Below are 51,221 nucleotides of genomic sequence, written 5' to 3'. Positions count from 1 at the left end.
ACGCCGACGCCGACTCCCACGCCGACGCCGACGCCGACTCCCACGCCGACGCCGACTCCCACGCCGACGCCGACGCCGACTCCCACGCCGACGCCTACCCCGACGCCGACGGCCACGCCCACCCCGACGGCAACGCCCACCGCGACGCCGACGGCCACGCCGACCCCGTCGCCCACGCCGACCCCGCCCGCGGGCTCGAGCGGCCCGGCGACGCCGACCGGCTCCGTCCTCCCGACGCTGTCACTCGACATGGCGCCGAACGTCAACCTGGGCTCCTTCATCCCGGGTGTCGGGAAGGACTACGAGACGTCGGTGGCCGCGATGGTCACGAGCTCGGCCGGGGACGCGACCCTGTCGGTCGCCGATCCGAACCCGACGCTCTCGGGCCGGCTCGTCAACGGGACGTTCTCGCTCGCCTCGCCGGTCATGGCGCGGGCCAACCAGGGCGCCTTCGCGCCGATCACGGGAGCACCGCTCACGCTGCTGACCTACAACGGTCCCGTCAGCGCGAACCCGGTGACCATCGGGCTCAAGCAGACCATCGGTGCCAACGAGTCGCTGCGCACCGGGACGTACAGCAAGACGCTGACGTTCACGTTGTCGACGACGACGCCCTGACGCTGTGACACCCCGGCCCCGCGGCATGACGTCGCGGGGCCGGTCGCCTGTTCTGGTCCTTTGAGGGGGAACGTTGAAACTCTTGAATCTGCTCTCGGCGGCGCTCGTGGCGTCGGTCCTCGTACCTGCGACCGCCCAGGCGGACGCGCCGCCGCTCACGGCCGGCTTCACTGCCGTCGATGTCACGTCCGCGAACCATCAGTGGTACGCGACCGGCACGACCTCGAACACCGCCACGATCGCCACCGGCGGCACGGTGACGTTCGCGTACCCGACCGGCACGTCGATCCATGACGCCGCGTTCACGGCGGCGGCCAAGCCGACGTCGTGCACGCCGCCGCTCGGCGCGACGTTCGCCACTCCGGCCGCTCCCGCCCGCGCGCCGTGGACGACGTCGTGCCGCTTCGACACGCCCGGGACGTACGCGTTCGTCTGCCAGGTCCACTCGGCCATGCGCGCCACGATCGTCGTCGCGCCCGACAGCGCGGGCGGGAGCGCCGGCGGAACGGTCCCGGCGACGCTCTCGCTCACCCTCGGCGGCTCGGCCGACCTCGGCCACTTCCAGCTCGCCGTCGCTGCCGACTACACGGCATCCATGCCCGCCACGGTCACGAGCAGCGCCGGCGATGCCACATTGACCGTCAACGATCCGAGCCCGGTCGCGACCGGCCATCTGGTCAACGGCACGTACGTGATGGCGCAGCCGCTGCAGGTCAAGGCCACCGACGCCACGCACCCGGCGACCGCGTTCGCTCCCGTGGAGACCCCGGTGACGCTGCTCACCTGGCCCGGTCCGATCGCGAGCGACAGCGTGACCGTGGGCTTCAAGCAGTCGATCGCCGTGACCGACCCGCTGCGCAGCGGCACCTACGCGAAGACACTCATGTTCACCCTCAGCACAACGAGCCCATGACCCGCCTCCTCGTCCTCCTGCTGGCGGCGTTCGCGGTGGCCATCCCGGCCCTCGCCTCGGCCGATCAGCGCGCCCCGGGCGCCATCATCGCCGTCGACTACGCGTTCCAGAACCCGGCCGACGGCTCCGACACCGTCACGATCGCGGCCGGCGAGACCGTGACCTTCGGCTACCCGGCCGGCGGCAACTTCCACAACGTGATGTTCGCGATGCAGCCGTCCTCCTGCACGCCGGCGCTGCCGGACTTCCCCTCGGGTCCGGGCTGGCAGTCGACGTGCCGCTTCAACACGCCGGGCACGTACTCGTTCGTGTGCGGCGCTCACGACTTCATGACCGGCACGGTCGTGGTCACCGGCGACGCGACACCGACACCGACGGCGACCGCGACCGCGACCGCCACGGCGACGGCCACCGCGACGGCGACGGCGACGGCGACCGCGACGGCGACGGCGACGGCGACCGCCACGGCGACGGCGACGGCGACCGCCACGGCGACGGCGACAGCCACACCGGCGCTCACCGCGACCGCGACCGCGACCGCCACACCCACCGTCACCGCGACGGCGACCGCCACCCCGAACCCGACGCCGGCGGCCACGGCCCCGCCCACGACCGACCTCCCGGCGCAGACCGTCGGCCCGGTCTCGACCCCGCCCGCGGCCCGCGGCCTCAAGCTCGCCGCGACCCAGAAGGGTCAGTCGATCAAGGGCTCACTCACGATCGAGCAGGCCAACTCGAGCCTGAAGATCGAGATCCTGCGCGGCAAGACGCGCCTCGCGACCTCGACCAAGAAGGTCAAGCAGGGCAACACGACCTTCGCGCTGAAGGTCAAACGCCAGAGCAAGACGGTCAAGCTGACGGTCAAGATCACGGTCACGCCGCCGAGCGGCGCCGCGTTCACCACCACCAAGACGGTGACGCTGAAGCGCTAATCGACCCGGACGATGCGGTGCAGGAACGTCTTGCGGCCCACGGAGGACGCGCTTGCACCGCAGTCGCCGAACCACTTGTCCCGCGTCCCGCGCCACCACTCGCCGGCGCCCAGTGCCTCGATCATCGGCGAGTTCGTGCATCGCGCGCGGTGCTTCTTGTTGCCCGCCATGTGCCCGAGCTCGTGCAGGACGACGCTCTCGAGGTCGACCTGGTCGAGCGCCGGATAGTCCGGCCCGGCGTTCCAGTTCTCGGTCGCGCTCAGCGCCAGGTCGCTCTCGACGACCTTGCCGCGCTTGACGAAGTCCGTCTGCACGCCGAGCACGCCGGGCTCGACCTTGGACGAGAAGCCGGCGACGTTGTAGCCGTCCTGGACGCCCGCCTCGACGCTCGTCCAGCGCAGCGCCTTCAGGCCCCAGCGCGACGCCGCGGTCCGGACGACCTTCGCGAAGCGCGCGCCGTCCACACCGTCGGGGAACCCGGCGGAGGAGAGGTAGAAGCTCTTCTGCACGCCCCGGCGGCCGTACTTTGGGTACAGCTTGCCGCGCCCCTTGTCGGCGTACGGCAGCGTCACCGTCAGCTCCTGCACGGGGCCGACCGGCTCCTCCGCGCCGTTCGCGGCGTCCTGGGTCAGGTACGCCTGCCAGTAGTAGTGCCCGGGGCGCTGGCGCAGCACCGAGTTCGCGGGCACCGACCAGACCGCGAGGTCGGCCGTCGCCTGCGTGGCGGTCTCGTCGAGCCAGGTCCCGTCCGGGCCGGTCAGCAGTCCGTCCGCGTCGACGTCGTCGTGGCCTGACACGCGCACGACGACCGTGCCGTCGGGCGCGGCGGTGCGAACGGCGAAGGTCAACGGCGCTCCTCGCGAGATCGACGCGACGGGCGCGGCGTACTCGAGCGGCGGGAGCGGGGTCTGCGCGGCGGCGCTCGCGGGAAGCGCGAGCAGCACGAGAACAGAGGCGAGGACGGGACGCATCACCGCTCCCATCGGCCGACTCCGGGGAGAGCTTGAGTACCGTGTGTGCCCGTGGCCCGCGTGCGCCTGGATTCCCTGTTGGCGGAACGCGGGCTGTTCGAGTCGCGGACACGCGCCGCCGCCGCCGTGATCGCGGGCCAGGTCCATCTCGGCCCGGGCCGCCGCCGCGCGGACAAGCCCGGCCAGCTGGTCGACGCCGAGATCGAGGTCGAGGTGGAAGGTCCGCCGCCCTTCGTCTCCCGCGGCGGCGTCAAGCTCGCGAACGCGCTCGACACGCTGCGGATCGACCCGGCCGGCCGGCGCGCGCTCGACGTCGGCGCCTCGACCGGCGGCTTCACCGACTGCCTGCTCCAGCGCGGTGCGGAGCACGTGATCGCGCTCGACGTCGCCTACGGCGAGCTCGACTACCGCCTGCGCGAGGACGAGCGTGTCACCGTCATCGAACGCACCAACGCGCGTGCGATCACCCCGGACGATCTGCCATACCGCCCGGACCTCGTGGTCATCGACGTCTCCTTCATCTCGCTGCGCAAGGTCCTCCCGGCCGTCCTGTCGACCACCCACGCGCGCTTCGACTGCCTCGCGATGGTCAAGCCGCAGTTCGAGGTCGGGAAGGACCGGATCGGCAAAGGGGGCGTCGTCAAGGACCCGGAGCTCCGCCGCGAGGTCGTCAACGACGTCGCCGCCGCCGCGCGAGCGGACGGGGCGGCCGTCCTCGGCAGCGCGCCGTCCGCGCTCCCCGGGCCGTCAGGCAACAAGGAGACGTTCCTCTGGCTGGCCGAAGCCGGCCGTGCCGGCGCGCTCGACGAGGTCGAGGCATGGTGAGCGGCGTCATCACGCACCGCCGGCCCGGCGACACCACGGACGCGGTCCACACGCTGATGGCGGTCGCGCGCGGGCGGCGCGTCGTGCTGCGCTTCACCCCGGACGAGGCGGAGAAGCACGCGATCGAACCCGCCCCGTTCGTCGAGATCGTCCCCGAGCTCGGCGACGACATCGACCTCTGCGTCGTCCTCGGCGGCGACGGCACGATCCTCACCGCGCTGCGCCGCTACGCCGGCACCGGCGTGCCGGTGTTCGCCGTCAACTACGGCGAGGTCGGCTTCCTCGCGACGATCGACCCGAACGGCCTGGAGGAGGACTTCGCGCGCGCGTTCGCGGGCGAGTTCGACACGATCCAGCTGCCGACGATCTCCGTCGGCCGCCCGGACGGCACCTGGAGCGCTCTCAACGACATCTCCGTCCACCGCAAGGCGGGGCTGCGCGTCGCCGACCTCGCGTACGCGCTCGCGGGCGAGGAGATCGGGCGCGTGCGCTGCGACGGCCTGGTGATCTCGACCCCGCAGGGCTCGACGGGCTACAACCTCGCCAACGGCGGCCCGGTCCTGGCCTGGGGCGTGGAGGGGTACGTCGTCTCGTTCATCGCGCCGCACTCGCTGACCGCCCGCGCCCTGGTCGTCGCGCCCGGCGACGAGCTGACGATCAACAACGCGTCCCGCGAGGAGCCGGTCGAGGTCCACGTGGACGGCCGCCCGACCCTCGAGCTGCCGCCGGGCGAGGACATCCACATCGCGTTCGGCCTCTCCCACGGCACGCTCGCCCAGATCCCGGGCGCGTCGTTCTACCACCGCCTGCGCGAGCGCTTCGGCCGCCTCGCGCGCTAACTCGCGTTCACCTCGGCGACCGCCCACTCGGTCTGCGCGCCCGGGACCAGCTCGACGCGGCAGCTCCCAACGCGGATCGCCGCGCGGACGCGCTCGAACGCGAGCACCTTCGTGCCCGGGATCGAGAAGTCGCCGCACGCCCGCGGGTGCGGGTCTCCGCTGCCACAGCCGACCGCGCGGGCGGCATCGATCGTCATCGTCCCGCAGGCGATCTCCGCGTCGCCCACCTGGACCGCGCGCGCGTACGTGAGCGCGATCGAGGCCGCGACCGTCTCCGGGTGCCCCGGTCGCGGCGTGTGGCCGTCGTTCCCGAGCCGCGGGACGATCGCGATCGCCGCGGCGACCGCTACGAGCCCGATGACGATCCAGATGAGCCGCATTCGCGCCGAACTGTGCCAAAACTGCAACGGGAACGTGTGTTTGCCCCGTTTCCGTCGGGGGCCACTGGTAGACCCCAGTACGTGCTCCACGAACTCCGCGTCGAGAACCTGCTGCTGATCGAGCGGGCCGAGCTCCGTCTCGGGCCCGGCTTGAACGTGCTGACGGGGGAGACCGGGGCGGGGAAGACCGTCCTGGCCCACGCGCTGGACCTCCTGCTCGGCGGCAAGCCACGCACGGGGATCGTCCGGCCCGGGGCGTCAGAGGCGTACGTGGAGGGCGTCTTCGCGCTGCCTGACGTCGTTCGCGAGGCACTGGGCGACCGCCTGGCGGAGGACGCGGAGGAGCTCGTGCTCGCCCGGCGGGTGAGCGCCGAGGGCCGCACGCGCGCATACCTCGGTGGGCGCAGCGCCACGGCCGCCGACTTGCGTGAGGCCGGGTCGGCGCTGCTCTCGTTCTACGGCCAGCACGAGTCGCGCAAGCTGATGCTCGCGTCGGCCCAGCTGTTGATCCTCGACGGATTCGCCGGGCCCGAGCAGGCGGCGCGCCGCGACGCGTACCGCGAGGTCTATGCCCGCGAGCGAGCGCTATTTGCTCGTCTCGGCGAGCTGCGCGAGCGCGCGGGCGCCCGCGATCGGGAGCTGGACCTGCTCGAGTGGGAGCTGGAAGAGATCGACCGGGCCGATCCGAGCGAGGACGAGGAGGCGACACTGGAAGCGGAGCGTGGGCGGTTGCGCCACGTGGAGGCGCTGCGATCGGCGGCCGCGACCGGCGTGGGAGCGCTGGCGGGTGGGGAGGAGGACGGTGGCGGTGCGTCGCTCGCGCTCGCCTCCGCGGCCCACGCCTTGGAGTCCGCCGGCGGGGTGGACGCGGAGCTCGACGCGCTGACCGCTCGCGTCCGCGCGCTCTCCCTGGAGGCCGAGGACCTCGTGCACGAGCTGCACCGCTACGCCGAGAGCGTCGAAGCACCCCCTGGGCGCCTGGACGAGGTCGAGGAGCGGATGGCGCTCCTGGACCGGCTCAAGCGCAAGCACGGCGGCACGATCGCCGCGGTGCTCGAGCACGCGGCCGCCTGCCGGGCTCGGCACGCCGAGCTGGCGGGCGTGGAGGAGGCGATCGAGGAGGCCGAGGCCGCTTTGGAGGCCGCGCAGGCCGACCTCGCTGACCACGCTTCGCGCTTGCACGCCGCTCGCGAGGCCGCAGGGGTGGAGCTGGCCGACGCCGTCGTCGAGCGCCTCGGCGCGCTGGCGATGGACGGCGCGCAGTTCACGGCCGCGCTGTCGCCGCGCGGCGAGTACGGCCCGACGGGCGGCGACGAGATCGAGTTCCTGATCGCCCCCAACCCGGGGGTTCCCGCGGGCCCGCTGCGCGAGACCGCCTCGGGCGGTGAGCTCTCGCGGGTCATGCTGGCGCTGATGGGCGTCGCGGCGGACTCGGGCCCGGCGACCCTGGTGTTCGACGAGGTCGACGCCGGCATTGGCGGCCAGACCGCACGGGCCGTCGGCGAGCAGCTGCGCGCGCTGGCAGAGGGGCGCCAGGTCATCTGCATCACCCACCTGCCGCAGATCGCGTCGATGGCCGACCGCCACTTCACGATCGTCAAGGACACCTCGGGCGAGACCGCCCGCACCACCGTCACCGAGCTGCGTAAGGCCGACGTGGTCGGCGAGCTCGTACGGATGCTGGGCGCCGATCGCGAGGACGCGGCCGCCCGGAGACACGCAAAAGAACTGCTGAAAGCGGCCTAGATGACTCCGAACGCTTTTCCCTTCCGGACGCCGCTCTATCCTCACTGGGACGAGCTTCAAGGAGACCGCATGCCCGACAACAGGCCACGAACCCGCTACATCTTTGTCACAGGGGGAGTGGTCTCTTCTCTCGGGAAGGGCATCGCCGCCGCCTCCATCGGCCGAATCCTCGTGTCACGTGGTCTGAAGGTCGCGCTGCAGAAGTTCGACCCGTACATCAACATCGATCCGGGGACGATGTCGCCGTTCCAGCACGGCGAGGTGTTCGTCACCGAGGACGGTGCCGAGACCGACCTCGACCTCGGCCACTACGAGCGCTACACGGACGCGAACACGTCGCGGGCGTCCAACGTCACCGCCGGCGCGGTCTACAACTCGGTCATCCGCAAGGAGCGCCGCGGCGACTACCTCGGCGGGACCGTGCAGGTCGTGCCGCACATCACGGACGAGATCAAGCACCGGATCCGGCTGATCGGCGAGACGCAGGACGTCGACGTCGTCATCACCGAGATCGGCGGCACGGTCGGCGACATCGAGTCGCTGCCGTTCCTGGAGGCGATCCGCCAGTTCCCGGTGGACGTCGGCCGCCGCAACGTGATGTTCATCCACCTCACGCTGGTGCCGTACATCGGCCACGCGGGTGAGCTCAAGACCAAGCCGACGCAGCACTCGGTCAACGAGCTGCGCCGCATCGGTATCGCGCCGGACATGCTGATCTGCCGTTCCGAGGGCGGGCTGCCGCAGGACGTGCGCAAGAAGATCGCGCTGTTCGCGTCGCTGCCGCCGGAGGCGATCGTCTCCGGCCGCGACGTGGACAACATCTACAAGATCCCGCTCTACTACCGCGCCGAGGGCGTGGACGACTTCATCCTCGAGCACTTCGGGCTCGAGGCCGCCGAGCCGGAGCTGAGCGGCTGGGAGCGCCTCGTGCGCCAGGCGACCGAGGCCCAGAGTCAGTCGCCGGTCCGGATCGCGCTCGTCGGCAAGTACGTCCAGCTCGAGGACGCGTACCTGTCGGTCGTCGAGGCCCTGCGGCACTCGGGCTTCCAGCACGGCCGCGGGATCGAGATCGACTGGGTGGACTCCGAGACCCTCGACGACGGCGAGGTCCGCGCGCGCCTGCACGGCGCGGACGGGATCCTGATCCCGGGCGGGTTCGGCGTTCGCGGCATCGAGGGCAAGATCACCGCCGCCCGCATCGCCCGCGAGCAGAAGATCCCGTTCCTGGGCATCTGCCTCGGGATGCAGATGGCGGTGGCCGACTTCGCCCGCCACGTCGTCGGCATGGACGGCGCGAACTCGACCGAGTTCGACCCCGAGACCCCGTACCCGGTCATCGACCTCCTGCCCGAGCAGAAGGAGGTCGCGGACATGGGCGGCACGATGCGCCTGGGCGCCGACCCGATCAAGCTGCACGCGAACACCCGCGCTCGCGAGATCTACGGCGAGGCGGTCATCTACGAACGGCACCGCCACCGTTACGAGGTCAACAACTTCCTGCGCAAGCGCATCGAGGCCGCCGGCCTGGTCTGCTCGGGCACGTCCCCGGACGAGCGCCTGGTCGAGATCATCGAGATCCCCGACCACCCGTTCTTCGTCGCGTCCCAGTACCACCCGGAGTTCAAGTCCCGCCCCGAGCGCCCCGCGCCCCTCTTCCGCGAGTTCGTCCTGGCCGCCCTCGAGCGCATGAAGGAACAGCGCCCGCAGGAGCTCGGCGCCGAAGAGCACGCCGCCGCGCGGTGACCCCGCACGCGCCCCGCACGGCCGCGCCGCTCAGCGCGGCCGCGCGGCGCTCCTCCACGCCCTCACGCACCCGCACGGCCGTGTCCTTCCGCGCGCCCGGGCGGCGCCGCTCCGCGCTCTCACCCACGCCCCTCGCCGCTCATCGCGGGGCCGAGACGCGAGACGTCCGTGACGGAACCGTCCTCACAGGCAAGTTTCGTAACGCACGTCCGTTCCGAGCCGCGCGGCAATATCGTCTCGCGACGGCCATTCGCCCCGGCTCCGCCGCTGCCGGTTTCGTCGCGTCCGGCGCGGTCTTGCGCCTCTTCATCACGCCCCGCGCGGTGCGCTCTTGAGGCCCGCGAGCGAGGCCGAGAAGGCGCGGCAGGGCGAGCTCTTCGCCGACCTCTGCCGCATTCCCAGCCCGTCCTGGGAGGAGGCGGCGGTTGCCGAGCGGGTGACCGCCGAGCTGCGCGGCATGGGCCTCGAGGTCCAGCGCGACGAGGCCGGCAACCTGCTCGCGCGCGTCCGCGGACGATCTGAGCGGACGGTGCTGCTGTGCGCGCACCTGGACACGGTGCCGCCGGCCGCGCCGATCGAGCCGGTCCTCGTGGACGATGGCTGGGAGAACGCGAACGCGGGCATCCTCGGCGCCGACAACAAGTCCGCCGTGGCGATGATCCTCGCCGTCGCGCGCCGGGTCTCCGTCGAGGGGTCGCCGGTCGGGCTCGAGTTGCTCTTCACCGTCGCCGAGGAGATCGGCCTGCTCGGCGCGAAGCGCTTCGACACCTCGCAGCTGCGAGCGGAGTTCGGCTACGTGTTCGACCATGCGACGCCGATCGGCGAGCTCGTGACCGCCTCGCCGACGCTCTATCGCGTCGAGGCCGACTTCCACGGCAAGTCCGCCCACGCGGGGCTGCGGCCGGAGGAGGGGCACTCGGCGATCCTCGCCGCGGCCCACGCCGCGATCGCCATGCCACACGGCCGCATCGACGCCCAGACGACGGCGAACATCGGCTACCTCCACGGCGGGGTCGAGTCGACCAACGTCGTCCCGGAGCGCGCGCGGCTGTGGGCCGAGGTCCGCTCGGTGGACGCCGACAAGGCCGAAGAGGTCCTCACCGCGATGCTGGACGCGCTGAGCGACGGAGCGAGCCACGCGGAATGCGACGTCGATGTCACGACCGAGAAGCAGGTCGTCGGCTACAAGGTCAAGCCGTCGTCACCCGCGGTCGTGGCCGCCGAGGCCGCCCTGCGCGCCTACGGCTACGAGCCCAAGCGGATCGCCACCGGCGGCGCGTCGGACGCGAACGTGCTCGAGGCCGCCGGCATCCCCACGGTCAACGTCGCCAACGGCACCGAGCACAACCACGAGCCGACCGAGCGCGTCTCGGTCGCCGCGTTGGACTCGATGCTCGACGTTGCCTTCTCCCTCCTCGACGAAGCGGCGGTGGCATGAGTTCCAAGTTCGAGCGCATCGGCGCTGAGACGGTCTACGAAGGCAAGTTCATCGACGTCGTGCGTGGCACGTTCCGCCACGAGGACGGCGAGGTCGTGACCCGCGAGCTCGTCACCCACCCAGGCGCGGTCGGCGTCGTCGTGCTCGACGACGACGAGAACCTGTGGTTCGTCCGCCAGCCGCGCGAGCCGATCGGCGTCCCGGACCTGCTCGAGATCCCTGCCGGCAAGCTCGACGTCGAAGGCGAGGACCCGCTCGAGGCCGGCCGCCGCGAACTGGCGGAGGAGATCGGCAAGCAAGCCGCCCACTGGGAGCCGCTCGGCGCCTTCTACACCTCCGTGGGCTTCGCCGACGAGATCATCCACCTGTTCCTCGCCACCGGCATCACCGACGTCGAGCGCCCGGCCGTCGAAGAGGACGAGCGCATCGACATCGAGGTCCGCCCACTCGCCGACCTCGACACGATCCTGACCGAGACGATGGACTCCAAGACCCTCATCGCCCTGTACCGCGTCCGGGACCACCTCCGCACCATCGGGTAGCGCAGGACCCGTTGCACCCGAAAGGGGTCTCCGTGCGGACACCGAAGGGTGCGGGCGATGGCCGTCGTAGACGTTGGCACCCACGCGCCCGCAGCCGCTGAACCGTTCGAGCACCTCGTGCTCGACTTCCTCGCCTACCTGGAGTTCGAGCGCGGGCTCTCGCGCAACACGCTGGAGGCGTACCGCTCGGACCTGCTGCAGTACGGCGCGTACCTGAACGGGCGCGACGCGCTCGCGGTCACGCATTCGGACCTTGCGGGGTTCGTCACGTCGCTCGCGTCGGGCGACGGGGAGAAGCCGCCGGTCGCGCCCGCGACGCTGCAGCGCAAGGTGGCGTGCCTGCGCTCGTTCCACCGCCACCTGCGGCGCCAAGGGGTGCTCGACGACGACCCGACGGCGAACCTGCGCGCGCCCAAGCAGAGCCGGCGCCTGCCGCAGGTGCTCTCGCGCGACGAGGTCGCGAAGCTGCTCGAACAGCCGAAGGGCACCGAGCCGCCCGCACTGCGCGACCGCGCGCTGCTGGAGCTCATGTACGCGTGCGGCCTGCGCGCGTCCGAGGCGATCGATCTGGAGACCCAGGACCTCGACCTCGAGGCCGGGATCGTCCGGACGCGGGGCAAGGGCTCCAAGGAGCGGCTCGTCCCGGTCGGCTCCGCGGCCACCCGCGCGGTGAACGCCTACCTCGGCCGCGGACGGCCGAAGCTCGTCGGCGACCGGCTGGAGTCGCGGCTGTTCGTCAACCACCGCGGCGGCGGCCTCACCCGCCAGGGCCTCTACAAGATCGTCCAACGCCACGCCGAGACCGCCGGCCTCGCCGATCGCATGAGCCCGCACACCCTGCGGCACACGTTCGCGACCCACCTGCTCGCCGGCGGCTGCGACCTGCGCTCGCTGCAGGAGATGCTCGGCCACGCGGACATCGCGACGACCCAGCTCTACACCCACCTCTCCGCCGACCGCCTGCGGGACGTCTACTTCGACGCCCACCCGCGCGCGAAGCTCCGCTGACCCGGACGGCGCGCGCCCGCTGATCGCGGCTGCCACAATCGGCAGCCGTGAAGCGAGCGTTCGTCATCGTCATCGACGCCTGCGGCGCGGGCGAGCTCCCCGACTCGGCCGACTACGGCGACGCGGGCACGAACACGCTCGGCCACCTCTCCGAGGCGGCGGGCGGACTCGACCTGCCGGTCCTCCAGTCGCTCGGGCTGGGGGACATCCTGCCGCTGGTGGGCGTGGCGCCCTCGCCGGAACGCGTCGTCCACGGCCGGCTGCACCCGCTCGGCCCGGGGAAGGACACGATCACCGGCCACTGGGAGCTGATGGGCGTCGTCACCCCGCGCCCGCTGCGCACGTACCCGGACGGGTTCCCGGACGAGATCCTCGAGCAGCTGATCGATGCCACCGGCCGCGGCATCCTCTGCAACAAGCCCTACAGCGGCACGGCGGTGATCGACGACTTCGGCGCGCAGCACCTCGCGACCGGCAACCTGATCGTCTACACGTCGGCGGACTCGGTGCTGCAGATCGCCGCCCATGTCGACGAGGTCCCGCCGGCCGAGCTCTATGCGGCCTGCGCCGCGGCTCGCGAGATCATGTCCGGCGAGCACGCCGTGGGGCGCGTGATCGCGCGGCCGTTCCGGGGCGAGCCGGGGGCGTTCGTGCGGACGGACGGCCGCAAGGACCTCGCGCTGCCGCCGCCCGCGCGCTCGTACATGGACGAGCTCCAGGCCGCGGGCGTGCCGGTGCACACCGTCGGGAAGATCGGGCAGGTGTTCGACGGGGTCGGCGTCGACGTCCAGCACAAGGGCGCGACCAACGCCGCGGCCCTCGACGCGACGTCCGCGCTCATCGACGAGCTGGACGGCGGGTTCGTCTTCACCAACCTCGTGGAGACCGATCAGGTCTACGGGCACCGCAACGACGTGCCCGGCTACCACGAGGCGCTGAAGGCGATCGACGCCGAGGTGGGGGAGTGGCTTCCGCGCCTGGACCCGGCGAACGATCTGCTGGTCATCACCGCCGACCATGGCTGCGATCCGACGACACCGGGGACGGACCACACGCGCGAGCACGTCCCGCTGCTCGCCCGCTTCAGCGGTCACGACGGGCGGCGGCATGACGGCCCGTTCGCCGACGTGGGCGCGTCGGTGTTGCGTTGGTTGACGGGTCGCGACGCAGCCTTGCCCGGGACGCCATTTCTCTAACGCACAAGTTTTGCGTCTGACCAGGTGTAGATCCACAGGACGGGCGGGAACTCACTCATTGTGCCCTCACTGGTCGTCATAACCCGTTGGACCATGCTGGCCGCCGCAGCCGTCGTGATCGCCGGCTGCGGCGACACCGCGAGCGACACGAAGGCGCCCGCGACGAAGGCCGTCTCCGCGACCACGAAAGCCAAGCCGGCCGCGGTCAAGGAGAAGCCCAAGAGCGACACCGAGCAGCTCGAGCACCTGCTGTTCGAGCGCGGCTGGGCACTCGAGAAGGGCAACACGGAGGACTTCCTCGCGACGTCCACGGGTGCGCAGGCGCGTAAGGACAAGGTGCAGATGGCGCGGGCGAAGGCGCTGCCGATCAACGACGTCAAGCTCACCGCCGGCGGCACCGAGATCAACGGCGACAAGGCCACGATGCGCGTCGAGATGCGCTACGGGTTCGACAACATCGACACCGCGTACTTCAAGACATCGCGGATGAGCGCCGTGAAGACGCCGCAGGGCTGGCGGATCTCGAACGACCGGCCGTCCGCCGGCATGCTCGCCCCGTGGGAGTACACCGCCTACAAGGCGCGCAAGAGCCCGCACTTCCTCGCGCTCGCGCCCAAGAGCCTGAAGGTCGGCAGCCTCATGACCGACCTCGAGAAGGGCTACAACCGGATGAAGCGCGGCCTGCCGGGCGTCAAGCCGCCGCGGAAGGTCCTCGTGATCGTCGCCCGCACCGGCACCGACACCAAGGCGCTGACGAAGGACATCAAGACGCTGAAGTCGCTCACCGCGGTCGCGGAGAACCAGTACTCGACCAAGGGCTCCGCGAAGCGCATCGACCAGGTCTGGGGCCAGCGGGTGTTCGTCCTCTGGCGCTCCTACGGCAACCGCGGCGCCGACGAGCGACGCATGGTCGTCACCCACGAGCTCGTCCACACCGCGCTCGCGAGCCGCACTTCGGCCCGCACCCCGCCGTGGCTGTCCGAGGGCATCGCGATGTACATCTCCGGCGACAACCGCTCGGGCGATGCGGGCGCGCTGATCAGCGGACGCGGCGTGCTCCGCGACGCGTCCAAGCAGGGCGCGGCGAAGCGGGCGATGTCGCTGACCCGCCTGTCCAAGCCGACCGCGATGAACAACATGTCGCCGGTCTCGCTGAGCTTCGCGTACTCCTACTCGTCGGCCGCCGCGTACACGATCGCCGAGAAGTACGGGCGCAAGGGCCTCCTGCGGCTGCTCAGCGCCTACAACAGCGAGAAGGTCAAGGGCTCTGGGAGCAAGCTGACCGACAGTGCGGTCAAGCACGCGCTGAAGCTGTCGCTGTCCTCGCTGAAGTCCGACGTCGACGCGTACGCCTCGTCGCACTCGCGCTTCTAGCTAGCCTGCTCGGGCGATGCCCGAGCTCCCCGAAGTCGAGACGATCCGCGGCCATCTGGCGCCCCACGTCGAGGGCCGGACGCTGGAGGCCGTGGAGGTCCTCGACCCCCGCTGGTCGCGGCCGCTCGCCCCGTCCGAGCTGACCGCCGCGGTCCAGGGCCGGGTGGTCGAGAAGCTCGCCCGGCGCGGCAAGTACCTGGTGTGGGAGCTCACCGACGACGTCTTCCTGCTGATGCACCTGCGGATGACGGGGACGCTGCTGCTCGACCCGAGCCCGGCGCCCCGGCACATGCGGGTGCGGATCGACCTCGGCGACCACGAGCTCGTGTTCGACGATCCCCGCCGATTCGGGACGGGCGAGCTCGCGCTCGGACCGGACGCCCGCGCCGCGTTCTTCGACGCCCGCCTGGGCGTCGAGCCGCTCGAGCGCGACTTCACGGGCGACCACCTCTACGCGCTCGCCCAGACCTCCCGCGCGCCGATCAAGGCGTTCTTGCTCGACCAGCGCCGCGTCGCGGGCGTCGGGAACATCTACGCCGACGAGGCCCTGTTCCGCGCGCGCGTGCACCCGCTGCGGCCGGCGAACAAGCTCACCCGCGCCCAGAGCGCGGCGATCCGCGACGGCGTCGTCGAGTCGCTCCTCCTCGGCCTCGAGCACAAGGGCGCGACGATCGACGACTTCCGCGACCCCTACGGCGTCAGCGGCACCTTCCAGGATCGGTTCCTGATCCACACCCGCGAGGGCGAGCCGTGCGTGAACTGCGGCACCCCGATCCGCAAGCTGCGCGTCGGCGGCCGCGGGACCTACGTGTGTGAGAAGTGCCAGCCGCGCCCCCGCGCGGCGCGGCGACGCCCGGCCTAACGCGCTCCCGAGCGCGCGTGGGGCGGCGCCGCCCGGCGTAGCGCGCTCCCGAGCGCGCGTGGGGCGGCGCCGCTCGGCGTAGCGCACTCCGGAATCACGGGGGGTGGGCAGGATTTCCGTCCTCAGAGGACGGTTTCCCTTGCCACCCCCCCGCGGGTGGCCCGATGCGACGCGGCGCGCACCCCTGCCGCGCGCTCGACGGCGCGGGCGGCCCTGAAACGAAAACGGCGCCCGAGGGGCGCCGTGGAAGCGGGTCGTGCCGGCGCGGCTGAGCCACCCGCGCCGGCGGATCGCGCGGCGCGCTATGCGGCCGCGGCGAACTCCTTCAGGCCGCCGGTCTTGTCGAACGCGACGAGCTCCTGATAGCCGCCGATGCTCTTGCCGTCGATTACGACCTGGGGGAACGTCATCATGCCCGTCAGACGCACGAGCTCCGCGCGGCCCTCGGGGTCCTTGGCGAGGTTGATCTCCTCGTAGGCAACCCCGCGCTTGGCGAGGAGGGCCTTGGCGACGCGGCAGTAGCCGCAGGGCTCGGTCGTGTAGACGGTGATCTGGCTCATGACTTCAGAAAGTATAGTGCGATATCCGGATCGGTAAAAACGGAAGCGATCGTGCTCCGCTCGATGAGATACGGAGAAGCGGACCGGATTCTCCACTTGTATACCCCCGAGCGGGGGAGATTGAGCGCCATCGCCAAGGGCGTGCGCAAGGCGAAGTCGCGGTTTGGCGGGCGGCTCGAGCCGTTCTTCCGCCTCGACCTCGTCCTGTATGAGGGCCGCAGCGACCTGATGACGGTCACGTCCGCCGAGACGGTCGCCGCCCACCCGCGCCTGCGCGAGCACGGCGGCGCGATCGACGGTGCCGCCCGCGCGTGCGAGGCCGTCGCGCGGATCTTCGACGACGGCGAGCCCCACACCGGCGTGTACCATCTGCTCGCCAACGAGCTCGCGCTGCTCGACCGTGACCCGTCGAACGCCGGCCGCGCCAACTCGCTCGCGTTCCGCCTGAAGCTGCTGCTCGCGGCCGGCTTCGCACCGCACCTCGCCGGCTGCGCCTCCTGCGGCGAGCGCGAGCACCTCGTCGGGTTCTCCGGCGCCGCGGGCGGCGTCGTCTGCGGCGCCTGTGAGGCCAACGCCTTCCCACTCGAAGAGGAGGCCCACGCCTTCATGGTCGGCGCGCTCGGCCGCTCACTGGCCGACGCCCCGGACGCCTCCCCGCGCGCGCTGGCCCAGGCCGAACGCGCGATCACCGAGACCCTCGAGCACCACGCCCACCTCCGCCTGCGCCCTGTCGGCTCCCGCTGAGGGGGAACGCTGCAGGAGGGAGGCGCGGCAGGGTGGCGCGCGGGCGGGTCGGCGCGGCGAGGGCGGGCGCGTGGGCGGGGGTCGGCGCGGCGAAGTCGGGCGCGTGGGTGGGGTCGGCGTGGCGAGGTCGGGCGCGTGGGTGGGGTCGGCGCGGCGAGGGGCAGGTGCGCGGGCGAGACCGGCGCGACCGAGAGCCAAACTCGCGCGAGCTGGCGCGTCGCCGCTCACGGCCGTTCCGAAGGGGCTCGCGCGACCCGGCGAGATGGTTTCCAGACATGTGCGACGGAGCCGAGCGGTGGGACGTTTGTGCGGGTCTGGCATATAGGCTGCCGAATCGATGAGTCGGTTCAGTGTCGCCTCCGCGCTGCTCGCCTCGGGGGTGCTTGCGGCCGCAGCCGCGCCCGCCTCCGCCGCGATCCGGACGTTCAAGTCGCCGAGCGGGAAGCTCGGGTGCATGTTCTATTCCGACCCCGACGTCGAGCCGCAGGTGCGGTGCGAGTGGCGGGGCGGGAATGACCGCGCGGTGATCCTCGACGAGACGCGCAAGGGCAAGCGGATCAAGATCACCGACACCGTCCTGGACCCCAAGGCCAAGACGCTGGCGTACGGCAAGAGCACGAAGTTCCACAAACTGACGTGCACGTCGCGGATGTCGGGCATCACGTGCAAGAGCACGAAGTCCGGCCACGGGTTCACGGTCTCCGTCGAGAAACAGAGGGTGTTCTGAGCCATGGAGAAGTGGGTCTATGACTTCGCCGAGGGATCGAAGGACATGCGCGACCTGCTCGGCGGCAAGGGTGCCAACGTCGCCGAGATGACGCGGGTGCTCGGGGCGGACCGCGTCCCCGCCGGCTTCACGATCACGACGGCGGCGTGCGTCGCGTACATGAAGGCCGACCAGAGCGAGCCCGAGGGCATGAGCGACCAGGTCGCCGACGCGCTCGAGCGCCTGCAGGAGCACACCGCCAAGCGGCTGGGCGACGCGGACGACCCGCTGCTCGTCTCGGTGCGGTCCGGCGCGCGCGAGTCGATGCCCGGCATGCTCGACACGGTCCTCAACCTGGGCATGAACGATCGCTCCGTGGAGGGCCTGAGCAAGGCGACGGACAACGAGCGCTTCGCGTGGGACTCCTACCGGCGCTTCGTCCAGATGTTCGGCAATGTCAGCCGCGGCATCGACGGCGAGCTCTTCGAAAAGGAGATCTCGAACGTCAAGAAGGACGCCAACGTGACGGAGGACACCGAGCTTGACGTCGGTCACCTGAAGACGCTCACCGAGCGCTTCAAGGCGCTCTACAAAGAACACACCGGGGACGAGTTCCCCCAGGACCCCGCCGAGCAGCTGCGGCTGGCGATCCGCGCGGTGTTCGACTCCTGGACCGGCGAGCGGGCCATCGCCTACCGGCGCATCAACCGCATCCCGGACGACTGGGGCACCGCGGTCAACGTCCAGCAGATGGTCTTCGGCAACAAGGGCGACACGTCCGGGTCCGGCGTCGCGTTCAGCCGCGACGAGGTCACCGGCGAGCCCGAGCCCAGCGGCGACTTCCTCCAGAACGCACAAGGCGAGGACGTCGTCTCCGGCGCCCGCACCCCCCGCGACATCCGCGAGATGAAGGAGTGGCTGCCGGACGCCCACGCGCAGCTGATGGACATCCTGCGCACGCTCGAGCGGCACTACGAGGACATGCAGGACACCGAGTTCACGGTGGAGGAAGGGCAGCTCTACATGCTCCAGACGCGCAACGCCAAGCGGCCGGCCCAGGCGGCGGTGCGCTTCGCTCGCGACGCGGTGGAGGAAGGGCTGCTCGGCAAGGACCAGGCGTTGATGACGGTCGACGCCGAGATGCTCACTGCGCTGCTGGTCGAGACGTTCGATCCGAAGGCGGACTACACGGTGATCGCCAAGGGCGTCCCGGCCGCACCGGGCGGCGCCAAGGGCGAGGTCGTGTTCACGGCCAAGGAAGCCGTGGAGGCGGCGCAGGACGGCAGGGCCGTCGTGCTCGTCCGTCCCGACACCAACGCCAACGACGTCGCGGGCTTCCACGCCGCCAAGGGCATCCTCACGAGCCTGGGCGGCAAGGCCAGCCACGCCGCGCTGGTCGCCCGCGGCATGGGCGTCCCGTGCGTGACCGCTGCCTCCGAGCTCGACATCAACCTCGAGGAGCGGGTCATCCGCGTCGGCGAGCACACCATCAAGGCCGGCGACTTCCTCGCCATCAACGGCACGACCGGCGAGGTCACGCTCGACGACATCCCGCTCGTCGACCCCACCGATGACCCGGCGTTCGACGAGATCCTCAAGGCGTTCGAGACCGTCCTGGGCTGGGCCGACGAGACCCGGCGCCTGGGGATCCGCACCAACGCCGACACGCCGCACGACGCGCGCAAGGCGCGCGAGCTGGGCGCGGAGGGCATCGGGCTGTGCCGGACCGAGCACATGTTCATGGCCGAGGACCGGCAGCCGAAGATGCGCCGCATGATCATGGCCCGCGACGTCGACGCGCGCCGCGAAGCGCTGGCGGCGCTGCTGCCGCTTCAGCAGGAGGACTTCGAGGGCCTGTTCGAGGCGATGAAGGGGCTTCCGGTGACGATCCGGCTCCTGGACCCGCCGCTGCACGAGTTCCTCCCGAGCCTGCAGGAGCTTGCGGCGCAGGTCGAGCGGGCGCGGATCGAGCAGACGGACGACCTGGACGAGCTCGAGCTGCTGATGCAGACGACGGAGAAGATCTCCGAGGAGAACCCGATGCTGGGCACGCGCGGGTGCCGCCTCGGGATCCTCTACCCCGAGATCTACGAGATGCAGGTCAAGGCGATCATGCGGGCGGCGAAGGCGATGGACGAGCCGCCGCACCCCGAGATCATGATCCCGCTCGTGGACTACGAGCACGAGCTGGAGATCATGCGGGAGCTCGTGGTCCGGATCGGCGACGAGGAGGGGTTGCACGAGACAGAGGACTACACCGTCGGGACCATGATCGAGCTGCCGCGCGCGTGTTTTGTTGCAGATCTGATCGCAAAATTTGCAGACTTCTTCTCTTTCGGCACAAATGACCTGACCCAGACGGCGCTCGGGTTCTCTCGCGACGACGTCGAGTCGAAGTTCGTGCCCGTCTACATGGAGCGCAAGATCATCGACCGCTCGCCGTTCGAGACGATCGACAAGCCGGGGGTCGGCTGGTTGGTCCGTCTGGCGGCCTGGGTCGGGCGCGAGGCGCGCCCCGATCTCAAGCTCGGCATCTGCGGCGAGCACGGGGGAGACCCGGACTCGATCGAGTTCTTCCACATGGCCGGCCTGGACTACGTGTCCTGCTCGCCGTTCCGGGTGCCGATCGCGCGGGTGGCCGCGGCGCAGGCGGCGATCATCCACGCCAACGACCGCTCGTGGGCAGACGCGTAGAAATTCACGCGCACTTCGCAACAAAACTGCGGAGTTCCCCGAGAACGACCTCTGCGGCGTTCAGAATGGAGGCGTGACCGCTCCGCCCGAGACCACGACCGACTTCGCCGCCGCCCAGCAGGCGCGCGAGGCCGCGTGGCTGTCGGCGGACGCCACGCCGTCATACCCCGCCAGGCGGCAGCGCCCGGAGCGCGACGCGCCATGGCGGACGCCGTTCCAGCGCGATCGCGACCGGATCGTCCACAGCAAGGCGTTCCGGCGCCTGAAGCACAAGACGCAGGTGTTCACCGCGCCCGAGGGCGACCACTACCGCACCCGCCTCACCCACACGCTCGAGGTGACGGGGATCAGCCGGACGGTCGCCCGGGCACTGAAACTCAACGAGGACCTGACCGAGGCGATCGGCCTCGGGCACGACGTCGGCCACCCGCCGTTCGGGCACATCGGCGAGGACGTCCTCGACCGGGCCGGCAAAGAGCGCTTCGGCCGCCATTTCCGCCACAACGAGCACTCGCTGCGGGTCGTCGACGTGCTCGAGGACCTCAACCTCACCGACCAGGTCCGCGACGGCATCCTGCGCCACTCCAGCGGCGCCGGCGAGCCCGCGACGCTCGAGGGCAAGATCGTCCGCCTCGTGGACCGGATCGCCTACATCAATCACGACATCGACGACGCCGTCCGGGCCGGGGTGCTCGACGAGAACGATCTCCCAAGCGAGGAGATCGCGATCCTCGGTCCCACGGGTTCGATTCGCATCGACACGCTGGTGAGCGATCTCGTCGAGCACTCCGAGGCCGCCGGCGACATCGCGCAGGGCACGGTCGTCGGCCCCGCGATGTACCGCCTGCGTTCCTTCATGTTCGAACGCGTCTACCTCGCGCCGCGCGCCCGCGTCGAGCACGCCAAGCTCGAGCGGGTGCTGCGCGGCCTGTTCGACTACTACTGCGAGCACCCCGAGGAGCTGCCGGAGGGCGACAAGCCCGAGGCCGACCGCGTGATCGACTACCTGGCCGGGATGACCGACCGGTTCGCGATCCGGGCCTGGACCGAGCGCTTCGTCCCGCGGGGCCCGGCCCGCTGATGGCTCGCTACACCGACGACTCGCGCGAGCGCGTCCGCGACGCGGTCGACTTCGAGCAGCTGGTCGGCGCGCGCACGGAGCTCAAGCGCGCCGGCGTCAACCGCCTCCAGGGCCTGTGCCCGTTCCACGAGGAGCGGACGCCGTCGTTCGGCATCGACCCGATCGAGAAGGTCTACCACTGCTTCGGCTGCGGAGCGGGCGGGGACGTGTTCCGCTTCGTGATGGACACGGAGGGGCTGACCTTCAGCGAGGCGCTGGAGGTCCTGGCCGAGCGGTCCAACGTCACGCTCGAGCGCGAGGCCGAGGACCCGCAGGAGGCCGAGCGCCGGCAGCGGCGCGAGCGGCTGCACGCGCTGCTGGAGCGCACGGCGGCGTACTACGTACGCGTGCTCTGGGAATCGCCCGAGGCGCAGTTCGCCCGCGACTACCTGCACAAGCGCGGGCTCAACGAGGACGCGCTGCGCGCCTATCGCGTCGGCTACGCGCCCGACGCCTACGATCGCGTGCTGCTCGGCTCGCAAAAGGCGGGCTACAGCACGAGCGAGCTGCTCGCCGCGGGCCTGATCCAGCCCAGTCGGGGCCGCGCCGGCCACATCGACCGCTTCCGCGGCCGCGTGACGTTCCCGCTCACCGACGCCAAGGGCCACGTCCTCGGCTTCGGCGCGCGGGCGATGAAGGCCGACCAGCAGCCCAAGTACCTGAACACCTCCGACAGCGACCTCTTTCACAAGAGCCGGGTCGTGTACGGCCAGGACATGGCCCGTGCCGCGGCGGCGAAGGCCGGCCGTGTGGTGATCGTCGAGGGCTACACGGACGTGATCGCGCTCCACCAGGCGGGTGTGCCCGAGACGGTGGCGCAGATGGGAACCGCGCTGACCGAGCAGCAGGTCGACGCGATCGCCCGCCTGGCACCGAAGGCGCTCCTGTGCCAGGACCCGGACAGCGCGGGTCAGGCGTCCGCCCAGCGCGGCCTCGAGGCGCTGACGGCGCTGATGAAGTCCGACAAGTGGCGCACGCGGGCGGTCGACTTCAAGATCGTGCGCCTGCCGTCCAAGCAGGACCCTGCGGACGTCGTGCAGAACGCCGGCGAGGACGAGATGCGCCGGCTGCTGGAGAGCGCGATGCCGATCGAGCGCTTCCTGGTCCAGCGCGCGCTCGAGATCGACGGGCCGAGCGCGGACGAGCTCTTGCAGGAGGCGGTTCGGATCATCGCGCCGCTCCCGGCCGGAGTCCTGCGCGACGAGCTGATCAAGTTCACCGCACAGAAGCTCGGAACCTCCGACCAGGTCGTCCACGAGGTCCTGCGCGGGACCACGCCCGCGCAGCCGGCGCCGGCGCCCCAGTGGGAGGGCGGGTGGAACGATCGTGGCCGAAGCAACGGCCGCGGGGGCCCGCAAGGCCGCGGCCGCGGAGGACCGCAGGGGCGCGACCGTTTCCGCGATCGTCCCGCGCAGCCGCCCGAGCCGGTGGACCCTCGCGCCGCCCTCGCCCGCCGCACGCAGAGCGAGGAGGCCTACCTGGCGTACTGCATCGCGCTGCCCGAGGACGGCGAGGAGCGCCTCGCGGCCGTCGACATCGAGGACTACTTCTCGTCGCCCACGAGCCGCAAGGCGGCTGAGTACCTGCGCGTGCACCTGCGCCATCCCGGCTCGAACCTCCCAAGCGGGGACGAAGACCTCGCACGGCTCGTGGCCAAGCTCACGGTCGACGCGAACCGTCTCGAGGCCACTCCGGCCAAGCTCGAGCTCGAGGCGCTGCAACTCGATCTGCACCGCCTGGAGCGCCATATCGCGAACGCCAGATTGAGCGGCACGACCGGCGTCGGCGCCCTCGCCGTCGAGCGCCAGAGGGTGCTCGACATGATCCGCCACAGGCTGACTTAGGCAACGAGGACTGGAACCTGGCCTCGTCGCAAAGAAGAATCCGCGAAGCGATTCTTCAAGCGACCGAAGCAGCGGCGAAGCCGCTCGCGAGGATCGCCTACTACTATGTGGCCCGCCGCATTCGGGGGTAGCTCAATCGGCAGAGCATTGGACTGTTAATCCAAGGGTTGTGGGTTCGAGTCCCACCCCCCGAGCTGAGAGACCAAGAGCCGTCCTTCGGGGCGGCTCTTGGCGTTTATGAGCGCCATGAGCGACATCTGACCGCGATTGGACGTTATTTCGCAGGCATCCGCGGCTAAAGGTGTTCAAGGCAGGGGCGGGAGTCCTGTGCGTCGGGAGCCGCATGCCCGCCCGAACCAAGCGGGAGGTATCTATGCGAAAGCAGGCCATCGCGGCCGCGCTGCTCATCGCACTGTTCGTAGCGCCCACGCAAGCGAGGGCGCAGGAGCCGGCGACGAGCTTCGAGAAGGTCACCCTGGACGACTTCCCGGGTGAGCCGATGAACCTGGCCGTCCTGCCGGACGGGCGGGTGCTGCATTCGACCAGGCAGGGCGAGGTGCGGCTGTGGGACCCGCGGAACGGGCTCAACACGCTCGCGGGGACGCTGGACGTCTACCAGCACGATGAGGAGGGACTGCAGAACGTCGCGGTCGATCCGAACTTCGAGACCAATCGGTGGGTCTACGCGTACTACTCGCCGCCGCTGGACACCCCGGTCGATGACCCGAACACGCCGGTCACCAACGAGGGCGACGCGCCCGAGACGGGGACGGCGGCCGACTTCGCGCCGTTCAAGGGCCATCTGCAGCTGAGCCGCTTCAAGCTGGTCGGGAACGCGCTCAAGCTCGACACCGAGGAGAAGATCCTCGAGGTGCCGGTGGATCGGGGGATCTGCTGTCACGTGGGCGGCAACATCGACTTCGACGGCGCCGGGAACCTGTTCCTGAGCACGGGCGACGACACCAACCCGTTCGCGTCCGACGGCTACACGCCGATCGACGACTCGCCCAACCGCAACCCGGCGTTCGACGCCCGCCGCAGCGCCGGCAACACGAACGACCTGCGCGGCAAGATCCTCCGGATCCGGCCCAAGGACGGCGGCGGGTACACGATCCCGCCCGGCAACCTGTTCCCGCAGGGCACCGCCAGCACCAAGCCGGAGATCTTCGCGATGGGCCTGCGCAACCCGTTCCGGTTCGCGGTCAACCGCAAGACCGGCGACGTCTACGTGGGCGACTACTCGCCCGACGCCGGCGCGGCCAACCCGCTCCGCGGCCCGGCGGGCCAGGGCCGCTGGATGCTGGTCCGCAAGCCGGCGAACTTCGGCTGGCCCTACTGCGTCACGCCGACGATGCCCTACATCGACTACGACTTCGCCACCAAGACCTCCGGTGAGGCGTTCAACTGCAACGCGCCCACGAACGACTCGCCCTACAACACGGGCCTGAAGACGCTGCCGAGCGTCACGCAGCCGGACGTCTGGTACTCCTACGACGCGTCTCCGCTGTTCCCCGAGTTGGGTCCGCAGGGCACGCCGGGCGGCATCGCCCCGATGGGCGGGCCGGCCTACGACCCGGCGCCGGGCAACAAGTCGCCGTTCCGGTTCCCGAACACCTTCAAGGGCGTGCCGCTCTTCTACGAATGGTCGCGCGACTACATCAAGGAGTTTCGCCTCAACGGCCGCAAGCTCGGCGAGATCCAGCCGGTCAACATCGGAGTCGACAACCCGATGGACATCGAGTACGGCCCGGACGGAGCGCTCTACGTGCTCGAGTACGGCGACGGCTACTTCGCCGAGAACCCGGACGCGCAGCTGGCGAAGGTCAACTACGTGCGCGGCAACCACACGCCGGTCGCGAAGGTCGCGGCCGACGTCACCGCCGGCCGGGCGCCGCTGACCGTCAAGTTCTCGAGCGCCGGGACCACTGACCCCGACGGCGACCCGATCGCCTACGCGTGGGACTTCGAGTCCGACGGCAAGGTCGACTCGACAGAGGCCAACCCGACGTTCACCTACGCCAAGAACGGCACCTACCGGGCGAACCTCCGGGTCTCGGACCGCACGGGCCGCAGTGCGAACGCGGAGGTCCAGGTGCTGGTCGGCAACGCCAAGCCGGTCGTCGAGCTGACCACGACGCCGGGCGAGGCCGGCCCGTTCGCGTTCGGCGACACCGTCACCTACGAGGTCAAGGTCACCGACGACACGCCGGTGGACTGCTCGAAGGTCAGCGTCGCGTTCGTGCTCGGCCACGAGACGCACGGCCACCCGCAGTCCTCGACCGCGGGCTGCACGGGCTCGATCAAGACGTTCCTCGACGGCGGCCACGCGGGCGCGGCCAACCTCAGCGCCGTGTTCGTCGCCTCCTACACCGACCCCGGCGAGGGCGACACGCCCGGCCTGACCGGGTCGGATCAGGTTCGGATCGTCCCGAGCGCGGGCCCGACCCCGACACCCACACCGCCGGCCCCGTAGGCCGCGAACATAAAGGGGTCAGGCCCCTTTAGGTGCGGCGATCGTCGCGGCCCAGCGCTCCAGCTGGGCCGCGGCGCGCGCGGGACCCGGGTTCGCGAACGACCACGACGCGATCGACGCGGTGCGCGTACGCAATGCCGGGCGCGACAACGCCCGCCGCACCGCCAGCCGCACGCCCCACGGCGTGCAGAACCGCGGCGCGAGCCGCACCCCGACGCCCGCCCAGTCCACCCGCGCGGCGTTCTCGGCCATGTCGCCGCCGGCAGGGACCACGAGCACCGGGCAGCCCGAGACGAGTGCCCGCGCGAGTGTCCCGTGGCCGCCGTGGGTGACGACGAGGTCGCACCGCGGCATCGTGCGCGCGTAGGACATCCAGGAGACCACGATCGCGTTCGCGGGCGGCGCGACGACCGCCGGGTCGCCGATCGCGATCACCCGCACCGGCTCGTCCGCGAGCCCCTCCAGACAGGCGCGCACCAGCGACCCCGAAGGGTCCTGCGAGGTGGAGGGCGCCACCAGGACGACGGGGTCCGAGCCGGCGACGGGCTCGACCAGCGGCCCGCCCGGTTCCCACAGCAGCGGGCCGACCACGTGACACCAGGACGGCCAGGAACGCGGATACTCGAGTTGCGGCAGGGTCGCCACCAGCGTCAGCGAGCGGGACAGACCGGTGTGCACGTACGGCAACGGCGCGAGACCGAGCCGCGCGCGGGCGTCGTTGTACTCCACCCGCCCCTGTTCGAGCCCGAGCGCCACGGCGCGGTCCGCGATGCCCCACAGGCGAGCGCCAACCCGCGTCCTCGGTCGCCGCGCGCCGATCGAGAACGGCGGCAGCCCGGGCGCCAGATCCGGGAACACGTGCGGGACCACGGTGGCCACGGGCACGTCCTCGAGCTCCGCTGCGAGCGCCGGCGCGCAGGTGAGGATGTCCGAGACGACCACGTCCGGCGCGAACGAGCGCACGAACTCCCGCGTGGTGACCGCGGCCCGCACCGCGGCCTCGTACGGCTTCAGCGGCACCTCGCGGGTGGGGAAGACCTGGTACTCCGGCGCCGCGGCGAACGTCATTCCCGCCGCCTCGCAATGCGGCTGCCACTTGCGCCACGTCTCGATCCCGACGTCGTGGCCGCGCGCGACGAGCTCGGACCCGAGGGCGATGATCGGGAACGCGTGGCCGGGGTCGCCGAACGCGCCGAGCAGCACCCTCACGCCAACGCCTTCGCGTAGCCGACCATCTCCAGGCCCGCCCACGGATGCCACTCACGGCGGCCGTCCCGCTCCCAGCCGTGCGCCAGGTAGAAGTGCTCCGCGGGCGCGCCCTTCGGCGTCCACAGCTGCTCGCGGACGAACCCCCGCGTGCGCATCTCGTCCTCGGCGAGCCCCAGCAGCCGCGAGGCGATGCCCTGGCGCCACCTGGAGGGGTGGACGAGCAGCTGCCCGAGGTGCGCGAGCTCAGTCGATTGCGGCCGGAACGCCACCGAGGCGATCAACGCGGCTCCGTCCCACCCGAGCAGTCCCCACGCGTGCTCGGTGAGGTAGCGGTCGAGCCAGTTCGGCGGGATCGCCGGGACCGCCCAGCCCGGCGGCGTCCACTCCAGATACGTCTCGTCGCAGATGCGCGAGAGCTCCGTCAGCGCCTCCACGTCCCCCGCGGTCAGCGGCCGCAGGTTCACTCGGCCAGCTCGGCCACCGCGCGCAGCTGCGCCAGCCGCTCCTCGAACGTCCACGCCATCGGCGAGATCATCAGCGTCCCGACGCCGGCCTCGCGATAGACGGCGATCCGCTCGCGGACGAAGTCGCGCGGGCCGACCAGGCACAGCGTGTCGATCAGCTCCCCCGGCAAAGCGGCCGCCGCTTCGTCCTTGCGACCCTCGAGGTACAGCTCCTGCACCCGCTCCGCGGCGTCCTCGAAGCCATAACGGCGGACGAGCGCGTTGTAGAAGTTCTGCTTGCGCGACCCCATGCCGCCGACGTAGAGGGCGACGTAGTGGCGCATCGCGTCGCGGGCGGACTCGCGGTCGTCGGACACCATCGCGGTGACCGTGGGAACGATGTCGAAGTCGTCGAACCCCTTGCCGCCGCCCGCGCGGGCGAACCCCTCCTCCAGCAGCGGCCGGAACTCGCCCACGTGCTCAGGCGAGAAGAGCGTCGGCAGCCAGCCGTCGGAGATCTCCGCCGCCAGCGTCGTGTTCTTGGGCCCGATCGCGGCGATGTAGATCGGGATCTTCTCCTGGACGGGGGAGATGGTCAGCTTCAGCGCCTTCCCGGGCCCGTCCGGGAGCGGCAGCGTCAGCGTCTCGCCGTCGTAGACCACCCGCTCACGCGCGAGCGCCATCCGGACGACATCGACGTACTCGCGCGTGCGCTGCAGCTGACGAGCGAACCGCTGCCCGTGCCAGCCCTCGGCCACCTGCGGCCCGCTCGAGCCGATCCCGAGCAGCATCCGCCCGTCCGAGAGCTGATCGATCGTCGCGGCCGTCATCGCGGTCATCGCGGCGCTGCGGCCGGGCATCTGGAAGATCGCGGACCCGAGCTTGATCGTCGTCGTCGCCTGCGCCAGCCACGCGAGGATCGTCGCCGCGTCGGAGCCGTAGGCCTCCGCGGTCCAGACCGAGTCGTAGCCCAGCCGCTCGGCCTCCAATACCAGCTCGAGCTGCTGCTGGGCGGTGAGGCCGAGGCCCCAGTAGCCGATGTGGACCCCGAGCTTCAGCGGGTCGCGCCGATCCGGTCGACGAGCCGCAGCAGGTGCAGCGGCGAGAACGGCTTGGTCAGGAACAGATCCGCGCCCGCGTCCTGGGCACCGCGCTCGACGACGTCGCCGGAGTCGCCCGTCAGCATCACGATCGTCGCACCCGCGGTGGCCGGGTCAGAACGCAGACGTCGGCACGTCTCGATCCCGTTCAGCCGTGGCATGTCGACGTCGAGGAAAACGATCTCCGGACGTGCGGTCACGGCGCGCTCGAGCGCCTCGACGCCGTCGCCGGCCTCCTGCAGTCGGTATCCCGAGATGTCCTCGAGCGTGGTCGCGATCAGCTTGCGGATCATCGGGTCGTCGTCGACGATCAGGATCGTCCGCGTCACAGCGCCCCCGCTCGAAGGCGCTCGAACTCGGCGTCCGGGATCGCCTCGAACGCCGCCACCACGGCCGGATCGAACTGCGTCCCCGAGACGCGGCGGATCTCGTCGCGCGCGTGCGACCAGGTCGACGCCGGGCGGTACGGGCGGTCCGTGGTCAGGGCGTCGAGGGTGTCGGCGACGGAGAAGACGCGCGCCGCCAGCGGGATCTCCTCGCCGGCGAGCCCGTCCGGGTAGCCCGTGCCGTCCCACCGCTCGTGGTGGTGACGCACGACGAGCTTGCCCTCCCCGAGAAAGTCCACATCGCGAAGGATCTCGGCTCCGACCACAGGGTGCTGGGCGATCAGCGTGTACTCCTCATCCGTAAGGCGGCTGGTCTTGAACAGGATCGCGTCCGGGACGGCGACCTTGCCGATGTCGTGCAGCAGGAACCCGAACTCGATCTGCGGGGACTCCTCGAGCGAGATCCCGACGGCGCGGGCCAGCTCCATCCCGTAGGCGGTGACGCGCTCGGCATGCTTGCCGGTGTACGCGTCGCGGGCCTCGACGGCGTTCGACAGCGCTCGGACCGTCGCCCGATAGGAGCGGCGAAGCTCCTGCGCGCGGGCTCGTTCCTGTTTGAAGACCTCTCGGAGATCGGCGGCATAGCGCTCCAGCTGGCGCTGACGGGATGCTGCTTGTTGTTCCGTGCGTTCGAGCCTTGCCCGAAGCATGGGAACCGTCTCCTCACCGGTACCGGCGCTCATTTCCTCACCATCGGGGCCCGCCAACGCTCGAATTAGCCTACTGAGCGCTCCAACGCAGCGCAGTACCGGATCTTGCTGCGATCTACTGCGGCCTACGCTTTTGGCCACATGCGCGAGGTTTGGGTTGCGATTGGGACGATTCTTGCGGTGCTCGTGGTGCTCCTGGTGCTCGCCGGCGAGCCCGCTCCGAGGCGTTCCGCGGAGCCTGCGGCGCCCGTCTCGACGATCGCCACGCGGGTGGAGGCGCTGCGCGGCCTGAAGTTCGAGACCCGGCCCGTTCCGCAGACCGTTTCCCCTGCGCAGGCGCGTCGCGAAGGCCTCGAGGACCTCGACCGCTCCTACCCCGAGGCGCGCCGCAAGGCCGACGAGGAGGTCCTGAAGCTGCTCGGGCTGATCGAGCCGGGCGTCGACCTGCGCTCGATCTCCGCGTCCGTGTTCGGCGAGGGCGTCGCCGGCTACTACGACCCGCGTTCAAAGCGGCTGCGGATTGTCGCCGGGACGACACCGGACGCGCTGAGCGAAATGGTTCTGTCACACGAGCTGACCCACGCGCTCGAGGACCAGCGCTTCGGGTTGGCCCTCTCCGAGGGGGAGAGCGACGACGCCGCGCTCGCCCGCCTCGCGCTCGTGGAGGGGACCGCCACTGCGGTCATGCAGGACTACCTCGTGCGCTACATCGGCGCCGAGAAGGCGCTCGGCGGGCTGCTCGCGTCGGCGCTGGAGACCGGGCCGGACCTGCCCCGGTTCCTCCAGGACCAGCTGATCTGGCCGTACATCGGCGGCGCGCAGTTCGTCCAGTCGCTGCGACGCACCGGCGGCGGGTCGTGGAAGCTCGTCGACCTCGCCGACCGGGTCCGCGTGCCGGACAGCACGGAGCAGGTGATGCACCCGGAGAAGTGGGTGGCCGTGGAGAAGCCGATGCGGGTCGCCTACGACGTCGGCCTGCACGACGACTGGCGGCGCGTGGCCGCCGGCACCTGGGGCGAGTGGCAGACGCGCGAGCTGCTCGGGGGCGACGACGCGGCCGCCGCCGGCTGGGGCGGGGACCGCTACGAGCTCTGGCAGCGTGGCGAGTGCGGGTCGCCGCCCTGCAGGGAGAACGACCTGCTGATCATGCGCTGGCGCTGGGACACCGAGCGCGACGCGCGCGAGTTCCGGGCGGCGTTGCGTGTCGACGGTGCCACCGTGGAGGCCCACGGCGACACCGTCACGCTCGTGCTCGCGCCCACCCCGGCGCTCGCTCGTCGAGTGTTGTCTACGGCCAGTGCGGCCTGTCGGGGCGCTTCGGCAGCGTGCCGTTGATGACGTCGTCGAGCCGCTTGTCGATGTCGGCCAGGATCTTCGCCTTCTGATCGGCGGTGAGCTTCTTGTCGGTGATCGCCTGGTCGAGCTGCTTGGTCACCGCGTCCTTCATCGCCGTCTTCAGGCCGGCGACGTCCTTGTTCTGCGCCTTCGCGACGTCCGCGAGCGACTTGCCGTTCTCCAGCTGCGTGCGCAGCGCGTCCTCGCTCAGGCCGAGGTACGTCGCCGCCGTGTCCAGGCCGAGGCCGAAGCCGAAGTGACCCGGCCCGCCGGGACCGCCATGACCGAAGCCCGGCCCGCCGGGGCCGCCCGGTCCGCCACGTCCGCCGAACCCGAACAGCGGCGCGCCGCTGTCGAGCCGCTTCTTGGCCTCGTCACCCTGTTCCTTGGTGAGCTTGCCGGCGGCCACGGCCGCGTCGATCCGCGCCTCCGCGGCACCCTTGATGGCCGCGTCGAGCTGATCGCGTGTGACGTTCAGCCGCTTGGCGACGTCATCGAGGAAGGCTTTCTGCTCGGCAGCGTGGTCGGCCTGTTTCGCCGCGGGCGTGGTGGGAGTCGAGGACGACGTCCCGGCGGCATACGCGCCGCCACCTCCCGCCAGAACCGCGAGACCGGCCGCACCCACCGCGAGCTTGCGCTTGGCGGAGTTGGACATGAGAGTCAGTCAACCGCCGCTCCGTCAGAGAACCGTAAGAACGCGATTAGGCTTCACCCGGCGAGCACGGGCCAGTAGCTCAGCGGTTAGAGCAGCGGACTCATAATCCGTCGCGCGGAGGTTCGAATCCTCCCTGGCCCATCACTGAAACGTAAGCGCTCTCTAGACGTTCTCGGAGGCGCACACGACGACGGGCACTTCCAGGTTCGGTGGAAGCCTCGCGAGTGCTACGCCCTCTGGGATGCGCGCAACGTCGCCCGGGCAGGCTGATCCCGCACTTCGGGGCGAGTACGCGGGCCGGCTCGATCACGACCGAGGACGTCGACGACAACCGGGTCACGCGCCTCGAGGGGGGACTTGCTCCACGAGAGGGTCGTGCCGTCGATTTGCGCCTGCTTTCACGAATGTGCCTGTTGCGGTTCTGACCGGCGTGTGGGCGAAACTCGCCGACGAATTTCGAGCAGCGGTGGTGTCGCAATGGTTGTGAGCCGCGATGCCAGACTTCGCTCGTGAACGAGAGCGCTCTGATCCGAGCCCGTGCGGGCGACCATCAGGCGTTCGCGGCGCTCACGGACCCCTACCGGCGCGAGCTGCAGCTGCACTGCTACCGGATCCTCGGCCAGGTGCAGGACGCCGAGGACGCGGTGCAGGAGACACTTCTGTCCGCGTGGAGAGCGTTGGAGTCGTTCGAGGAGCGCTCGACGCTGCGCTCCTGGCTGTACCGGATCGCCACGAACCGCTGTCTGAACATGCTGCGCGACGGCGGTAGACGCCCCGCGGTAGCGGCGGCGCCGGCATCCACACCCCCGGAGCCGACCCGCTACGGCGAGGTGCTGTGGCTGGAGCCCTACCCCGACGCGCTGCTGGAGGGCATCGTCGACGGCACGGCCGGTCCGGAGGCCCGCTACGAGACCCGCGAGGCGGTCACGCTCGCGTTCCTCACCGCGCTCCATCGCCTCCCGCCGCGCCAGCGCGCCGTGCTCGTGCTCCGCGACGTGCTGGGGTTCTCCGCCAGTGAGGTCGCCGCGATGCTCGATGTCACCCCGACGTCGGTGAACAGCGCGCTCATCCGCGCCCGCGCGACGATCGAGGAGGGCGGGCCGCGGGCGCAGGACCGAGCGCCGCTCCCCCGATCAGCCCAAGAACACGAGCTCGTCGCGCGGTTCGCGGACGCATTCGAGCGCGGAGACGTAGAACCGATCGTCGCGCTGCTGGCCGAGGACGCGTGGTGGACGATGCCCCCGGAGCCTTACGGGTACTACGGCCACAACGCGATCAAGCAGTTCATCGCCCATGCCTTCGCGAGACGGGGAGACGACCGCCACCGCCTCATCCCGACGCGGGCCAACTCACAACCCGCGTTCGCCCAATACGTCAAAGACCCACACACCGACGTCGGCCGCGCGCTCTCGCTGCTCGTGCTGACCCTCGACGGCGACCGCATCTCGCACATCACCCGCTTCGCCCCGACCAGCGCCCTACCGCACTTCGGACTCCCCCGAACGATTCCGTGGTAGCCACTCGCTCAACGCGAGAACCCTCAGCGTTGGTCGACGATCACGTCGGCGGCGGCCACGGACTCGTCATAGACAGACATCATCATCTGCATGACGACCGGGCGAAGGCACGTCCGCGAGGCCCACAGGCCTTTGCCAAGTCCCCGTCAGCTTCGGTGCCGTGCCCTCGGCCGCCGACGACGCGTCGGCGGCCGAGGGAGTCGTGACTACTTGGCCCGCGGCGGCTTGGTCCCGTAGACGCGCTGCCACAAGGCGTCGCCCGCCTCGCTGTCGCGCGCGACCTTCGCGGTCGGGTGTGCGCCCTCGAGCGTCGTGAGCTGGGCGGCGTCCGCTCCGTCGAGGACCTCGTACGTCTCCCAGCGGATCGTCGACGGGGCCTCGTTGGCGTCGCGTCCGGGGTCTTGCAACTCGAGCGGCTTGCCGTCGGCCGTGGAGACCCACACCGACCACGCGGGGCGGCCGGCGTCTGGCGTGAGGGAGATCTTCCACGCGTCTTGCCCGTGGAGGCGCTCGCGCCCGACGACGGTCATGTCGCCGTTCTGGAGGAGGAACTTGACCTTCTTGACCACCGGGTCGCCGACGATCTGCGCGATCGGGTCGTCCTTCGGCGGGCGCACGTCCGCCTTGTAGATCGTGTTGGTGGAGGGGTCATAGATCCCCTCGCGTGTGGTCTCGTAGCGGACCGGGCCGTCGACCACCTCGCGGTCGGCCGCGGGATCATCGGCGGACTGCCACGACTCGCGAATCGTGGTGCGGTCCCCTTGCGTCTCGACGCTGCGGACGTGCAGCGTGGTCCCGGCCGGCGGGTTGAACCAGTGCATGGCCTGCTCGATCGCGGCGGCCGACGACGGACCGCCGATGTCACCCGGACCGCCGGCGAAGAGCAGCGTCGCGGCCATCGCCAGGGTGACGCCCGCGGTCGCAACTGGCACAACGAGGCGGCGCGACACGGCTCGGCGGGGCTCGACGGGCAGGCGCTGGACGTTCGCGAGCAGATCGGCGTCGAACGCGTCGTCGTCGACGCGCGCGGCCTCAGGGCGGCTTGCGCGCAGACGGTCGTCGATCACGGTGTTTCCCATCGAGGTTGCTCCTTGCTGGCAACGGGGGTGAGGGCGGCGCGCAACCGGCGGCGCGCCCGCGCCGAGCGCATCCGGAACGCCGCCGGGGTGATGCCGAGCGCCTCGGCGGCGTCGGCGCATGAGAGGTCGAACCAGGCTGTGAAGACGACCGCCTCCCGGTCGAGCGGCGAGAGCGCGAGCAGCGCGTCGCGCAACTCACCGGAGTCGATTCGGTCGGCCGGGTCTGGACCGAGCTCGCGCGGCTGGAGGTCCAGGAGCGCATGCAGGGCACCGGAGCGGCGACGGCTACGACGTGCGTTGGCCAGCACACGGCGCGCGACGCCGATCAACCAGCCGAGCTCGGCGCCGGCAGGGATGTCGCGTTGCCGGCGCCAAGCCGTCGCGTAGGTCTCCGCCACGGCGTCGTCCGCGTCCTCTCGTGACGCCACCGAGCGGGCGTAGGCCAGGACCCGTGGATAGGTCGTCCGGTAGAGGTCTTCGAAGTCCACGCCGGGTAAGTGTCCAGCTTCGGCGAAAACGCAACCGGGTCATGGCGACCGTCCGATCGAAGGGATCCGGGCTAGGCAGATCTGCCGCACGTCGGCGTACACGTCGTCGACGGGACGGGTTGCATCGCGCCGTCCGCCGCGACCGGGGCTATCTCGTCAGCGCTCAGACACCGTTGAGTTTTCGGCGAACCCGGACTTTCGCCGTCAATTCGCTCTATTGCGACCTTTCGCACTTCTGCGCGTGGCAGAGAGCTGACAAGTGCTCGCCGGCGCCTGGCGACCGCCCAACGTCGCGGATGTACCGTCGGGCGATGCGGGAATACGACGAACGCCAACGCATCACGAGCGTTCGCGAGCGGCACGTAGCCGCGCGACACGACGCTCAGGCCGCTGCGGTCCTCGCGCTTCAGCGCGCCGCCGGCGCGATCTCAACGAGTTGACGGCCGAGCAACTTCGCATCATCGACGGATCACCCGGACATAACGTCGGGAACTCACTGCCATGCGCGCTCGTCCTGCACGACGGCAGTGACGCTGCTGATCCGCGCGACAACCAGCTGCGCGTGCCTACGGGGCGGCTCGTGTCGGGCGCGCTGGTCACGCTCGGGTCGGACTGGCCGTCGCGCGCGACGACTGGCTTGAGGCATGGCCGCCGCGCTGCTCTGCGACGAATCGCAGGCGCGTCTGGTACGCCATCGGCGGCGATCTTGCCCGCGCCGCCGACGTAGCGGGTGTCGGCCCGCTTGGCGGTCAACGGCCGCTAGATCGTCTCGGCACCGTCGAGCCGGGCCCCGGGGCAAACGGCGGCCGTTCGAGATCACAGACGGGCGCCGACGCCCGTGCGTACCTCGTGTTGCCGGAAACGTCCGCCGGCGTGGGGATCGAGTGGCGGCGTGGGTGCGCCTGCCGGCTCGGCCATGCCGGCCAGCAACTCGACGAGCGCGTCGTCGGCTGAGTGGCGCGGCGTCCAGCCGAGCTCCTCGCGCGCGCGGCGGGTCGACATCGTCGGCACGGCCAGCCCCATGTCCAGCCACCCGGGCGGTGCGGGCTGCAGCCGTGCGCGATAGCTGAGGTCGGCGAGCGCGCGGACGAGGCCCCTGGGAACGGTGACGGCGCGCGAGCGCAGCACGCGGGCGAGCTCGTCGCGGTCGAGGACCGGGTCGGCGGCGATGTTGTATGCGCCGCGCGCGTCCGGCGTGAGCGCGGCCCGCAGGTAGGCGTCGGCGACATCGGTGCCGTGCACGCACTGGACGACGAGCCGGGGCGGCAGCGGCAGCAGCGGGAGCCGGCCGGGTTGCAACAGCCGGGCGGGGAGGAACGGTCCGGCGAACAGGCGCCGGATCTCGGGCCCGGCCTCGCGCTTGAAGATCAGCCCGGGCCGTAGCCGCACCACGCGCAGCGCGGGATAGCGTGCCTCCAGGTCGTCGAGCATCCGCTCCGCGGCCGCCTTGTGGCGAGCGTAGAAGAGGCTCGGCACGCCATCCCGCGGCCATGACTCGTCGACGGCGCGGTCCTTCGGTCCGGGCGAGTAGACGCCGACCGACGACGCGTGCACGAGCGCGCCCACGCCGGCCTCGGCCGCCGTCTGGAAGACCCGGCGCGACCCATGCACGTTGACGCGCTCGAGCTCTTTCGCGTCGCGGCTGGGCTGGATCAGCCATGCCAGGTGGATGACGGCGTCGGCGCCCTTCAGCCATGGGCGCAGGTCCTGGCGCTCGACGTCGAGCGAGACCCAGTGCGTGCGCGGTGGCCGCCACGCCGGCATGCGGCGGGCGATGCCGATGATCTCGCGCACGCGCTCGTCGGCGGCCAGCGCCGCGACGACGCTCGTGCCGACGTTGCCCGTGGCGCCGGTGACGACGACCTTCACGGTTGGAAGACCACCTTGAAGGCGCCGTCCTGCTTGGTCTGGAACAGCTTGTAGGCCGCGGGCGCTTCGGTCAGCGGCACGTGATGTGTGGCGAAGGCGTCGACGCCCAGCGTGTCGTCATCTTCAAGCAGCGGCAGGATGTCGTCGACCCAGCGGCGGACGTTGGCCTGACCCATCTTCAACGTCAGCTGCTTGTCGAAGATCTGCATCATGTTCAGCGGGTCGGCGGCGCCGCCGTAGACGCCCGAGAGCGAGATCGTCCCGCCGCGGCGGACGAGCTCGATCGCGAGGTTGAGCACGGTGAGCTTGTCGACGCCGACGGTCTGCATCAGGCGGCGGGCGACCGCATCGGGCAGCAGGCCGCTGAGCTTGTGCGCGATGGCGGCGCCGGGCGCGCCGTGGGCCTCCATGCCGACGGCGTCGATCACGGAGTCCGGGCCGCGTCCGCCGGTGAGCTCCCGGACCGCGTCGACGACATCGCCGCCGCGGGAGACATCGAGCGTCTGGACGCCGTGCGCCTGCGCGCGGGCGAGGCGCTCCGGGACGAGGTCCAGGCCGATCACCTGGGCCACGCCATGGTGCTGGGCGATCCGCGTCGCCATCTCGCCGATCGGCCCGAGCCCGATCACGACCAGGCTGCCCTCGCGCGGCACCTGCGCGTACTCGACCGCCTGCCACGCCGTTGGCAGCACGTCGCTGAGGAACAGGAAGCGGTCGTCCGGCGGGCCGTGAGGAACCTTGATCGGCCCGTAGTGGGCCTGCGGCACGCGCAACAGCTCGGCCTGCCCGCCCGGGACCTCGCCGTAGAGCTTCGTGTAGCCGAACAGCGCGGCGCCCATGCCCTGGTCGCGGACCTGGGTCGTCTCGCACTGCGATTGCAGTCCGTGGTCGCACATCCAGCAGTGCCCGCAGGAGATGTTGAACGGGACCACGACGCGGTCGCCGACCTTGAGCTCGGTGATCGCGCCACCGACGGCCTCGACGATCCCCATCGGCTCGTGGCCGAGGATGTCGCCCTCGCCGATGAACGGGCCCAGCACCTCATAGAGGTGCAGGTCAGAGCCGCACAGGCCGGTGCTGGTGACCTTGACGACGATGTCGGTCGGGTCCTCGATCACCGGGTCCGGGACCGTGTCGACGCGGACGTCGCGCTTGCCGTGGAACGTCAGGGCCTTCATCAGAACCTCTTTAGGATCTCGGGGGCCCATTCGGCGAAGAACAGGTCCTGTTCGGGGCCGATCTGCTGGACGAACAGCTCATCCACGCCGGCGTCTTGGTATGCCTTCAGCGACTCGTGGTGGGCGTCCAGGTCAGGGCCGACCGGCGCGCTCAGGAGATCCGGTGTCACCAGTTCGCACGCCTGCTCGAAGTGCGCGGGTGTCGGCAGGACCTGTGCCAGTTCGCCCGGTAGTGCTTCGTTGGGCCACAGCCGGAGCACGGTCGCGCGCGCCGCGTCCTCGTCACGCCCGAAGCAGACCTTCGTACCGGCGTGGACCGGGCCCGTGCCGCCCTCGGAGCGGTAGAGATCGATCGCCTCCTTGTCGGGAGACGTCGTCGCGAAGCCGTCGCCGATCCGCGCCGCCAGCCTGACCGCCTTCGGGCCGAAGCCCGAGACGATGATCTTCGGCGCTGTCTCGGGCAGGTCGTAGATCCGCGCGTTCTCGACCTCGTAGTGCAGGCCGTAGTGGCTCTGCTGGCCGCCCGCCCAGAGTGTGCGGATGACCTCGACGGCCTCCTCGAGCATCTCCAGGCGAACGTCGGCCTCGGGCCAGTGATCGCCGAGGATGTGCTCGTTGAGCGCCTCGCCGCTGCCGACGCCGAGCGTGAAGCGGCCGCCGTGCAGCACGCCGCTGGTCGCCGCTGCCTGGGCGATGACCGCCGGGTGGATGCGCACGGTCGGGCACGTCACGCCGGTCGTCACCGGCAGCGACGTCGCCTCAGCGAGCGCGCCGATCACCGACCACACGAACGCGCTGTGGCCCTGCGCGTCGTTCCACGGGTGGTAGTGGTCGGAGATCCAGAGGGCGTGGAAGCCGGCCTGCTCGGCCTTCTTGGCCTGTTCGATCAGGTCGCGCGGGGAGTACTCCTCGCTCGCCAGGAAGTAACCGATCTGCATCTCGGCGCCCTACCCAGCGCCATCGCGAGTAGGGGACCGCGGGTCACGGGCCTGACGTGGACGACGTCTACGCGACGCAGCACGTCGCCCCGCGCGACGGGCCGTTGAGTACGAGCTTGCCGTCACGACCGGTCTCGCTCTCGGCACCCGGCTCGACCGAGTTGACCTGCATGTCCGCGACCGAACCTTCGCCGAAGACCAGGCGCGGACAGCCGCGCCGCTGCCGAAGAGCTCGACGTACGCTGCCCGAGCAGGTCGGCGAGGCCGGCGAGCGAGATCGGCGACGAGTTCGGTCACCGCAGTTGGACTTCAGCGACCGGCCGTGTTCCGTGCGCGGTGCGCGACGTGTCACGTGCTCGTGCGCTCGCCGAGTTTGTCGGCGAGCCGGTCCGGCACGAGCGGCCGGAGCGCGGTCGCGAGCTTGCCGGCGCCGCCGACGACGTAGCGGGTGTCGGGCCGTTTGCTGGTCAGCGCCTCCAGGATCGTCGCGGCCACGTCCTCGGGCGATTTCCCATGCTCGTCGGCGCTGTGCAGCGTCTCGCGGAAGGCCGCAAGCCGCTCGCGGTAGCGGTCGAGTCGCGGATCGGCGGACGTCGTGAGCCCGTCGAGGTAGGCGAGCGCCTTGTCCCAGATGGGGGTGGAGATCGCGGCGGGTTCGATCAGGATCACCGGAATGCCGTCCGGGTCGAGCTCCTGGCGCCAGACGTCGCCGATGGCCTCCAGGGCGAACTTGGAGGCGTGGTAGGCGCCTGCGAACGGTGAGGCGAGGACGCCGCCGACCGAGCTCACGAGGACGACTCGCCCGTTGGCGCGCCGGATCAGCGGCAGAGCGGCCTGGGTGACGGCGACCTGACCGATCACGTTGACCTCGAGTTGGCGCCGCAGGTCGTCGAGAGGCAGCGCCTCCAGCGGCCCGGGGAAACCGACACCGGCGTTGTTGACGATCCCGTCCAGCCCGGCACCGTCCACGTGTCGCTCGATCTCGCCCAACGCGGCGGCTATCGATGCCTCCGACGCGACATCGAGTTCGATCCGTCGTAGCCTCGGTGAGCCGCCGTGAGGTGCGGTCGCAAACGACTGGACGCCGGCGAATACGTTGAAGCCCTGCGCGTCGAGATGCAGCGCGGTGGCTGCGCCGATCCCGCTTGAGGCTCCCGTGATGAGCACGTTCATAGCCCGGGTCTGTCCAAGGTCGCGCTCAATAACGCATCGGCGTCGATCGCTTACCCCGCCGGCACGATCCGCGTAGGCCTGTGCCATGGCCTACAACGAGATCTTCATCGACGCGACGCCCGCGACGGTCGACGCCGTGCTCAGCGACGCCACGCGCCGCGGACTGGGTGGTTGGGGCGCGCAACGTCCGTGCGGCCGACGCGGGGTTCCCGGCGGTCGGCTCGCGCCTCCACCACCAGGTCGGGGTGCCGCCGTTGGTGCTCAACGATCACACGGAATTGCTTGAGCGCGAGCCGGCCTCGAAGTCGGTTCGGCAGGCCAAGACGCGACCGTTCGGGGCGGCCCGAGTCGACCTCCGTCTCTGCCCGGAGGGAACCGGAACGCGCGTGCGGATGACCGAGGCTCGGAGCTCGCCACCACCTGGGCGCACGCGACCGATCCCGGAAAGGACGCGTCGCGTCGCTGACCCGCTGCCCGATGAATTGATCGTCATCGCGTAACGCCCGAAGCGATGATTCCTCGTTCGCCGAAGCGATGTCACAGGTCAACGCGCCGAGGGTTCCGGCAGGACGTTCAGTCGCCCGCTGACGGCGTGCCGAGGCTGGCTCGGCGGGGAGGCCCAGGGCGGCGTTTCGCTAGGAGCTCTCGCCCGCGGCCGTGACGGCGGGGAGTTCGTGGGCTTCGAGCAGGTCGGTCGGGCTGCGGACGAAGACCTCGCAGATCATGTCCGGGCTTTGCTGGTTGCCGCTCATGAAGCCGATCACGGGCCGGCCGGTGGCGTGTTCGATGACAGCGGTGAAGCGGCCGCGCATGACATCTTGAAACGCCATCCGCTGTTCGATCACGGCTTGGCCGCGGCCGCGTCGCGTAAGCGCGACCATGCCGTCGGAGACAGCGGTGAGGACGTCTCCGCGGGTCCCGTGCAGGGCACGATCGCTCGTCGGGGCTCGCCGTTCACCTCCGCTCGCGCCAACCTTCTTGGAGAGCGAGAGAGAGGCCGAGCGGCTTTCGTTTGGGGATCATCCTGCGGGTGTCCGGCGCCGCGACACCGCGCACGGCGCCGCCCCACTCCGACCATGGAACGCGCCAAGGACCTGATCGCGATCGGCGGTGAGCGCGAGGAACTCGTCGGCGCCGCTCATCGCGATCACCCGGCGGACGGGTCCGTCTTCGGGCGCGATCACGATGAGCCGGCCGCCGCTGACCGCGACTTCGCGGGAGGCGTCCATCAGCGCTCGCAGCCCGGTTGAATCGCAGAACTCGACGCAGGTGAGATCGACGATGACCTGCTCTGGGCGTGCCGGACGCCGGCCATCCTGGATGGCCGCGCACAGTCGGGGCGCTCCGTCGAGGTCGAGTTCGCCTTCGACGGTGACGAGGGTTGCGCCGGGGCGTTGTTGGATGGTTACCGCGAGCGCCCGCTTCACGGCGGGCAGATCAGGAGGGGCCATGACTGCGCGCTACCCGAGGAACCACGACGGGTGGGGGACGGTGTCCGAGTGACGACGCACCGTCAACTCAAGGTTCCCCGCACCAGCGGAGCGCGTGAGCGTCGAAGCTGTCGACTGAAGGCCTGAGGCGCGCTGGCTGCGCTCGGGGGCGGTCCGGCTCGGGACGAGAACGACGGCGGTGGCGTCGTCGGAGAGTGGGTCGGCGATGGCCGCGCGGACAGCGTCCTCGATCGCGCGCAAGGTTCCGGCGGCCGACTCGGCGGGGCCTTCAGGACGGCGTTGAGCACGCCGTCAAGGCCGAGCGTTGCGCCGTCGACGATGGGGCGGTCGAGCACGCCGTCGGAGAGTAGGAGGAGGCGGTCGCCGCGGGGCGGGACGAGGTGCTGTTGGATCTCGGCGGCGGCACTGGTGGGCGTGAGGCGCCGGACAGTGTCGATGTGGTCGGTGTAGGTCTCGGCGAGGGTGATCGCAGCCGCGCCTTCGGCGGCGAGATCGCGGAGCGCGTCGTCGGCGGCGCCGATGGCCATCAGGACGCCGATCGCGCGTCCCCGCAGGTACATCGGCGCGACGACGGTGCCGGGCAGGAGGTCCTCGATGGCGGCGCGCAGCGGTTGGATGCCTTCGCACGGGATCTCCGGGCCGACGGCGATCGGGACGAGGATCTGAAACGGCGGCACCTTGCTGAGCACCTCGGTGATCGGCAGGGGGCGGCGGCGAGGTGGGCGAGCTGGCCCGGGGGGGGCGTAGGTGCTCTTCGCCGTCGGACTCCGCGTCGTCGCGGACCTGCGTACGGACCGCGGCGACGATCGCCTCGCGCGTGGCGAAGTGGCGGTAGACGGTCGAGCGCGCGACGCCCGCCGCGGCCGCGATCTCGGTCATCTCCGCGCCGTCGAGCAGTGGCGCGGTGCGAAGGCGGTCGACGTCAATGGCGACAAGCTCGGCTCCGTCAATGAGGTCTACCTGGATCGCGGCAGCGAGCAGCCGGAATGGGTCACGATCAGCACCGGCCTGTTCGGCACCCCGGACGTCGTTCGTCCCGATCGCCGATGCGCAGCTCGTCGAGCACGAGGTCCGCCTCGGCTACACCAAGGATCAGATCAAGGACGCGCCCAACGTCGACGCCGACGGTTCGCTCTCACGCGATGACGAGCGGGCGCTCTACGAGTACTACGGCCGCAGCGACTACGGCGACTACGACGGCAGCGACCGCGAGACGACGGGCCGTGACACGACGACCGACGACGCGATGACGCGCTCCGAGGAGGAGTTGCGCGTCGCAACCACCGAGCGTGAGTCCGGTCGCGTGCGCCTGCAGAAGTACGTCGTCGAGGAAGAGCTCACCAAGACCGTTCCCGTGCGTCGCGAAGAGGTGCGCGTCGAGCGCGAGCCGATCTCCGACGCCAATCGCGGCCCAAGGAGCGCATCCGGCTCGAGAAGGTCGTCACCACCGAAGACGAGACTGTCTCCGAGACCGTCCGCAAGGAGCAGGTCGACGTCGACGGCGACCACCGTTAGCGCCTGATGCCGATGCTGCAGGCGTTCCAGCCGTACGTCGAGCAGCTCTTCGAGGACTCAGACGTACAGAATCAGCTCTCTCGCACGGCGGCGGACTTCCGCGGCGCGGAGCTTCTCCGGGCCCGTCCGGATCGGTGGCTGCTCGTACTGGCTGGTGCCGGCGCCTACGTGGCGACCGGCGAGCCGGCCCGCGTGCAGCTCCTCAGCTGGTGGGCCAGGGCAAGGCGACACTGCGCCCGCGTCATGAGCGCTTCCGAGCACGGTGACGCATCCACATCGGAGCCGGTCAAACAGCTGTCCGAGCAGACCAGCCGGTTGATGCGACAGGAGCTTGAGCTGCTTAAGGCCGAGCTTTCCATCAAGGACAAGCAGGCCGGCGCCGGTGCCGGCCTGTTCGGGGGCGCGGGCGTCTGCGGAGGATCCGGATCGGGGGAGATCCGCGCCGACATCGAGCAGACGCGCGACGCGGTCGAGGCGCTGGCCGAGAAGACCGATGTCAAAGCACCAGCGCAGCATCGCGTTGACGAGGTCGAGGACAACGTCCGGGCCAAGGCCGATGACGTCAGGGCCAAGGCACGCCGATCGGCATCGTCCTCGGCCTCGCCCGTGCGCAGGTCGCCAGGAAGGTCTTCGGTAGACCTCGCGCGGGATGGGGTCGCGGGGCGTGTTCAGTGGCGCGAGACCGTGCCGGCGGTGCTCCCGCGACCGCGGACGGCCCTGAGCGCCAGCAGCACGATCATCGTCCCGATGATGGCGCCGATGATCCCGCCGAGATCGAACTTGTCGCTGTCGCCGATGCCCAAGACATACGTGAACACGACCCAGCCGACGAGGGAGCCGACGATGCCGACCACGATCGTCGCGACGACCCCCATCGGGTCCGGTCCGGGAAGCAGGGCGCGGCCGATGAAGCCGGCGATGAACCCGATGATGATCGCTGCGATGAGATTGCCGAGCATGTCACTCCTTCGTCTGAACAGTCGCCCGGCGCTACCCACGCGCGCTCATGCTCAACCCCTTTGCCAAGCGGCACTGAAGAGATGGCGTTATCCGCCGGCTGCGTGGGCAGCCGCGCAGTCCGCGTGGAACCGCGTTCGCGACGGCGAAGCCATCGCGCCGACCGTACTCTCCCATGTCAGGTTTCGGCCCTGTCGAGCTGGTCGAAAGTCCGCGAGGGTAGGCCCTGCGCATGCCAATTGACAGAGCCGTTCTCCTCCTTGACGTTCCAACCCTCGCCGCCCGGGATGATGCGGACACGCATCGCGACGAGGGCGAGTTCTCGCGCGTCCGCAAGGGCGAGGCCGTCTAGCTGCCCAGAGGTGCACGAATGAGTTCCCTTCCCCAGCCGCGCGGGCCGGTCAGCGAGGCACTGTTCGCCGGGTTGCGCAGGCCACCTCATCAGCTCGCCGGTGTGTCGGGCGAGATCGACACCGAGGATCTCCAGCTCGCGCTCTACTGCTGTTACGAGTTGCACTATCGCGGCTTCGAGGGCGTCGACGATCGCTGGGAGTGGGAGCCTTCGCTGCTGGCGTTGCGCGCCGAGCTCGAGCGTCGCTTCGAGCGCGACTTGCTCGAGTGTGTCGGGCCTCCTGGCATGGCGCCTGATCCGGCCGAGCTCGACGTCCTGCTGCGCGAGCTGATGCTGGCCGACGAGGCTCCGTCGGTGTCGACGTTCATCGAGCGCGAGGCGGGCGCTGAGCAGGTGCTCGAGTTCATGGTTCACCGCTCGGCATATCAGCTCAAGGAAGCCGATCCGCACTCGTGGGCGCTGCCGCGGCTGTGGGGGAGGCCGAAGGCGGCGATGGTGGAGATCCAGGCCGACGAGTACGGCAACGGGCGCACGGACGACATCCATGCCGAGCTGTTCGCCCGAGCGATGGAGGCGGTCGGGCTGGACTCGGCCTACGGCGCCTATCTGGACCGGATCCCGGGCGTGACGCTCGCGACGGTGAACCTGATGTCGCTGTTCGGGTTGCATCGCCGCCTGCGCGGCGCGATCGTCGGTCATCTCGCGTTGTTCGAGATGACCTCCTCGGTGCCCAACCGGCGTTACGCATCCGGGTTGCGGCGGCTCGGCCATGGCGACGACGCGTGCCTGTTCTTCGACGTGCACGTGGTGGCGGACGCCGTCCACGAGAGCGTCGCTGCCGTCGACCTTGCGGGCGGCCTGGCGAAGCAGGATCCGAAGCTCGGCGCGGACGTGCTGTGGGGCGCGCGTGCGCTGCTGGAGATCGACGGCCGCTGGGCGCGGCACATGATGGCCTCCTGGGAGGCCGACGCGTCCTCGCTGCAACCGGCGCTGGCGCTGCGGTGACCGAGGCGGAGCTGCGCGCGGTCTTCGACGCTCCGGAGCCGTTGACGATCGGCCTCGAAGAGGAGGTCATGCTCGTCGACCCGGTGACGCTCGACCTCGCCCCGATCGCCGCTGAGCTCCTCGATCGTGGCGAGAGCGGGCTCAAGCTCGAGCTGCCGGCGTCGCAGGCCGAGATCGTGACGGCGCCGGCGCAGTCGGTCGGCACGGCGATCGAGGAGCTCGCGTCCGGCCGCCGCAGGCTTGCCGCGCTCGTCGGCGAACGAGCGCGCGTGCTCGCGGCTCCGGTGCATCCCTTCGCCGCGCCGCTCGGCGTCCTCAACGAGGGCGAGCGCTATGAGGCGATCCTCGACGAGTACCACGACGTCGCCCGCGCGCAACTGGTCTGTGCGTTGCAGGTGCACGTCGCGGTCGGCTCGGCGGACGCGACGCTCGCCGTCTACAACGCGCTGCGCGGCTACCTGCCCGAACTCGCCGCCCTGGCCGCCAACGGCCCGTACTACGCGGGGCGCGACACCGGCTACGCCTCGGTCCGCCCGTTGATCGGCACACTGCTGCCGCGCCAGGGAGTGCCGCCGGCGATCGCGTCGTGGGCGCAGTTCGCGGAGATGCTGCGCTGGACCGGGGACCCGAAGACCTGGTGGTTCGAAGTGCGTCCGCACGTCGGCTACGGCACGCTCGAGCTCCGCGTGTGCGACACACAGGCGACGGTGGCGGAGGCGGCGTCGATCGCCGCCTATGTCCATGCGCTCGTCGCGTGGCTGGCGGCACGTCACGACGTCCTGACCGTACCCGAGCGCTGGCGGATCGAGCACAACCGCTTCGCCGCCGCCCGTCACGGGCTCGATGCGACGTTCGCCGATCTCGAGACGGGTGAGCGGCGGCCGGTGCGCGCCATCCTGCGCGAGCGGATCGCGACGCTCGCGCCGGTCGCCGAGCGGCTGGGTTGCGTGAGCGAGCTCGCCGCGCTCTCGCTCGAGCGCAACGGCGCGATCCGGCAGCGCGAGGTCGGCCTTGCCGCCGTGACCGGCTGGCTCGCCGATCGCTTTCTAGCCGGTGCGGCCGCTCTCGGACCCGCTGGGCGCGCGGAAGCGGATCACGTTGTGGGTGCCATCGCAGAACGGCCGCTGCCGTGACTTGCCACAGCGGCACAGGGCGGTCGTGCGCTCGCGTCCGCCGAGCGCGATCTCGTCACCATTCTGGTCGACGAGCTGGAACGAGCCGCGGACGAGCAGCGGCCCGTCGCGGTATGGAGTGATCACGGTCTTGGAATCGGCCATCGTGTGCAGCTCTACCCAGGATGCGTTGGTTGCTGCTCACGAACGACTGCAGCCGCCCTTCGGCGCGGAGCTCGTCGACGGGCATCCGCTCGCGACGCAGGTTTCGCATCAGCAGTTCGCCGTCGGCAAGGACGGCTCGCCACCCAGGAGCGGGCGCAGGCGCGCGAACCGATAGCTCAGCCATGCGGTACTGACGACGAGCGCGGCGTTGTTCGCGCATAGCGGGCTGGAGCCGGTTCCCGTCGTAGGGGAAGTGGTACCGGCGAGTCCTAAGTGGTACGCATGTGTACCATCTCTGCGATGTCGTCGCCCGATATCCCTGCCTCGGCGTCGGAGCAGCGCTCAGACGCCCGGCGCAACCGAAACGCGGTGATCGCCGCTGCGATCGGTCTGCTGGCCCAGAAGACCGACGCGAGCATGCAAGAGATCGCCGCCGCGTCCGGCGTCGGCCGGACGACGGTCTACCGCCATTTCCCGGCGCGCGAGGACCTCGTCCGTGCGCTCTTCGCGGTCGTCGTCGAGGACGCACGCGCGTCGGTGCGGGCCGCGATCGGCGCCGGCGAGTCCGCCGCGGAGGTGTTGCGGCGGCTCGGTCCCGACATCGTCGCGTTGGGCGAGCGCTACCGGTTCCTGGAGGCGCACCGCGAGCTGGTGATCGAGGATCCGTTCGAGCGGCCGGACGACGAGGAGCCGCTGTTGGCATGGCTGCGCGATGTGCACGCTCGGGGTGAGCTGCGGCCTGAGCTGCCGCCCGAGTGGGTGTACGCGATGATCAACGCGCTCGCCGTCGGCGCGAACGACCAGGTCGTCCGCGGGCGCCGGAGCGTCGACGAGGCGGGGCAGCTGCTCGGCGAGACGTTCGTGCGCGCCTTCACGGTCAGCCGATGAGGGCGGGGCACTTCAAGGCGCCGCTTGCGCCGTACCCGCCCGACGGGCCGTCGGGTGTCGATGCGCACGAGCTGGCCGACAGACTCGAGCTCGATGGGCTCCGCGACGCCGAGCTCGCGCACGCCGACCTGGCGAACCGCCGGGGACGCGGCGTGCGCGTCGAGCGGGTGCGATTGCGCGGCTGCCGCATGACCGGCATCCAGCTGTCCGAGTCGACGCTGCGTGACGTCGTCATCGAGGACAGCCGCATCGATCTGGCGGCCTTTCGCGGCTCCGCGATCGAGCGCGTCGTCTTCCGCCGGTGCCAGCTGCAGGAGCTCGATGTCGTCGATGCCCGGCTGAGCTCCGTCGTCTTCGAGTCGTGTGATCTCAGCGCGGCGAACCTCTCGCACGCGACCTTCAGTCGGTCGCAGATGCACGACTGCAGGCTGGACGGCCTGATCGGCGTCGACCGACTGCGGGGCGTCTCGATGCCGTGGCCCGACCTCGTCGGCCTGGCGGGCGCATTCGCCGCCGCGCTCGGGATCGGCCTCATCGACGACGAGGAGCAGAGCTGAGCGGCCACTCCGGGGGTCTGTACGGGCCGGCTATCGAAGCAGGCTCACGCCTCGTGAGATCACGAGCACCGACAGCACGATGGCTGAGATCGACTCGGCGGCCATGAGCATCTTGACGCGCGGCGAGAGGGGCATCGTGTCCGTGGGACTGAACGCGGAGGAGTTGGTCACCGAGACGTAGAGGTAGTCGACGAACCCCGGAGTCCAGCCCGACTTCGCCGATGAGCGGACGGCGACTTCCCGGATGGCGTCGTGGTCCTCGTCTTGCGGGAAGCGGAAGTCGGCTGCGGGCAGGTCACGGCCTGTGGCCTGAGTGCGGCGGACCGGCCCGCCGCGGTCGAGCTCCCAGAAGGCGAGCGCGAAGACGATGATGTTGGTCATCCAGACCTGTCCGGCAGCGAGCAGGAGCGTCGCGCCGTGCGTGGCCTGGCCGGAGACCAGCTGCTTGACGACCAGGATCAGCGCGGCCGCGTTTGCGGCCGCGATCAGGAGGACGAGCGCGATCGAGATGCGCCTCAGCGTCCGGTTCTCGCGAACCATGCGCCGGGGATTGACCGCCACAAGCGGGACGAGCAGCGCCAGCTCGAGCGCCGGCACGACGAATCGGGGAGCGAACAACAGCGTGTCAGGCAGCGCCGCGTACAGCGCCCCGGCGATGACCACCGCGCACGCTGCAGGCAGCCGGGGTTCGCCCGAGCGGCGGTCGTGCTCGGGTTGTTTGGTCATGGAGGAGCAATACCCGGCGCCAATGCCTGGCAGGCCCGGCGCAGGAACCACGGTCAGCCGCAGCGTGACAACCGGGGGAGGTCCCGCCGAGTGGCCTCGTTGGCGAGGTCGCGCGGTGAGAACGTTCGATGTCAGTTCGCGTCGACCAGGCGGAAGCTGCCTGACTGATCCGTCCTCCAGCTTGCGACCACCCAGAGCGAGCGGCCCATGGCCTCGGCTGCCTGCCGCGCCGTGTCCTGTGACTTGAACAGCGGCGAGATCAGGATCTCGCAATCCGTAGCCGAGGGGTCAAGGCCGGCGCCGCAGAAGACCTCGATCGAGTCCAGCCCGTATGCCGCGAGCGCATCGACCATCGGTTGCCCGAGCGATGGCAGCACCTGCTCCGGTGGGAGCGTGTGAGCCGGGAGCGTGATGGCCAGTTCGACCAAGACCACGGCGATACCGGCGATGCCCGCGGCCAGGGTCCGGAGATGTCGCATCTCCCAGAGGCCGTGAGCGACCTCGATGCCGTCCCATGCGTGCAGCACGTCTTCGGCCGGCCCGGGGTCCTCTGGTGCGACGAGGCACGCGACATCCGACTCAAGGCCGTTCGCCGCGCTCTCCTCGCCCGTGAGGACGCCCTCGTTGAACGCGTCCATGCCGTCGGCGTCGATCGTGGGGCCGGCCTCGGGGGTGCCTGACCCTGCGTAGCCTTTGGTGAAGCCTTCGGCCCACGCGCTCGCGCGTGCCGGCGAAGGGAGATACGGGTTCTCGAGCATGTGCTGGTCTCTCGTGTGGTGTGTCTGCGCTAGGCGCGCCTAGGTCGCAGCGGCGGACCGAGCATCAATCTCACTGCCGCGTCAAAGCCCCGCTTGCCGTCCGCGCTCAGCGTCTCGCGGATCGCCAACGATCCTGGGCCCGTCAGCGTGTTCCCCAACGCGCCGAGCGCTGGGTCACCGAAGATGCCGGTCGCGATGTCGAATCCGAGACTGAAGAGCGGCGACGGGTGTTTGCGAGCTGCGGCGACCTCGGGGTCGACGGCGACGATCTTCGCGCCCTTGTCGGCGTTTTCGATGTTCGCGTTGCGCTCCAGGGAGAACGCAACGGCCGCCGCGTAGCCGGGCTGCTGCTCGGGGGGCAGGCCGTCACGGATCTTGTCCTTCCCGGGTCCGGGGAGCGTCTGGCCCTCAGCGGCGGCCATCCCGATGTAGAAACCGCGCCGCGCCGCGCCGTCGGGGAACGTCGCCGCGAGCGCCACGGCAAGAGGATCCGCGTTGGTCACGGACTCGCCCTTGGCGGCGAGCACGTCCATCATGCCCTTGGCCATGGTCGGCATCGGACTCGGCGGGAGGCCGTGCGGAAAGCTCTTTCCGTTCTTGGCCGCGAACTCCGCCGGCGTGACCGCACCGGCCACGTCGTTGATCGCGTGTGAGGCGGCAGCGGCGACGACGTCGAGGTCGTATTGGTAGCCGTCGAAGGACGACACGACGTCGGCGACCGTCGTCGGCGCGGTGAACTCGTAGCGCGCGGGGTGCTGCGAGATGAAGTCCATCAGGTTCATCGCGTCAAGCATCTGGCTTCGCTGCTTGGCACAGATGACCAGGACGTCTTGGGCGTGCTCGATCTGCGCTGCGTTCGGCGGGATCGGGCCGTCCGCGATTGCAATCGGAGCCAACGTGACACTGTAAGGAACCGCGTTGGCCTTCGGATTGTCCTGAAACGCCTTCAGCCACTGCTGGAGCATCACATACAACTGGTTGGCGTCCGTGATGTCATTCATGGTGAGATCGATCGGGCCGCCCTCGTGGTACACGGTGATATGTGTCTCGGCGTGAAAGTTCTTCTGAACCTCCTCGAAGTTCATCTTCGCCTTCGCCGAGAACAGACCGTAGGACCCGCCCAGTTGCGCTGACAGCGACTCTGATTCCTCGCTGCTCGTGGTGTCGATCTGCATCACGCCGACGAACAGTCCACCACGACTGACGCCGCGGACGAACATGTTGCCGTAGCGCGTGTGAAAGACATCGTCGCGGCCGGCGATCTCCTTCGCCTTGGCGACCATCGCCGGATCGTCGATCGACAGGTTCTCGAGCACGACGTAGGCCGTTATGCCCATGAACAGCGAACTGCTCTGCACCTTGGTCTTCTTGGCGTAGTTCATCCGCGCCGACGCGCCGAAGAGCCCACAACCTCCGCTGGCCTCGACGTCGATGCCGAGGGCGGTTTCAAGGTCAGATGTCGTGTGGAGCCGATCGATGTGAAAGACGGTCTGTGCTCCGCCGGCATCGGTGACACCGGATATCTCACCCTCTACGACCTTTCCCATCGGGCTGCCCGACGCGAGGTCGACACCGACCCCAAAGTCGTAGTTTTCGAGATACGGAACCTTTACTTGAGCTTGCGCCATGCGATCTCCCATCCGTGATGACAGACATGTCTTCGGCGGGCCGGCTCCGGAAGAGGCTCCGAGGGCGATCGCTCCGAACGTATGAGCGACACGTCCGCGCAGGAGTGGCATGCGCGGACCACTCATCATTGACCTCGCTGTAGCTGTTGTCAAACGCTCGGTGAGCTACTGCAAACCAGGAGATCGAAGGCGGGCAACGTGTCTTCGGCGCAGGCCGACGGCGCGCCCTAGGTGTAGTTCCTGAGGAGGTTGTTCATCCGGGCCTCCTTGGAGGCTGGTGGTTCTCGAGGCCGCCAGATCCAAGGAGGACACCGGATGAAGTTGCACGCTAACGCGGCGTTGTCATTGAGACAGCGCGAGCGGATGGTGTCGCGTGTGATCGAGCATGGGTGGTCGCTGGCGAAGGCCGCCGAGGCGGCCGAAGTCAGCGAGCGCACGTGCTCGAAGTGGGTCTCGCGCTACCGCGCCGAAGGCAAGCCGGGGCTGTTGGATCGCTCTTCAGCGCCTCATCGCGTCGCCAACCGGACTGACGAGCTGGCGATCCAGGCGATCGCGGCGT

At 70.4% G+C, this 51,221-nt stretch carries 51 protein-coding genes, 2 tRNA genes and 2 pseudogenes; 31 read left to right on the top strand and 24 right to left on the bottom strand.

The window, feature by feature from the left end:
* A partial coding sequence (locus G569_RS64085; RefSeq protein WP_037499809.1) for a hypothetical protein occupies positions 1-251 on the bottom strand: 251 nt, incomplete at its 3' end.
* On the opposite strand from G569_RS64085, the gene G569_RS64080 reads away from it, so the two are divergent.
* The 3 genes from G569_RS64080 (at position 250) to G569_RS64775 (ending at position 2,463) form a co-directional block, all read left to right on the top strand.
* Complete coding sequence (locus G569_RS64080) at positions 250-618, top strand: hypothetical protein (protein ID WP_028065919.1); 369 nt, start codon at positions 250-252, stop codon at positions 616-618. The two genes, G569_RS64085 and G569_RS64080, sit on opposite strands and share 2 nt — an antisense overlap.
* An 82-nt stretch (positions 619-700) precedes the next feature.
* Positions 701-1,531, top strand: coding sequence for a cupredoxin domain-containing protein (locus tag G569_RS0128230; protein WP_028065918.1), 831 nt, complete (start codon positions 701-703; stop codon positions 1,529-1,531).
* Complete coding sequence (locus G569_RS64775) at positions 1,528-2,463, top strand: cupredoxin domain-containing protein (protein WP_028065917.1); 936 nt, start codon at positions 1,528-1,530, stop codon at positions 2,461-2,463. Before G569_RS0128230 ends, G569_RS64775 begins: the two co-directional genes overlap by 4 nt.
* On the opposite strand, the gene G569_RS0128220 is transcribed toward G569_RS64775, so the two are convergent.
* Positions 2,460-3,434 (bottom strand): hypothetical protein, encoded by a 975-nt coding sequence (locus G569_RS0128220; RefSeq protein WP_157592372.1) that lies wholly within the window; start codon positions 3,432-3,434, stop codon positions 2,460-2,462. The genes G569_RS64775 and G569_RS0128220 overlap by 4 nt on opposite strands.
* 51 nt (positions 3,435-3,485) lie before the next feature.
* Here G569_RS0128220 and G569_RS0128215 point away from each other — a divergent pair, with 51 nt between their 5' ends.
* Complete coding sequence (locus G569_RS0128215; RefSeq protein WP_028065915.1) at positions 3,486-4,259, top strand: TlyA family RNA methyltransferase; 774 nt, start codon at positions 3,486-3,488, stop codon at positions 4,257-4,259.
* Positions 4,253-5,098, top strand: coding sequence for an NAD(+)/NADH kinase (locus G569_RS0128210; RefSeq protein ID WP_028065914.1), 846 nt, complete (start codon positions 4,253-4,255; stop codon positions 5,096-5,098). Before G569_RS0128215 ends, G569_RS0128210 begins: the two co-directional genes overlap by 7 nt.
* Here the strand turns inward: G569_RS0128210 and G569_RS64065 are convergent.
* The gene (locus G569_RS64065) at positions 5,095-5,478 is read right to left on the bottom strand and encodes a hypothetical protein (protein ID WP_028065913.1); all 384 of its coding nucleotides are present in this window, start codon (positions 5,476-5,478) and stop codon (positions 5,095-5,097) included. The two genes, G569_RS0128210 and G569_RS64065, sit on opposite strands and share 4 nt — an antisense overlap.
* An 81-nt stretch (positions 5,479-5,559) precedes the next feature.
* Here G569_RS64065 and recN point away from each other — a divergent pair, with 81 nt between their 5' ends.
* The 8 genes from recN (at position 5,560) to mutM (ending at position 15,387) form a co-directional block, all read left to right on the top strand.
* Positions 5,560-7,224: a DNA repair protein RecN gene (gene recN / locus G569_RS0128200; RefSeq protein WP_028065912.1), complete on the top strand. Its 1,665-nt coding sequence runs from the start codon at positions 5,560-5,562 to the stop codon at positions 7,222-7,224.
* A gap of 69 nt (positions 7,225-7,293) precedes the next feature.
* Complete coding sequence (pyrG, locus tag G569_RS52200) at positions 7,294-8,967, top strand: CTP synthase (protein WP_053227092.1); 1,674 nt, start codon at positions 7,294-7,296, stop codon at positions 8,965-8,967.
* A gap of 331 nt (positions 8,968-9,298) precedes the next feature.
* Positions 9,299-10,405: a M20/M25/M40 family metallo-hydrolase gene (locus G569_RS0128190; RefSeq protein ID WP_028065911.1), complete on the top strand. Its 1,107-nt coding sequence runs from the start codon at positions 9,299-9,301 to the stop codon at positions 10,403-10,405.
* Positions 10,402-10,947 carry an NUDIX domain-containing protein gene (locus G569_RS0128185; RefSeq protein ID WP_028065910.1) on the top strand — a complete coding sequence of 182 codons (546 nt, stop codon included), beginning with the start codon at positions 10,402-10,404 and terminating at the stop codon, positions 10,945-10,947. Before G569_RS0128190 ends, G569_RS0128185 begins: the two co-directional genes overlap by 4 nt.
* A gap of 57 nt (positions 10,948-11,004) precedes the next feature.
* Complete coding sequence (gene xerD, locus G569_RS0128180; RefSeq protein ID WP_053227091.1) at positions 11,005-11,955, top strand: site-specific tyrosine recombinase XerD; 951 nt, start codon at positions 11,005-11,007, stop codon at positions 11,953-11,955.
* A gap of 47 nt (positions 11,956-12,002) precedes the next feature.
* Positions 12,003-13,151 carry a phosphopentomutase gene (locus G569_RS0128175; protein ID WP_037499802.1) on the top strand — a complete coding sequence of 383 codons (1,149 nt, stop codon included), beginning with the start codon at positions 12,003-12,005 and terminating at the stop codon, positions 13,149-13,151.
* 93 nt (positions 13,152-13,244) lie between these two features.
* On the top strand, positions 13,245-14,525 hold the full coding sequence (locus tag G569_RS0128170) for a hypothetical protein (protein ID WP_028065907.1): 1,281 nt from the start codon (positions 13,245-13,247) through the stop codon (positions 14,523-14,525).
* A 16-nt stretch (positions 14,526-14,541) separates the two neighbouring features.
* A complete protein-coding gene (mutM, locus tag G569_RS0128165) occupies positions 14,542-15,387 on the top strand; it encodes a bifunctional DNA-formamidopyrimidine glycosylase/DNA-(apurinic or apyrimidinic site) lyase (protein ID WP_028065906.1) in 846 nt (281 codons plus the stop codon).
* Positions 15,388-15,689: 302 nt separating this feature from the next.
* On the opposite strand, the gene G569_RS0128160 is transcribed toward mutM, so the two are convergent.
* Entirely contained in the window at positions 15,690-15,947 is a 258-nt protein-coding gene (locus G569_RS0128160; RefSeq protein WP_028065905.1) for a glutaredoxin domain-containing protein, read from the bottom strand.
* Here G569_RS0128160 and recO point away from each other — a divergent pair.
* From recO to G569_RS0128125, 7 genes are all read left to right on the top strand, one after another.
* On the top strand, positions 15,939-16,691 hold the full coding sequence (gene recO / locus G569_RS52195; RefSeq protein ID WP_306765236.1) for a DNA repair protein RecO: 753 nt from the start codon (positions 15,939-15,941) through the stop codon (positions 16,689-16,691). The genes G569_RS0128160 and recO overlap by 9 nt on opposite strands.
* 337 nt (positions 16,692-17,028) lie before the next feature.
* On the top strand, positions 17,029-17,418 hold the full coding sequence (locus G569_RS0128150; RefSeq protein ID WP_028065904.1) for a DUF6636 domain-containing protein: 390 nt from the start codon (positions 17,029-17,031) through the stop codon (positions 17,416-17,418).
* 3 nt (positions 17,419-17,421) lie between these two features.
* Entirely contained in the window at positions 17,422-20,091 is a 2,670-nt protein-coding gene (gene ppdK / locus G569_RS0128145) for a pyruvate, phosphate dikinase (RefSeq protein ID WP_028065903.1), read from the top strand.
* 73 nt (positions 20,092-20,164) lie between these two features.
* Positions 20,165-21,172 carry a deoxyguanosinetriphosphate triphosphohydrolase gene (locus G569_RS52190; RefSeq protein WP_053227089.1) on the top strand — a complete coding sequence of 336 codons (1,008 nt, stop codon included), beginning with the start codon at positions 20,165-20,167 and terminating at the stop codon, positions 21,170-21,172.
* The gene (gene dnaG / locus G569_RS52185) at positions 21,172-23,055 is read left to right on the top strand and encodes a DNA primase (RefSeq protein WP_037499799.1); all 1,884 of its coding nucleotides are present in this window, start codon (positions 21,172-21,174) and stop codon (positions 23,053-23,055) included. Before G569_RS52190 ends, dnaG begins: the two co-directional genes overlap by 1 nt.
* Before the next feature lie 121 nt (positions 23,056-23,176).
* Positions 23,177-23,249: transfer RNA gene (locus G569_RS0128130), tRNA-Asn, on the top strand.
* A 179-nt stretch (positions 23,250-23,428) separates the two neighbouring features.
* On the top strand, positions 23,429-25,528 hold the full coding sequence (locus tag G569_RS0128125) for a PQQ-dependent sugar dehydrogenase (protein ID WP_028065902.1): 2,100 nt from the start codon (positions 23,429-23,431) through the stop codon (positions 25,526-25,528).
* Between the two features lie 18 nt (positions 25,529-25,546).
* On the opposite strand, the gene G569_RS0128120 is transcribed toward G569_RS0128125, so the two are convergent.
* The 5 genes from G569_RS0128120 to G569_RS52175 are packed head-to-tail and all read right to left on the bottom strand — an operon-like array spanning position 25,547 to position 29,316.
* Positions 25,547-26,737: a glycosyltransferase gene (locus G569_RS0128120; RefSeq protein ID WP_211233106.1), complete on the bottom strand. Its 1,191-nt coding sequence runs from the start codon at positions 26,735-26,737 to the stop codon at positions 25,547-25,549.
* Positions 26,734-27,201, bottom strand: a complete 468-nt coding sequence (locus tag G569_RS59100; protein ID WP_028065900.1) for a GNAT family N-acetyltransferase — start codon at positions 27,199-27,201, stop codon at positions 26,734-26,736. The genes G569_RS0128120 and G569_RS59100 overlap by 4 nt, the downstream gene beginning before the upstream one ends.
* Positions 27,198-28,238, bottom strand: a complete 1,041-nt coding sequence (locus tag G569_RS0128110; protein ID WP_028065899.1) for an LLM class F420-dependent oxidoreductase — start codon at positions 28,236-28,238, stop codon at positions 27,198-27,200. The genes G569_RS59100 and G569_RS0128110 overlap by 4 nt, the downstream gene beginning before the upstream one ends.
* Positions 28,235-28,609 (bottom strand): response regulator, encoded by a 375-nt coding sequence (locus G569_RS0128105; RefSeq protein ID WP_028065898.1) that lies wholly within the window; start codon positions 28,607-28,609, stop codon positions 28,235-28,237. The genes G569_RS0128110 and G569_RS0128105 overlap by 4 nt, the downstream gene beginning before the upstream one ends.
* Positions 28,606-29,316 (bottom strand): HD-GYP domain-containing protein, encoded by a 711-nt coding sequence (locus G569_RS52175; protein WP_169542261.1) that lies wholly within the window; start codon positions 29,314-29,316, stop codon positions 28,606-28,608. The genes G569_RS0128105 and G569_RS52175 overlap by 4 nt, the downstream gene beginning before the upstream one ends.
* Before the next feature lie 180 nt (positions 29,317-29,496).
* Between G569_RS52175 and G569_RS0128095 the strand changes: the two genes are divergently transcribed.
* Positions 29,497-30,651 carry a hypothetical protein gene (locus tag G569_RS0128095; protein ID WP_028065897.1) on the top strand — a complete coding sequence of 385 codons (1,155 nt, stop codon included), beginning with the start codon at positions 29,497-29,499 and terminating at the stop codon, positions 30,649-30,651.
* On the opposite strand, the gene G569_RS0128090 is transcribed toward G569_RS0128095, so the two are convergent.
* Positions 30,605-31,306: a hypothetical protein gene (locus G569_RS0128090; protein WP_028065896.1), complete on the bottom strand. Its 702-nt coding sequence runs from the start codon at positions 31,304-31,306 to the stop codon at positions 30,605-30,607. The two genes, G569_RS0128095 and G569_RS0128090, sit on opposite strands and share 47 nt — an antisense overlap.
* Before the next feature lie 68 nt (positions 31,307-31,374).
* On the opposite strand from G569_RS0128090, the gene G569_RS0128085 reads away from it, so the two are divergent.
* Both G569_RS0128085 and G569_RS0128080 read left to right on the top strand, forming a co-directional pair.
* A tRNA-Ile gene (locus tag G569_RS0128085) sits at positions 31,375-31,447 on the top strand.
* A 368-nt stretch (positions 31,448-31,815) separates the two neighbouring features.
* Positions 31,816-32,823: a sigma-70 family RNA polymerase sigma factor gene (locus tag G569_RS0128080; protein WP_028065895.1), complete on the top strand. Its 1,008-nt coding sequence runs from the start codon at positions 31,816-31,818 to the stop codon at positions 32,821-32,823.
* A 206-nt stretch (positions 32,824-33,029) separates the two neighbouring features.
* Here G569_RS0128080 and G569_RS0128075 read toward each other — a convergent pair whose 3' ends face one another.
* From G569_RS0128075 to G569_RS65585, 9 genes are all read right to left on the bottom strand, one after another.
* Positions 33,030-33,902: a hypothetical protein gene (locus G569_RS0128075; protein WP_157592371.1), complete on the bottom strand. Its 873-nt coding sequence runs from the start codon at positions 33,900-33,902 to the stop codon at positions 33,030-33,032.
* Complete coding sequence (locus G569_RS52170; RefSeq protein WP_053227086.1) at positions 33,887-34,390, bottom strand: RNA polymerase sigma factor; 504 nt, start codon at positions 34,388-34,390, stop codon at positions 33,887-33,889. The genes G569_RS0128075 and G569_RS52170 overlap by 16 nt, the downstream gene beginning before the upstream one ends.
* 816 nt (positions 34,391-35,206) lie before the next feature.
* Positions 35,207-36,259, bottom strand: coding sequence for an NAD-dependent epimerase/dehydratase family protein (locus tag G569_RS0128065; RefSeq protein WP_028065893.1), 1,053 nt, complete (start codon positions 36,257-36,259; stop codon positions 35,207-35,209).
* Positions 36,256-37,437, bottom strand: a complete 1,182-nt coding sequence (locus G569_RS0128060; protein WP_028065892.1) for an alcohol dehydrogenase catalytic domain-containing protein — start codon at positions 37,435-37,437, stop codon at positions 36,256-36,258. The genes G569_RS0128065 and G569_RS0128060 overlap by 4 nt, the downstream gene beginning before the upstream one ends.
* A complete protein-coding gene (locus G569_RS0128055; protein WP_028065891.1) occupies positions 37,437-38,375 on the bottom strand; it encodes a TIGR03557 family F420-dependent LLM class oxidoreductase in 939 nt (312 codons plus the stop codon). Before G569_RS0128055 ends, G569_RS0128060 begins: the two co-directional genes overlap by 1 nt.
* Before the next feature lie 348 nt (positions 38,376-38,723).
* The gene (locus G569_RS0128045; protein WP_211233105.1) at positions 38,724-39,635 is read right to left on the bottom strand and encodes an SDR family NAD(P)-dependent oxidoreductase; all 912 of its coding nucleotides are present in this window, start codon (positions 39,633-39,635) and stop codon (positions 38,724-38,726) included.
* A gap of 548 nt (positions 39,636-40,183) precedes the next feature.
* Positions 40,184-40,393, bottom strand: coding sequence for a hypothetical protein (locus G569_RS63075; RefSeq protein ID WP_157592370.1), 210 nt, complete (start codon positions 40,391-40,393; stop codon positions 40,184-40,186).
* Positions 40,394-40,567: 174 nt separating this feature from the next.
* A complete protein-coding gene (locus tag G569_RS61565; protein WP_169542260.1) occupies positions 40,568-40,975 on the bottom strand; it encodes an STAS domain-containing protein in 408 nt (135 codons plus the stop codon).
* A gap of 86 nt (positions 40,976-41,061) precedes the next feature.
* Complete coding sequence (locus G569_RS65585) at positions 41,062-41,676, bottom strand: PP2C family serine/threonine-protein phosphatase (protein ID WP_245602578.1); 615 nt, start codon at positions 41,674-41,676, stop codon at positions 41,062-41,064.
* 271 nt (positions 41,677-41,947) lie between these two features.
* Here G569_RS65585 and G569_RS66500 point away from each other — a divergent pair.
* The 3 genes and pseudogenes from G569_RS66500 to G569_RS66110 all read left to right on the top strand — a co-directional run.
* A pseudogene (locus tag G569_RS66500) lies at positions 41,948-42,145 on the top strand (hypothetical protein); the annotation flags it as partial.
* 100 nt (positions 42,146-42,245) lie between these two features.
* Entirely contained in the window at positions 42,246-42,521 is a 276-nt protein-coding gene (locus G569_RS66495) for a DUF2382 domain-containing protein (RefSeq protein ID WP_211233103.1), read from the top strand.
* Positions 42,521-42,880, top strand: a pseudogene (locus G569_RS66110) (phage holin family protein); the annotation flags it as partial. The gene G569_RS66495 and the pseudogene G569_RS66110, both read left to right, overlap by 1 nt.
* A 302-nt stretch (positions 42,881-43,182) precedes the next feature.
* On the opposite strand, the gene G569_RS0128015 reads toward G569_RS66110, so the two are convergent.
* On the bottom strand, positions 43,183-43,473 hold the full coding sequence (locus G569_RS0128015) for a GlsB/YeaQ/YmgE family stress response membrane protein (RefSeq protein WP_028065887.1): 291 nt from the start codon (positions 43,471-43,473) through the stop codon (positions 43,183-43,185).
* A 368-nt stretch (positions 43,474-43,841) separates the two neighbouring features.
* Here G569_RS0128015 and G569_RS0128005 point away from each other — a divergent pair, with 368 nt between their 5' ends.
* Both G569_RS0128005 and G569_RS0128000 read left to right on the top strand, forming a co-directional pair.
* Positions 43,842-44,828, top strand: a complete 987-nt coding sequence (locus G569_RS0128005; RefSeq protein WP_037499794.1) for an iron-containing redox enzyme family protein — start codon at positions 43,842-43,844, stop codon at positions 44,826-44,828.
* Positions 44,825-45,961: a carboxylate-amine ligase gene (locus tag G569_RS0128000; RefSeq protein ID WP_028065885.1), complete on the top strand. Its 1,137-nt coding sequence runs from the start codon at positions 44,825-44,827 to the stop codon at positions 45,959-45,961. Before G569_RS0128005 ends, G569_RS0128000 begins: the two co-directional genes overlap by 4 nt.
* Here G569_RS0128000 and G569_RS66490 read toward each other — a convergent pair.
* The gene (locus tag G569_RS66490; protein ID WP_084285683.1) at positions 45,875-46,105 is read right to left on the bottom strand and encodes a CDGSH iron-sulfur domain-containing protein; all 231 of its coding nucleotides are present in this window, start codon (positions 46,103-46,105) and stop codon (positions 45,875-45,877) included. The two genes, G569_RS0128000 and G569_RS66490, sit on opposite strands and share 87 nt — an antisense overlap.
* A gap of 300 nt (positions 46,106-46,405) precedes the next feature.
* On the opposite strand from G569_RS66490, the gene G569_RS59095 reads away from it, so the two are divergent.
* Both G569_RS59095 and G569_RS59090 read left to right on the top strand, forming a co-directional pair.
* Positions 46,406-46,993 (top strand): TetR/AcrR family transcriptional regulator, encoded by a 588-nt coding sequence (locus G569_RS59095; protein WP_053227084.1) that lies wholly within the window; start codon positions 46,406-46,408, stop codon positions 46,991-46,993.
* A complete protein-coding gene (locus G569_RS59090; protein ID WP_053227083.1) occupies positions 46,990-47,550 on the top strand; it encodes a pentapeptide repeat-containing protein in 561 nt (186 codons plus the stop codon). Before G569_RS59095 ends, G569_RS59090 begins: the two co-directional genes overlap by 4 nt.
* Before the next feature lie 30 nt (positions 47,551-47,580).
* Here G569_RS59090 and G569_RS0127985 read toward each other — a convergent pair whose 3' ends face one another.
* The 3 genes from G569_RS0127985 to G569_RS0127975 form a co-directional block, all read right to left on the bottom strand.
* Positions 47,581-48,276: a DUF1345 domain-containing protein gene (locus tag G569_RS0127985; protein WP_028065884.1), complete on the bottom strand. Its 696-nt coding sequence runs from the start codon at positions 48,274-48,276 to the stop codon at positions 47,581-47,583.
* Between the two features lie 131 nt (positions 48,277-48,407).
* The gene (locus tag G569_RS0127980; protein WP_028065883.1) at positions 48,408-49,034 is read right to left on the bottom strand and encodes a hypothetical protein; all 627 of its coding nucleotides are present in this window, start codon (positions 49,032-49,034) and stop codon (positions 48,408-48,410) included.
* Between the two features lie 29 nt (positions 49,035-49,063).
* Entirely contained in the window at positions 49,064-50,662 is a 1,599-nt protein-coding gene (locus G569_RS0127975) for a hypothetical protein (RefSeq protein ID WP_157592368.1), read from the bottom strand.
* 315 nt (positions 50,663-50,977) lie between these two features.
* Here G569_RS0127975 and G569_RS52140 point away from each other — a divergent pair.
* A partial coding sequence (locus tag G569_RS52140; protein ID WP_157592205.1) for a leucine zipper domain-containing protein occupies positions 50,978-51,221 on the top strand: 244 nt, incomplete at its 3' end.

It is taken from the genome of Solirubrobacter soli DSM 22325, assembly GCF_000423665.1.
In the GTDB taxonomy this organism is placed as follows: Bacteria; Actinomycetota; Thermoleophilia; order Solirubrobacterales; family Solirubrobacteraceae; genus Solirubrobacter; species Solirubrobacter soli.
This window is presented reverse-complemented; position numbering and strand designations above follow the sequence as displayed.

Excerpts from the sequence above, each read along its gene's own strand:
- G569_RS0128045 (WP_211233105.1), bottom strand. The coding sequence starts at position 39,635 with ATGGCACAGGCCTACGCGGATCGTGCCGGCGGGGTAAGCGATCGACGC.
- G569_RS66490 (WP_084285683.1), bottom strand. The coding sequence starts at position 46,105 with ATGGCCGATTCCAAGACCGTGATCACTCCATACCGCGACGGGCCGCTG.
- G569_RS0128075 (WP_157592371.1), bottom strand. The coding sequence starts at position 33,902 with ATGGGAAACACCGTGATCGACGACCGTCTGCGCGCAAGCCGCCCTGAG.
- G569_RS0128090 (WP_028065896.1), bottom strand. The coding sequence starts at position 31,306 with ATGTCCAACTCCGCCAAGCGCAAGCTCGCGGTGGGTGCGGCCGGTCTC.
- G569_RS59095 (WP_053227084.1), top strand. The coding sequence starts at position 46,406 with ATGTCGTCGCCCGATATCCCTGCCTCGGCGTCGGAGCAGCGCTCAGAC.
- G569_RS59090 (WP_053227083.1), top strand. The coding sequence starts at position 46,990 with ATGAGGGCGGGGCACTTCAAGGCGCCGCTTGCGCCGTACCCGCCCGAC.
- mutM (WP_028065906.1), top strand. The coding sequence starts at position 14,542 with ATGCCCGAGCTCCCCGAAGTCGAGACGATCCGCGGCCATCTGGCGCCC.
- G569_RS0128160 (WP_028065905.1), bottom strand. The coding sequence starts at position 15,947 with ATGAGCCAGATCACCGTCTACACGACCGAGCCCTGCGGCTACTGCCGC.
- dnaG (WP_037499799.1), top strand. The coding sequence starts at position 21,172 with ATGGCTCGCTACACCGACGACTCGCGCGAGCGCGTCCGCGACGCGGTC.
- G569_RS0127975 (WP_157592368.1), bottom strand. The coding sequence starts at position 50,662 with ATGGCGCAAGCTCAAGTAAAGGTTCCGTATCTCGAAAACTACGACTTT.
- G569_RS0128125 (WP_028065902.1), top strand. The coding sequence starts at position 23,429 with ATGCGAAAGCAGGCCATCGCGGCCGCGCTGCTCATCGCACTGTTCGTA.
- G569_RS0128210 (WP_028065914.1), top strand. The coding sequence starts at position 4,253 with ATGGTGAGCGGCGTCATCACGCACCGCCGGCCCGGCGACACCACGGAC.
- G569_RS0128005 (WP_037499794.1), top strand. The coding sequence starts at position 43,842 with ATGAGTTCCCTTCCCCAGCCGCGCGGGCCGGTCAGCGAGGCACTGTTC.
- G569_RS66495 (WP_211233103.1), top strand. The coding sequence starts at position 42,246 with ATGACGCGCTCCGAGGAGGAGTTGCGCGTCGCAACCACCGAGCGTGAG.
- G569_RS0128055 (WP_028065891.1), bottom strand. The coding sequence starts at position 38,375 with ATGCAGATCGGTTACTTCCTGGCGAGCGAGGAGTACTCCCCGCGCGAC.
- G569_RS0127980 (WP_028065883.1), bottom strand. The coding sequence starts at position 49,034 with ATGCTCGAGAACCCGTATCTCCCTTCGCCGGCACGCGCGAGCGCGTGG.
- xerD (WP_053227091.1), top strand. The coding sequence starts at position 11,005 with ATGGCCGTCGTAGACGTTGGCACCCACGCGCCCGCAGCCGCTGAACCG.
- G569_RS0127985 (WP_028065884.1), bottom strand. The coding sequence starts at position 48,276 with ATGACCAAACAACCCGAGCACGACCGCCGCTCGGGCGAACCCCGGCTG.
- G569_RS0128015 (WP_028065887.1), bottom strand. The coding sequence starts at position 43,473 with ATGCTCGGCAATCTCATCGCAGCGATCATCATCGGGTTCATCGCCGGC.
- G569_RS0128185 (WP_028065910.1), top strand. The coding sequence starts at position 10,402 with ATGAGTTCCAAGTTCGAGCGCATCGGCGCTGAGACGGTCTACGAAGGC.
- G569_RS52175 (WP_169542261.1), bottom strand. The coding sequence starts at position 29,316 with ATGCTTCGGGCAAGGCTCGAACGCACGGAACAACAAGCAGCATCCCGT.
- G569_RS0128060 (WP_028065892.1), bottom strand. The coding sequence starts at position 37,437 with ATGAAGGCCCTGACGTTCCACGGCAAGCGCGACGTCCGCGTCGACACG.
- G569_RS64775 (WP_028065917.1), top strand. The coding sequence starts at position 1,528 with ATGACCCGCCTCCTCGTCCTCCTGCTGGCGGCGTTCGCGGTGGCCATC.
- G569_RS64065 (WP_028065913.1), bottom strand. The coding sequence starts at position 5,478 with ATGCGGCTCATCTGGATCGTCATCGGGCTCGTAGCGGTCGCCGCGGCG.
- ppdK (WP_028065903.1), top strand. The coding sequence starts at position 17,422 with ATGGAGAAGTGGGTCTATGACTTCGCCGAGGGATCGAAGGACATGCGC.
- G569_RS0128170 (WP_028065907.1), top strand. The coding sequence starts at position 13,245 with ATGCTGGCCGCCGCAGCCGTCGTGATCGCCGGCTGCGGCGACACCGCG.
- G569_RS0128220 (WP_157592372.1), bottom strand. The coding sequence starts at position 3,434 with ATGCGTCCCGTCCTCGCCTCTGTTCTCGTGCTGCTCGCGCTTCCCGCG.
- pyrG (WP_053227092.1), top strand. The coding sequence starts at position 7,294 with ATGCCCGACAACAGGCCACGAACCCGCTACATCTTTGTCACAGGGGGA.
- G569_RS0128150 (WP_028065904.1), top strand. The coding sequence starts at position 17,029 with ATGAGTCGGTTCAGTGTCGCCTCCGCGCTGCTCGCCTCGGGGGTGCTT.
- G569_RS64080 (WP_028065919.1), top strand. The coding sequence starts at position 250 with ATGGCGCCGAACGTCAACCTGGGCTCCTTCATCCCGGGTGTCGGGAAG.